Source organism: Sneathiella sp. (assembly GCF_036960985.1).
Lineage (GTDB): Bacteria > Pseudomonadota > Alphaproteobacteria > Sneathiellales > Sneathiellaceae > Sneathiella.
Genome location: NZ_JBALWD010000014.1, coordinates 1 through 57,671 on the forward strand (window position 1 = coordinate 1; position 57,671 = coordinate 57,671).

Genomic DNA, 57,671 nt, shown 5'->3' on the forward strand with positions numbered 1-57,671 from the left:
AAATGCAGAATTTTAAGTCACCAGTATCCGCTCAGAAATTCCTCAATATTCATCTAGCTACTTACAACAGCTTCTGCCTTCAACGCCACCTAATAAACCGACCTCATCTAAAGGAAAGTCGCGCTGAAGCTTTTGGCGTTTGGGCAACAGCAAGCGCCGCTGTTTAAATAATGCCACTAAAGTTTCTTCGCGTCCAAAGGGAGTTAATGTGACAGTACCCTCAATCTATTAATCCCTTGTCTTTAGCGTCCTGCATTTCAATTTTCCAATTATCAGCAAATTCCTTCGCAAATTCATCCTCTGAATCATTACTCAGGAAGTGCATCAATTTTGCGTCGATCAAACCATTTATTTTATTGAGCTTGCCCTTGTATGCTTCAACTATCTGTCCATCGCTGGTATCTGATTTTCGGACTTCAAGGAGCATCGCTGCTCCAGCCAATAACAGTGAAAACACCATGAAAACATAAATTGGAGTAATCATTTTTGGCCGCGGATTGTCTTTGCCTTGCTCGGTCTTAAGAAGAAGAAAAGCTAGGACCGCCAACAAGAATGCAATGCCCACGAAGCCAAGTTTTAGTATTTCCGGGAAATCCAAATTTTCGAACATTACCATCTCCACTAATAGGTTAGGGAACCGACCAAGCTTCCATTACCATAAGTAGCGCAATAGAAACCGGTTCTGTCACGTTATCTTTCTGCCAATGCGGTTTATTCGCTCTCACGGTAGCGTCTCTGTTTACGGGAAATATCGCCAAAGTCCCCGGAACTGCGGGGTTCTGGGGCGAACCTAGATTGGATCCAGGTTCGCCCCAGAGTGAGTGGTGGAGTTAGTAGTCTGAAGCGAACCCGTCTCTGCAATTTTCCCAAATAAACAGGAAAAAAACAGGAATTATTGGCAAATTCGCCGCGAATTCCGCTTAGAATACGTTATAACCGCCTATTTTCATTACGGTTTATCCATATTTCCTACCCAAAACAACAGGGAAATTGTTTCTAATACAAGGAAGCAAATATTGAGAACAGTGATGTTACGATATTGTCACATTAACTTCGTGGAAAAAATCCTGCGTTGGATTCGTCGTTTTCGATGCAAAACACCTTCTATTCCCAGCATCGTTTTACACCTCGCGCAATTCAGCATGCGGTTTGGCCGGTGATTCCAAGTTAACTAGTTGATGAGTATGTTAATAGTGAAGACGAAATCTTCGGCTTTCGTGTACAGCTAGAACGAAATGCCAAAACGGCCTTAAAATTGATGAGGGGTATTTGAAGAATCATTGAGTTGCAATCAACGGACTTCATAAATCAACAAACCTGCCCGCAATCTGAAGCGCATCCAAAATTAATTTGACTCCGATAGCGCCAAGTACGAGAGCCATTATTCGGTCAATCCAAGTTTTTGCCAAAAAATAGAAATTCTGTGATTTCTCGACTGAAAAGGCAAAAGATACGATGGAGTACCAGAGTGCTTCGTTACAAAAAACAATTATCAGGCAAATTAGGGATACCCAAGTTGGCGCATGAGGCGGAATAAAGGCAAAGAAAATGGATCCAAAAAAAACGATGACTTTTGGATTTGCAAGCTGCGTCAACAGGCCTTGCAGAAAAGCTGCAGAAAGGGTTACCTTTTTGGAGACTTGCATCTCCTTCGAGGCCACGTCATGGGAGTGCCGCCAATGGGAGACCGCAAGATACCCTAGATAACTGCCGCCGCAAAACTTCAACATCGCGTAAAGCCACTGATCATGCTTCAATGCGACTGCAAGCCCGATCATGGCCGCTGTTGCCCAAATGGTGGATCCCAGGCCCATGCCAACACTTGCGCAAAGGGCAGCTGGTCTCCCTGTTGACAACGCCAACTTCGAAATAACAAGAAAGGATTGGCCGGGACTGATAACAGCCAATATCTGCACGGTAGCCAATGTTAGTAAGGGCAGAAGAAATTCCAAAACAACACCAAGAAGTATGCCATATGATAAAAGCCGAAAGCATAATAGAAAAAATGAGGAGTTGTTCCATCATTTTTTTGAACGCAAAATCTTGATAACAGTTAAAATGCGGGTTGTTGTTTCTCAACGGCTTATGAGGCTTTCAATTCCTTCAATAAAACTAAATTGGACAAGCACGGTGTAAATGTGACTACATCAACTCATTCAATTACGACCCGATATTAGTGCGTTCCGCGAACAAGAAATTCGTTGTGGAGCTGCTCAATGCTGGAATTTTCGGAATATAACAACAGTGTTAGTAGTACTCGAGCACTGCATCCATCCAACCGACCAGCAGCTATAAGGCCTTTTGAAAGGAGGTCTATTTCCGACCCCGGAAAACCATATGTACATGTAAGAGTTTCCCCTGCACCAGTTCGCGACGCCAGAATGACCGGTAATTTAGCGCAAGCACGCTCTAACGCATTGGCAGCACTAACGGAAGTGTGACCTCCTCCTAGTCCCTCGATCACCAAGCCTCTAAAACCTGTAGCGACAGCTGCATCAATCAAAGTTCCGTCATCCCCAATTCCAAGTTTAATTATTGCAACCTTAATAGCTTTATCGAAATTGACAGGTTCGATTGCTGGCAGGCGATCCGGTTTAAGCACTATTCTAACTCGATCTTCTGCCAACCAACCAATTGGCCCCGCAGGGCCTGAACTGAATGTAGACGGGTTGCTGGTATGGGTTTTACGAACGAAGCGAGCAGCATGAACTTCATCATTAAACACGACAAGGGAACCGAGGGAGCGAGCATTCAGATGGCACGCCACGAGGACAGCACTTAGGAGATTGGCGGGTCCGTCAGCTCCCGGTCTGGTCGGGTTGCGCATAGCTCCGGTCACGACAACAGGAATGTCAAGTTCTAGGAGCAGATCGAGTGCGTAGGCGGTTTCTTCTATAGTATCCGTACCTTGCGTAATAACGACACCTGCTGAACCATCTGCTGCCAGTCTCCTGATCTCCGCTGCCACAGTGACAATATCCTCAAACGTTAAGTGAGCGCTGGGAACGTTACAATGCGAATGGGTCCTGATCACCGCTATTTCATTCAGCTGCGGGACAGCTTCCACAAGATCATCCGCGGTTAAAGTTGGCACAACGCCAGATGTCGCGTTCTTCCCTTTCATTGCAATTGTTCCACCAAGGGAAATTATATCTACAACAGGTTTCATCTACTGCTCCACTCAAATGTATTTAACGCAAAATCAGTATGCGCACCTGCAATAGACATACCCAGAAATAATTCAAGGGACTTGCGAATGAGTTCTTCCGAAAGCCCACGTGTAATAAAGACAATCTGGGAAGACCGGCGTTTATCTGGCCATCGATCCAAGTGAATAGGAGGGTGCATGGTATGTTGTACTCCGTTGATGAACACAGGCGTGCTTGATTCGTAAACATCAAGAATTCCTTTAACACGAAGTATTTTTTCGCCATGAACATGAAGCGTTGCCGTGAGCCATACTCCAAATGCAATCCAGTCAATGGGGGCAGAGGATTCTAAGCAGAAACTCTTTATCATATGAGGAGATACGGACAGCTCTTTTTCCTGCATATCGGCAACGTTGCCGTTCCGCTCAAGCATTGCAAGAGCTTCATCTGTTCCAGTGGCCGCGTCTCGGAACTCATCAAGAAAAAGATGTTTTGCATCAAAATTACGACCTGTAGATTTTCGATGCGAAGCCGATGGATTCAATTCAAGAAGCCTATCTTGCAAAGGTACCATCATGTCAGCTGTAACCATATCGGTCTTGGTGACCAGTATCCTATCGGCAACGGCAACTTGCTTGGCTGCCTCTGGCGCCGTCGAAAGAGTTGATATGCCCGCAACGCTATCAATCGTACAAATTATGTTTCCGATGTAAAAATGTTTGTTAATGACAGGCTCCGAAGAAATAGTTGAGACGACAGGCGCCGGATCCGCAATTCCCGTTGTCTCGATAATTAGACGCCGGAACTCCGGAATGAGTCCCTCACCAACCTTTTTTTGAAGCCCTCGAATTGTTTCCTGAAGGTCAGACCGAATAGTGCAGCAAACACACCCCGACTGAAGGAGCAGTATCCCTTCCTCCACTTCTTCCAGCAAGATATGGTCAAGGCCAATTTCACCGAATTCATTAACAATCACAGCTGTGTCCGAGAATTCGGGTCTGGTCAATATTTCCTTCAACAATGTCGTCTTGCCCGAACCCAGAAATCCAGTAACAATATTAACAGGTATCATGGAGATACCGTAGAAAGTTGCTCCAGATATTCTGGGTTGAGTGTATCCACCGGCTTTGATCCGAGTCTTTCCGCAGCTACCCAAAGAGCTTGAATATCATGAACAAGTTCTGTGCGTCCGGTACTAGATGACAAAATATAGCTCGATGCCTGAAAGTCGCGTACGGTCATGCGAAACGGAACCAGTGCCTTGTTTATCAAACGTACCCTGTGTGCACGTTCGTGACGTATTGACCGCTCGATATTACCTAAAAAAACCGCTGAATTAGCTGACGTTTCCGTCCAATGGTCAATGCCCATTAATCCGCATAACCCGCACATTTATTCTCTCCTACCAATTCTTACTTAACGCGCGGAGATCGGGCGGAGAAGTCATTAGCAATCTCATCGAAAGTCGTAAATTTAACGCCCGGATGGCTGATGATATGATTGTACAATCGCTCCAGCATCATCAGAACATGCGGTTTTCCAGATACATCAGGATGAATTGTAAAAGTCACCACTCCATAGTCCATTTCTCGATAAACCCAGTCAAATTGATCACGCCACATTTCTTCAAGATGCCGGGGATTTACGAAACCATGACTGTTTGGGGCTGATTTTATAAACATCATTGGCGGCAAGTCGTCTAAGTACCAGCTTGAGGGTATTTCGATCAGATCAGATTCAACGCCTCGAACAAGAGGTTTCATCCATTCTTCAGCTTTTTTAGAATAGTCAATTTTCGTCCAGCTATCACCCACACGAACATAATAGGGCGTGAAATCCCGATGCATCAAAGAGTGATCGTACTTGATCCCCTTTTTGAGTAATAATTCATTAGAGGCATGGGAAAATTCCCACCAGGGCGCGACATACCCTGTTGGCCGTCGTCCACACAGGTCCTCAATAAGCTGAATGGACTTATCCATCACGGCTTCTTCCTGCACCGGCGTCATCGCGATAGGATTTTCGTGGCTGTAGCCATGCATACCAATTTCATGGCCAGCAGCGGCAACAGCTGCCATTTCTTTTGGAAAAGTTTCAAGGGAATGCCCTGGAACAAACCATGTAGATTTTATTCCCCAACGTTCAAAAAGCTCCAGAATACGCATTGATCCGATTTCACCGGAGAACATACCTCTCGAGATGTCGCACGGGCTATCTTCCCCACCATAAGAACCGAGCCAGCCACCTACGGCATCAACATCGACACCAAACGCGCAAAAAATTTCCTTAACCATCTTTTTTCTCCATTCTAAAGTTTTCTTATTTTCTATGACGTCAACGCATTTTTCTGCGCTGAACCAGTTTTGTTATGTGTGTCCGGAAACAACGGTTGCTCTGTGCATCTGCCACTGAAGATCAACCGAGCCACCCTTATCCAGCGCCTGTGAGCGAATAGCCGCAGCATCACTTTGTAGTCGAACATTTGTATTGTCCTTCAGGATGATCGATAGATGAGCGTCCCTGCCGACAAAATCGATATCGATAAGGTTTCCATTGAGTTTATTGCAATCACTTGAGCTGGGTTTTTCGGCTGCAGGAACAACCTCAACAAATTCTGAGGGAATAACCAATGAAACGTCTTCGCCTTTGGTTTTTTCTGATCCGTTGAAAGCTGCGACACCTTCGAAGGAGCCGAGATGCGTGGATACAATTGTATTTCCGCTATTTTCTGCCTCATAACTTCCTGAAAAAATCAGATTCGATCCAATGAACTTTGCAACGAAAGGTGATTGCGGTCTGGTATATAATTCCAGAGGCTCAGAAACCTGTTCAACTTCACCGGCATTCATAACGACTATTCTGTCTGACAGAGAAAGTGCTTCGGACTGTGCATGTGTAACAAATATAAAAGTTATTCCGAGGCTGCGTTGCAGAAGTTTAAGTTCTTCCTGAATAGACTTTCGTAAATTGGCATCCAAAGCGCCCAATGGCTCATCAAGCAACAGAATTTCAGGTTCAACAACAAGACTGCGAGCCAGGGCAAGACGTTGTTTTTGGCCACCGGAAAGGGCATCCTCCTTGGCCCCTGCCACATCACCAAGATCAAGCTTCTCCAAAATATCATGAACTCGCTTGGCGATGACATTTGCGGGCAATTTTCTAACTGTCAATCCAAATTCAATGTTCTGACGAACGGTCATATGAGGGAAAATGGCATAATTTTGAAATATAGTAGATGTTGGTCGTTGCTCAGTCGGTACTTTCGTAACATCTTCGCCGCGGATTTTTATATGGCCAGACGTTATGCTTTCTAGTCCTGCAATCATTCTTAAGGTTGTCGTTTTCCCACAACCAGAGGGACCAACGAAGGAAACAAATTCCCCTCGTTTGACTTGGAGATCAAATTCTTTTACCGCAACTGCGTTGCCAGGATACGTCTTAGAAAGATTAATTAGTTCGAGATCATATTCGCTCATTTTTTCCGCTCTTTTTATCGGAATTTCAGGTGAGTAGAGGGCAAGAGGTGAGATTAGGATGCCTCTTGCCCAATTTGTTACGCGCTCAAGAATTCATCCCAACGCAAGATCAGATGATCGTACTCGTCAGGCCATTGATGCCAGTAAGCAACATGAGAGGCACGCTCTTTCAAGGAACCGCCATCCCGCAGATCGCCTTCTTTAATGCCGCGCTCGCTAGGGCCAACCCATGGCTTGCCTTCGTACCAGAACGCATACTTATCAGCCGGCATCGCGTCTTTCACATTGGTTGTCGGAGAGTAATAACCTTGCTCCGATACCGTGACGGCTGGTGGCCCGGAAAGCCAATAATCTGCATAGGCCTCGACAGCTTCGATGTTAGGAGAATTCGAAATAGCCGATATACCAATAGACCATCCTCTGTACCCTTCTTTTGGAACGGCATATGAGCATTGAACGCCTTGTGCTTTAACGGCCATCACGGCGGGTTGCCAGGCATCAGCCAAGATCATTTCACCAGACGCCAACAAATTGACGAGTTCTCCAAAATCACCCCAAAGCGCCCGGAACTGACCCTCTTTTTTCTTGGCGATCAAGAATTTAGCGGCTTCATCAATTTCTTCTATATTGGGATTTCCGGGATTGGGAACTTCGAGAAGGCCGAGTGAGTTCATAGCTAGAATTGCCTGCCCGAATGCAATCAATGGATCGACATTCAACCCGGTCTTTCCCTTGAATTTGGGGTCGAACAACGCAGTCCATGTATTCGCTTCCTCGGCGCTCACAAGATCAGAACGATAGCCGATGGAATCATAATTATAAACGGTCGGTACCATCCATAATTCGGTTTTGTTGTCATCCGCCCAAATTTGCCCTGAAACCTGGGCACGAGGCTCTAATTTAGGATCGGTCTTAGTGAAGGTATCGCGAATATTCCCCCAATTGGATAGGGTCTTCGTTGGAATTGGACGAATAGTGCCAGTGGTCGTCATTGCAGGCAGACGTTCTCCAATTATTTCCCAGCAATCATAAGCGTTTGATCCAGACAAAAGCTCTGTTTGCGTATTCGGAAATATGTCCGCTTTCCCGCTGACATCACCAACGCCGGATATCCCCTTGAAGTCATTGAGTATTCTTTCTTGAACTGTCACCGACAGACCAACTGTACGTAGGCTCTGATCACCAAGATTAGCGGCAAATGCGGCCTGGCTGTTCAGCATTCCCGATCCACCAACGATGGCGGCTGCGCTCGCTCCGGCCAATACCTGTCGACGATTGGGTGTAAAATTTCGACTCATTTTTATCTCCCTGTTAATTGAGTTAAACGGATTGTGACTGGTCAGTATCTTCCCACTAATAAACCACCATCGACGACCACGGTTTGACCAGTCATGTACCGGGCGGCGTTGGAGGCTAAAAACAAAATGACATCAGCAATTTCTTCGGGCTGACCGACACGGCCCATGGGAATGAATTTTGCCGCGTCTTCCAATCCTGCCGGACCGAGAGAATGTTGAGCTGAGAGAGTTTGTGCACTTCTGATATAACCAGGCGCAATTCCGTTGACGCGGACACCGTCCCGTGCCATCTCAACGGCAAGACCACGAACAAGACCAAGGACGCCTGCTTTTGCCGAAGAGTAGTGGGCGTGCTCATCCCAACCGTAGGCAACTCCCATAATCGAGGACACAGCAATTATCGCGCCCCGCCCCGCAGCTCTCATTGTTGGAGCCGCAGCTCTCGCAACCCTAAAAATACCCTTAAGATCAATGTCAAAGGTCTCGTCCCATTTCTGGTCAGTCATTTCACCCAAAGGTACTTTGTGAGCGATCCCGGCGTTACCGACGACGACATCAAGTGCTCCCGATATTTTTTCAATTGATGCGACCAGGGCGTTTACATGCCCCGTCGAAGTAACATCAAGCTTGTGAAATTCTGCGCTTCCACCCGCGTCTGAAATCTCTTCTGCGACCTGCTTCCCTTCGGACTTCAGGATATCCGTAACGATGACATGATATCCCGCGGCGCCAAATGCTGTGGCCGTCGCTTTTCCGATGCCAATACCAGCGCCCGTAATCAAAACTGTTTTCTTTTCTTTCACTTAGTTCGCTCCCTAAAGCATGACGTCGCCGGAATTAGGTCCCAGCGTTTGTCCGACATAAATCTGTGCATCGTCTGTTGCCAAAAACGCGACAGTCGCCGCAACGTCTTCTGGCTCTCCAAAGCGACCAAGCGGCAGCTCTTTTATTTTCGTCTCGCGCCATTCAGCTGAAAGTGTTGCTACCAGTTCTGTATTTATGGGCCCCGGAGCAACAGCGTTTACCCGGACACCTGTATTAGAAATTTCCCGTGCCAAAGCTTTGGTCAAGCCAATAATTCCCGCTTTTGCAGCTGAATAATGAACAAGCTCTACACCGCCAATCTGGCCAAGCTGGGAAGTGATATTGACGATAATGCCATCGCGGTTTTTGCACATATTTGGTACAGCGCGGTGGCAAAATAAAAAACACCCTCGCAAATGGACAGAGATCATTCTGTCCCAATCCTCAACCGTCATTTTTGTAAATTCAATCTGCTGCGCAATGCCGGCATTGTTGACTAATAAATTGCAATGCCCCCAGTTTTCTTCGCAGGTTGTAAACGCCTTTTCGACATCTTCTGGACAGGAAACATCTCCCCCCACCGCAAACGCCACATTTCCACGATCAAGTATCAACTGCGCTGTTTCTTGCGCGGCATCGAAGTTGAGATCCATAACAACGGTTTTTGCACCTTCTTCTGCCAATCTTTTGGCAATAGCACGGCCGATCCCAGCCCCAGCTCCTGTCACAATCGCCCGATTCCTTTTCAATTTTTTCACGCTATTTCCTCCTGCAATCCGGCGCTTTTTATCCTTGATCGGCGCACGGAAAGCCCCATCAGCACGCCATAAACCGTCAGAAGTGCAAAAGAGGCCAAGGTGGTCAAAACACCAAATGCAAAGAGGTTTGGATGAATCTCCACTGAAAAAGTTCCATAAATTGCAATCGGCATAGTTGCGTGTGATCCACCCGTAAACAACGTTCGCGGAAATTCGTCATAGCTCAAGGTAAATGCAAAGAGCATAGAGGAGAGAACCCCAGGGAAAATCATGGGAAATGTAACTTTTCGAAACGTCTTCACCGGATCCACACCAAGCATCCAGGATGCTTCTTCGAGGGACTTATCAAATCGATTGAAAATCGCCAGCATCACCAAAAATGAAAACGGAAACGTATAAACGACATGAAGAACAAAAGCAGTTCCCCACCAGGTGCGATCGATACCCAGCTGACTTGACACCAAAGCCATACCAAGCCCAAGCAACACTCCAGGCACCATCATACCTAAGACAATGAGGTAAAATACGAAGCCGGATCCTTTAAAATTACGGCGAAATGCTTGCGCGGACAAAGTACCAAGCACCGTGGATACAATCATTGTTGCAAATGCGAGTGTCAGGGAACGCGCCAGCGCCTGTCCAATCGGCAGCGGCGCAACCCTTGAAGGCTCCGCAATTGACAGCACATGTTCATACCAAAATGTTGACCATTCAATTATGGGAAATTGTGGCCCACCTTCTGGTCCTTGCTGAAAGCTCAAGATTGTCATCACAACAAACGGCCCATAAAGGAAAAGCAGAAACAAAGCTGTGAAGCAACCAAGTGCCCAGCGGAGTCCATTAAGATGATACATGACCGAGTCTCACAATTCTTTTCTGAGATTTACGATACGAAGAAGGGCGGTGATGACAAGCGCCATCACAAGCGTTAGAACAACACCAACAACCGCCGCGAATGCCCACTTCAATGACCCGACCTGGGTCACAATAATATTTCCGAGTAAGTTCACTTTGCGCCCCGATAACGCCGCAGGCGTTGCAAATTCACCCAGTACCATGACTGAAACAAATATTGCACCGACTGCGACGCCAGGGAGGCTTAACGGAAAGATTATTTTGCGAAATATAGTCCAAGTTGAAGCCCCAAGATCTCTTGCCGCCTCAAGCAAACTATGGTCAATCCGGCTCAACATAAAAGCAATGGGGCCGACCATAAACACGACATAGATTTGCACCAGTCCAATTACCACCGATACTTCCGTAAATAACAACACTTCGATCGGTGTTGATATCAGTCCAACTTTCTGGAGAATAATATTCACCGCACCCTCTTTCCCGAGCATTGGCCGCCATGCCAACACCCGGATCAGGAATGAGGTCCAAAATGGTATCACGCAGGTAACCAGGAGAATGGTACGAAGTGTTTCAGAGCGGACGAGCTGTCCGACGAACAAAGCAACTGGATACCCAATAACAAAGGTGAGAACCAAAACTGTCAGCCAAAGCCGCCCGGTCCTGAACAGCGCATCCATATAAGTTTCAGATGAAAAAAAGGTAATCCATGACTTGGTTGTCAGTGTCGGGTTTACTGCGAAAGTGGTTTGCGTCCAGAAACTCACATAAACCATCATGGCGAGAGGTATGACAAGAAAAAGAACCATCCAAAGAACGCCCGGCGCAATCAGGAAATAATGTTCCTTTTTTGGCCGATCCTTTTTCAAATTGGGAACCGTAACGGTTTTCAAATCGTCTGAATGAGAGACATTGATGTCTGTCATTGGAGGGCCTCAGTTCGGTTGGAGTCATTCATGATTGACCCGCTAATATCGAAAAGAAGAGCATCTTCCGGGCTCCAGGAAACACGATACTCCTCTCCTTGCACCAGGATCATGGGATCTCCCTCACCAAGATGCATTTCAGCCTCGAATACGCCTGTATCCGGGCGCTCGAAAAAGTACTTTATTCGCGCACCCTCAAATTCGCTGGTAATGAATTTGGCTGTCAAACAGGCCGCGCCTGCTTTATCCGCAGAAATCTTCATCTGATCGTAGCGAATACCGTAATAACAAGCCCGACTGGCATCTCCGGCATAAGGAAGTTCATGATGGTAATAGGAAAATCGGCTTTCTTGGCCTTCGCCGGGAAAAAGGTTATAGGCGTTCACGAACCTTGCGACCTCAGTAGAGGACGGGGTGGCAAAAACCTTACTAGGTTTATCTATTTGGCAAATTTGCCCCTTATTGAGCACAACCACACGGTCGCCCATTGCAAGCGCCTCGGTCTCGTTCCCGGTTACATGCAAGAAGGTTACTTGCAAAGCCTCGCGAATTCGCCGCAACTCAATCGCCATGCGCTCCCTTAAATTTGCGTCGAGCGCGCCGAGTGGTTCATCCAGCAGACAAATTTTCGGCTGACACACAAGTGTGCGGGCAAGAGAAACACGTTGCTTTTGGCCTCCTGAAAGCTGCCCCACCCTCCGATTTTCTAGATCAGATAACCCTACAAGATCCAGCATATTTCTAACATTTTTATGGATTTCTCCACTGTCTTCCAAAGGATTGTCCTGACGATATTTCAACCCAAACGCGACATTTTCAAACACGGTCATATGAGGAAAGAGCGCGTATTTTTGCTGAACAAAGCCGAGGCTTCTTTGATGGGCTGGACGATTATCAAGTGTTTCACCGTCGAGATAAATAGTTCCTCCGTCCGGTTGCTCCAATCCTGCAATCAGTCGCAATAAAGTCGATTTACCGGAGCCGGATGGGCCTAGCAGAGTTAAGTATTCGTTATCTTCGATGAATAAGGATAAATCGCTAATCGCCAGTTTGCCGGCAAACGATTTTTTTAGTCCCTTTATCTCCATCATTACAGCTACTCCCCCAAACATACCAAAATATTATTGCTGCGCTGCGTAATTAAATAATGTATTTTGTATTCGAAAGTCAATTTAAATGTGTAATTTTTATTCCGATACGGCATATTTGAAAAATTAATATACTTTTTGTATACAAAGATCATTTATAAATTTATATTTTATTTCAAGCATGTATGCTGTGATAAAGCTGTCCTTGAATCTGGTTTTCAGGCATGAGATGTAGACTTATGGAAACTAACAACGCTTTAAGTACAAAACGTCCTTCGCATCGATATCTTGAAATCGAAGCGCTTTTGTTGAAAGCGATTCAAGATGGAAGCCTTCAAGCCAACACGGTCCTAACAGAAGAACCTGTTGCACGGTTATGCGGCACCAGCAGGACTCCAGTTCGAAAGGCCTTGTCCGAATTGTTCAAAAAAGGTGCACTTAAGCACTTCGAAGGACGTGGGTATATTGTTGCAGGTGCTTCGGAAAGTGACGAGCCTCAGCGAATTACCTTAACTTTGGAGCACTTTGGACTTCAAGATGCCAACAATTTAACGAAGCAACCAAGGATGATCTCGCAAAGAATCGCGGGCGATTTTGAAAATTCGCTGCTTCGTGCCCTGCCGTTTGGAGTGTATCAGATTAACGAACAAATGGCTGCCGATCACTATAGTGTTAGTCGAACAGTTATACGTGAAATGTTGTCCCGATTAAACCAGAGAGGTCTGGTAAATAAGGGGGAAAAGGCTCATTGGTATCTGGGCCCTCTTACTACACGGGATGTAGACAACTATTATGCGATCAGGAGTAAACTGGAACCACTGGCACTAATCGAAAGCGCAAAAGTAACACCCTTAACTGATATTCAGACAATGTGGGAGAGAGCCCAAATGGTCCTAGATCAAGGGACAGGTTGTAGTTTAAATCTTTACGAGAAACTTGAAACAGACATTCATGTCGACTTACTTTCTAGATCAAAAAATAAAATATTGCTCGGCATGATTAATCAAAGCCAGTCCTCCCTGGTTATCAACAATCTTTTTTTCACGACTGTTAGATCAACGCCGCCCCGCGCAGCAATACGCGAACATATAATCGTTCTGGATTTCGTCATGCGCGGAGCCTACGATATGGCGGCTCAAGCTTTAGAACAGCATATTACTCTTGCTGCGATCCGGAGCCGACGACGACTGAAAACTTTTTCCGTATTTGTAGAACCTGACTTACCCACTTATCTCGTCAAGCAAAAATATTGAAGTGATACGATCTTACAGACCTAACGCATAATCCCAATGACGAACAAGGTAGTTGTGCTCGTCCATAATTGTGTCCCAAACTATTACCTTAGACATTCGCTCCTCATATGCTCCACCTGCACGAACATCTCCCACTTTAAAAACAGGGACACCAAACGTATTCCGGATAAGCTCGCGGGCAGGTTTGCCTTCATACCAGAAGTCCCATTCTGCCTCAGAAAGATATGCTCGCGACGCCAGCGGATTAGACATATAAGCGCCATTTCGAGTTGCTAAAGCGCCCGCCGGCCCATCAAGCCACCAGTTCAGGTATTCGTAAGCTGCATCCAGTGTTCTCTCATCCAATCGATTAGACAAAGCGATGCCTCCGAACCATCCTCGATATCCCTCGGCAGGGGTTGCCATGGTAACTGGAATTCCCTTGGCGCGAAGAGCAATCAATCCTGACCACCACATCGATCCAATAACGGGTGTGTTTCCGTCGATGACTTCGATTGCATCAATTTCGTCGGTCCAAATACTCTTGAAATGACCTTGTGTACGATAGCTTCGCAATATTCTAGCAAGGTCGTCAATTTCTTCAAGTTCCAGGTTGCCAATATCGGCGGCCAGAAATTCTCTCGTGGCTGACAGAGCAAGCAAAATATCTAGGCATCCAATAGCAGCATCGCGTTGAAGAACCACGCGCCCAGCCCATTTCGCATCCAGAAGGCAGGCCCAACTCGTCACTTCATCCGCCATATTCTCAGGCACTACAAAGCTGTCTGCGTTGTGAACTGTGGGTAACATGCTGATTTGATCGGAAGGTGCTCTTCCCAAAGAACCATCGAGTTGAACATACAATCGTTTACTCGGGTCGCCATGTAATCCGCTACGTGCATTCCCATTCAATCGGCCTGTTTTTGGTAGCGCATTAATCTGCTCCCAATTATTGATCCGGTTTATGTCTATTGCGCCGATGGAACCGGCGGGCCAAATCAAATCCAGATCATGGAACCATTGATCATATACGTCGAAACTTTCCGGGCGCAAAGCGCCGCGCCGCTGGGCTTCCGTACCGTCCAATATCGTAAAATCAAGATTGATGCCTAGATCTTTCTCCGCTTGTTTCCGGATAGGCTCTATCAAGGTAACAGAAGTTCCGAGGACACGAAGAGAAGGTTTGCCTTTTAAAACATTCGGTGCAATCGCCATTCTGCAAACCCCGCCCAAAAATAAGATCCTAACACATTATCGATATTTTCATGTCGCGCGAGGATGGAGCCCGACTATATTTTTTTCGCTGTTCCATAGCAACCAGCTTTCGAATATCGGCCAGATAAAGATTTTGTCACGCTAACTTCGTGGTGAGGAGAGCGAAAAAATACAGGAAATTCTGCGTCTGTAGGATGTTCATGTGACTGTGCCTCAATTGAAGTCACCTTAGCCAGGATGTTCCGCGTCCCAGGGAGCGATCCAATCTCCTTCGACACGTAGCTCGACACCGGCGTCGTCTTCGATAAGCTTGCAGACGGTCATCTCGCCCGCGTCGACGCCATATCGCGCGCCAGCTTCTTTGAAGCGCGTATGACAGGCATCCGTGAGCTCTGATCTGGTGCCGGTTTCGTCCATCAGTTCCTTGATAAGAGACAAGTCCTTCAGACACAGTTTCAACGGAAAGGACGGATCGTAGTGGCCGGAAAAGATAGAGGGCACATCGTGCTGCATCACAAAACTATCCGCTGCCCCGCCTTTCATGACCTCCCACCAAACGTCCGGTTCAATTCCGGCTTTCTTGGCGCAGACCATTGCTTCACCAATAGCAGTAGCGTGGATTTTCCAAAGCTGATTGTTGACGAGTTTTGCAACATAGCCATTGCCATAAATTCCGACCTTTCGAATTTCGCCCATCGCTTCGATGACAGGGCGCGCCGCCGCGATGTCCGCATCGCAGCCACCTACGAACATTGGCATATCGCCTCGAATGGCGGCGTCCACAGAGCCCGTGACAGGTGCGTCAATGGGCCGTCCGCCTTTAGCTACAAAGTCTTTGATCAATTCGCGCTGAAACCCCGGCGAGGACGTGGTCAGATCGACCCAAAGCTTGCCGTCGCAATCGCCATAAAGCAGCCCGTTTTCGCCCTTCAAAACGGCCTCGACTTGCGGCGGACCAAAGACCATCGAGACAACACAATCCACTTTGTTGATCATCTCTTTTGGGTTCTCAGCCCAGGTTGCGTCCATTTCGATATGGTCATTGGCACTATCGCGCCGCAGGTCATAGACGTAGGTGTCAAAGCCCGCGCGAATGATGTTTTTAGCAGCGTTCCCGCCCATCGTTCCAAGACCGATAAAGCCAACTTTCATAGACTAATCCTCCAAAAAATTGGTATAAGATATGCTGCTTAAACGGTATTGGTAAAACAATTTGAATGGATATCTAAAATTGGTATATTCAATACTGCATGTTGGACATTGACACTAAATTCTTGCGCTCCTTCCTCTCCGTCGCCTCCGAGCGGAGTTTCTCGAAGGCTGCGAACCGCTCGGCCTGTTCACAAGCAACAATGTCCCAGCGCATTCGCCAGCTTGAGCAGATGCTTGACGTAACGTTGTTTCAACGGGCTTATCATGACGTGATCCTCACCACAGCTGGAATTGAAATGATGCCGCTTGCCCAGGCCATTGTGGACAAACACGATACGTTGGTAGGGAGGATGCGCGGTAGTCAAGTCATTGGCAGCGTAAGGCTTGGAATTGCCGAGGATTATGTCCTGCCCATGCTGTCGCGTTTACTGACAACGGTTCAGACCTCACACCCGGGGATCGAACTTAGTATTGTATCTGGACTAAGCCACCACCTAGCCCAGCAAATCGACGCCCGCACCTTGGATGTTGCAGTGGTCACCTTGCCGACACCCCGTAGAAACAGCCATATTTTGTCGGAACCACGTTTGCGATGGGTTGGACAGCCTGACCACCAATACCCCCACGCGCGCCCTTGGCCCTTGGCTCTATTTCCTGAGGGCTGTGCCTTTCGTGCCGCCGCCGTAACGCAGTTGACCGCACAGGCCATCCCATTTCGCGAGGCTTTAGTCAGCTCCAGCGGACAGGTTATTCAAAGCGCAGTGTTGGCGGGAACTGCTGTGTCAGTCATGGCTGAAGGAACAATTCCAAATGCTCTCAGCGAAATTCAAAAAATCGCCGGACTGCCCAACCTGCCAAAGACCTGTATTCAAATAATAGAACGCGGTCGCGGACTAACCCAAGCTGGGCAAACGATCCGAAACTTATTGATCCAATGTTTTTGATCTTCATAATAGAATATTCGAATTGCTGACCTTGGCATTATCAGGGGAAAATTGCTTGTGAGACCGGAACGCCGGATTTACTGCCTGCGAATGAAGAACGACATTGTCACATAAACTCCGTAGCGAGGAGAGCGAAAAAATGCTGAAATTCAAGTCGCCAGGATCTGCCCAGAGATTTCTCAAATTTCAGGCAGCCACTTACAATAGCTTTTACGTTCAACGTCATCTAATCCACCGAAACTACTTCAAGCAATGCCGAGCGGAAGCATTTAGCGTTTCGCCAATTGCAAGCAAGGCTGCCTGAAATTTGTTACTCAGCAACCACTGCGCGTACTATAAGTTAATGTGACAATACCGAGAATTGACATCAATTCTGACGTTTCAAACTAGAGGAAATCTCTTCAAGACTTTTACCTTTCGTTTCAGGTACCCCAAAGAAAACCGCGACCAAAGCAAAACCGGCGAGAAGAGCATAGCTCCAGAAAGTTATAGCGGGACCAAACTTTTCCATAATGGTCAGGAAGCTGAAGGTTACTAACAAAAAGGAAGCCCAAATGGCCATTGTCGCGACGCTCATTGCAGGCCCTCGTATCTGTTGGGGGTAGAGTTCTGCAATCAGAAGAAAAGTAACACTGGCAGGGCCCGCAGCCCAGGCTCCAGCCAACAGCATTACACCGCCCACAGCCATCCCTTGAATCAGCAAAGATTCACCGCCGGTTGCAAAGGCCAACCCCAAAGGCACTAATCCGCACACCATTCCAGCGTACCCCCAAAGGAGAAGCGGTCGTCTGCCGACATGATCAACTAACAGCATTGAGGCAAATTGACCTACCAACAAGGCCATTCCAACTCCGACGCCAGCCAGGATATCCAATGATACCGTCTCCATGCCGGCAAATCCAAATATCGTCGGCCCATAAAAAAAGGCGATGCTGATGCCCGTCACACGCTGAAGAATACCTAGTCCTATTCCGATAATTAGTGCGGGTCTAACATCCTTTCTCAGGAGGCCCGCCCAGCTTCCCACTTGCGTACCAACATCAGCTTGAATTCTGCCCATCTGTTCTTCGACATTGTGGGTATCATGAAGCCGCCTTAAAGCGGCACGTGCATGATCGAGGCGGTTATTGCACACGCACCACCGCGGAGTTTCCGGTAGAGCCCGGACACCGATCGCGAATGGCACGGCAATTATAGCTGGAAATCCGAGCATCCAGCGCCAATTTCCACTTGTATCAAAGGCAAGCTCAACCAAGTATCCACAGACAACCCCGACCATATTTGCCGTCATATAAATACCAATCAACCGGCCCCGAACACGGTCTGGGGCGATTTCCGCGAGATAAAGCGTCGCCACAACAGACACCATCCCAATGGCAACTCCGACCATCCCTCGGCCGATTGCGACAGAAACCAGATTAGGTGCCAGTGCCGAAGCAAAAGCTCCTAGAAAAAAAATTACTGCGATGACAAACAAAATCTGGCGGCGGCCAAATCGATCGGCAAGCGTCCCGCCGAGTGCGGCGCCAATCAGAGCGCCTACCAAAGACGCCCCGATGACTGTTTCTTCTAGGAACGGAGAAAGCGAAAACTGTATTTTTATGAACAAGATGGCCCCGGCGATAACTGTTGCGTTATATCCGAAGAGCAACCCACCAAGGGCAATGACAAAAGCAGCGAGATAGACGACCCTGGTCGTTTGGGCCTCTCCGCCATTAATTGCTTGCTTCGTCATTGCACTCTATTGCCTTTCCACAAAGCGTTCTCAATGATCACAAAAATTGGAAGCTCAAGAATGTTGCAAAGTCCATCTCCCAACCATTGTCATCTCCAACATGAAACGAAGTAATCGCTGCTCTCCTGCCAATTCTGGAAACATTTTTCGGCGGGATCCAAAATGAGTGGAATGTATAGTTCAGGTCTCCGGCCATCGATGATAAATTGCTGGCTTGTCCACCATGTTTCCGGAGCGATTGTCTGGAAATTGACGGCCAGTACTTCTTCATGGTCGCGTGACGCCACGACTGGTGGATAGTAGCCGTTCGTAGGATCGAGTGAATAAAGCCCGCTGCTTCCAAGAAATTCCTGATCCGTATTCACAAAATTCGCGGCCATCAAATAGGCTTGTGTATTTTTGGCTGTTGCATACCAGATGACATTGGTATTGGAGGGATATTTTCGGGTTAGAAACCCCTTATCAAGCTCATCTGCTATCCCATACTGACCGGTCCAGGAAACCGGAACAACGATCATATCGGCGCGCTTTACGCTGAGGACGTCTGCGGCTTCCGGGTACAAAACCTCGTCACCTATCAACATACCAATTCGTCCGATTTTTGTATCAACAACTGGGATATCATTTCCAGCCGTGAGCCACTTTTTTTCTTCAGCGTTCAGGTGCGTTTTACGGTATTCACCAACAATTTTACCCTGAGGCCCAAGTATTCGAGCGCTTTTGTAATATTTTCCGCCCTCCGTAATGATCGTGCTGTAGATTAGATAACTATCATGTCGGTTAGCAAGTTCACTGAAATATGCATCGACCTCGACCGCTGTGTCAGCAAGTTCTTTGGCTTTTTCGACGGAAGGCGGTGGACCCGTTAAAGAGTGTTCCGGGAACACAATTAAATTAGTGACAAGCGAGACATTCTCTTCCAGTAGAGCGTCTATTTTTGATTTGTTAGCGGCAATGTTATTAATCTGTGGCGTATACTGCACCAAAAGCGCGTTGACATCGTGAGATTGCCGTGAAGCCAGCATCGGCCGTGGTGACATTTTCAAGGTAATATCACCGTAGAGTTCAGGCCGACGGTGATTTAGCAATTCTTTGGCTGAATTTTCATAAAGAGACGGATTGATATCACCATATAATATCGTCGTTTCCGTGCTGTCAGACACCTGCCCTTTATGAGTACTTACGGGTGCTTGTGCTATGTTTTTTCCGAGCGGATCCCAGATGGAAGCACCACCAAGATAATGTACGCCAATCCCGAGTGTGTCGTTTTTTTCAATGTTTGTGCGGTTCGTGGCGACAACAAACAAACCGTTCTGCAATGCCTGCTGCTGCACGTCGGAGATGGAAATGTGAACGCCTGCCATCTCCGGATCGGGCTCCAACATCCGACCCGAACTTGCAATAAAAGCGAGGAGGTTTGCTCCTTTTAGCGACGCAAGCCGAGTTGATTGATAGAAATAATCATCGTAACAAATGATAATTGAAATTTTGCCAAACTCGGTGTCAAATACCGGTATTCCCAGATTGCCCTGTGCCGCCCATCCGCTTTCCAACAAAAACAGATTATTTTTTCGGTACTTCCCAATCAGACCGTTTGGTCCAACCAGAAAGGCAGCATTGTAATACATCCCTGTAGCGCTATCGACTTCTGGCATTCCCACAACAATATAAACCTCGTACTTCCTGGCGAGGTCTTCAAAATAAGCAGTTGTTTTTCCAGGAATTGTCTCAACAAATGGAGCAATCTCAGCCCGTGAGCCATACAAGTAGCCGGTTGTGCTCATTTCAGGAAAAAGAATGAGTTTAGCTTGATTTTCTGCAGCCTGTTTGACTAATGCTTCCATCGCGGGAAAATTTTGCTCGCGTTGTTTGAAAACAGGATTGAATTCTACGGCTGCCGTCTTGAAAGACGGCTTTTCCGACGCGATGGCAGGAAGACATAGACATATTGACAATAGGATATAAACACTCGCTAAGATCTTCATCATAAAATCCTTTTCCTTCGAGATGGTTCGGTAGCAGTATCAATACTAAGTACCTTTGATGTTTTTCCACATGACCGCAGCGATCACGGCCAAAAATATTGTTGAGAGGGCAATAGCTGCGAGCATACCCCAGTAAACACCCAAGGGAACGAGCAAATAACTTGCCGCTAGAGAACAGATAATCAAACTACCAATGCCATACGGGAAACCTTTAATAATGCCATGGGCATCTTCCTTCGAGTATGTCACGTGAACGATTAACAACACTGGGTAGAGTGTTATTGGAAACCCGGAGAGTAATCCGGCCCACTTCTCCCCAATTACATTTGCAAGCCCGGTAATGACGAGAAGAATGGCCGTTGCCACACCGGCGCGAACAACCAGCGAGGTTGGCGTAACCTTAACTGTTTTGCGGCCATTATAATCAGTCTTAGGGATGCCGCGAAACAGGAGAATTGCTATCCCTGTAATCGTCACAGTTACAGCCGTCAATAACCATCTGTTCTGGGGAAGCATTCCCAGTGCCGCGGCTACAAGTAAAAAAACCGCAATAGAAATTGCCGATGTCAACACGACATTCCAACGCCCTAATAAACTGGAAGTTTTCCAATAAACGTAACAAAAAACAAGAGACGCACCAAGCCCGCCAAGGGCGGAAAGTGAGGCGGTTGATGCGAATTTCGGTCCCTGCTCTACTCCCATAAAAAACAAACTGACCGCTATCCCAAGTGGAAGGCCCGCAAAAACACCTGCGATGCGTGGTCCGACACGCTCACTTAACCATGAGAGACCGAGCACTATCAATGACGTCACAACAATCTTGATCAAAATCATCGTCATGACGCGGCATCTATCATTGAGTGGATTGAGTCAAAAATTTACCGCCTCCTCCATAACAGTAGCCCAAACAGGGTCCATGTGCCGGCGCAGAATTGCGGATAGCGCATCTCCATTACGTTCTTGTAATGCTGTTATAATCTTTTCGTGTTCCCTGATGGAACGTCGCCATTCAGTGCTCTTAAGATTATTCCTATAACGCGCCCTATATACCTGCAGATTAAGGCGTATATGATTTTCGATCAGCGCACTATTCCGGCTTATTCGAACGATACCTGAATGAATATCCTGATTAAGCTTAAAATACAGAAGGCGGTTTTTACGCCGTTGGGCAGCGAGCATTTCGTAATGCAATGCCGTTATTTCATCAATATCTTGGTTCGTCGCAAAGTTTACAGCCAACTCGCCTGCAAAAGCTTCCAAAACACTCAGTAAGATCAGCCTATCCCTCGTTTCTGCAGGTGCTGGCTCAGCTACAATGGCGCCACGATTTGGAATCAGTTCCACAAGACCTTCCGTTGCAAGAATTTTAAGCCCTTCGCGAAGAGGCGTTCGGGATACATTCAACGTCTCTGAAATTATACGCTCTCGGATCGGCTCTCCTGGCTGGAGCTCATCTTGAACAATCATATCTCGAACCAGGCCCGCGACTTGATGAACCAAAGGAAGCTGAATAACAACAGCAGTTTCCTCGGCACCCTCATTTTTGGAGAATTGTCCGGTGGATACATGCGTCGTCGGATCTTCGGCCATGCTATCTTAATATCACTTGCATCGAGTTCGCGTCAATTTTTTTGTATACAATATTTATTCTACGAAATATGAAAACTGTAAATTTTCGGCATAAATTGTTGTAAAATCTTTTAGATACAGAGTATTTAGCAAATTTTCCCAAGCCAATATAGAATTTTTAGTTATTGTATACAAAAATTACAAAAAAATCAGAACTAGCTTATTGGTCGTGACTACAGCACGCGAACCCCAGAAATTTCGTTATATTTTGGAATTTCGAGCTCAAACTTCATCGATGTAATATTCACCCCGCAAATATCATTGGCATTACTACATTACCGCTCTCGCTGTGCAGTCAACTTTAGCTCAATCTAATTCGACTAAAAATCTCGATATCCACCGTCGTTTGGCGTCTCACGTGCAATAATACGCGGTCACGCGACAATCTCATTTGACGCTGAACTACCTAGTTGTTGAAGACCCTGCATAAAGCCACGGCCGCAGGGCCTTGCTAATTAGCGGCATAATTGGCCAAGCGAGCAGGCTGGACAAAATCACAACAATTATCAAAGTTTGTGCAGGCTTGGGAAGGCTTCCAATAACGGGGCCGCTAATGCCGAGCAAGAGCAAAAGCATAGGGTAAACTCCAATGATACTCATAACGACGCGCTTCCAATACGGAGGAACCAACATTTTATTCGTACCTTCACCGCCAACCCAAAGTTCAAGCCCTGCGGCTTCAGCGTATTTGGCAGGTCCGCCAGTTAGTTTCTCGATTTCCGCCAATTTCGATACAATTGCCGGTGATTTCCATATTTTCTTAAAATCCGTCAAGGCGGAGAATCGAAGAATGACCGTGTATTCAATCAGCTCGGACGTCGCATGGCGCACAACGTCAACTGTTTGAAAGTTCGGAAGTTGCCTAATAACATCATGAAGTTCTCGAACTAAGTTTTCGTAGTTTGGTTGATGCCCGGACCAAACGTGATCTGTAACAATTATTACAGTCGACCCATCTGGATATGTTTCGTTAGAAAGTGTTTGGCTATGCATCATTCAAACCTCTTCATCTGGCGTCTAGTAGAGTGTGTATCCGTAGATCGGTATTGTAACAATATCTCAATGCTAGCCCAAGTTGGTCTTTTTGAAAGAATTCTGAGCCTCATATGCCGTTGAAATACAACAACCCACTTTCCAATAAACACTAGCATTCTGCATTCAAGAAACTAGTGTAACGATACCTCGCCGCGTTTGCTGGCCCTGTATGTCATTCGGCCCGATGCAGTGGGCACCTATAGAGACTACTTGACGCTACTTTTCGTAGCGAAGTTTTTTCGCTGGTCTTTGACGACAATAATTTGCGATTATGGTTGCAAGGAAACCATAGTGTGTTCGGACATGATGAAAGGAATATTACATGACAACGCCACTCCGCATAGACATTGTATCTGATGTGATGTGCCCTTGGTGCATCATCGGATATCGCCAGTTGGCACAAGCGCTTGAGGCCACCGGCACTGAACATGACATTCACTGGCACCCTTTTGAGCTGAATCTCGATATGCCGCCTGAGGGGCAAAATGTCCGAGAACATATAATAGAGAAATATGGCTCGACCCCGGAGCAATCTGAGCAAAGCCGCGAACAGATGACAAAACTCGGGGTTGATCTGGGTTTTGACTTTAGGTTCACTGAAGACATGCGCATGCACAACACATTCGATGCCCACCAATTGCTACATTGGGCCGATACGCACGGGAGCAAGAATGACTTGAAAATGGCATTGTTCACCGCACATTTCACTGATCGGCGCGACTTGTCTGACATTACGGTTCTGGCCGATGTAGCTGGGGAAGTAGACCTTGATCCGGCCGAGGCACTGGCAGTTTTGGTGGACCAACGCTTTGCGTCCGAAGTCCGGCAGGAGCAGAGTTTTTGGGTCCAGCAGGGTATTCGCGGCGTGCCGGCGGTGGTATTTGATCGTCAGCACCTTGTTACAGGCGCGCAAGGGGTCGACAACTACGCAAATATCCTAAATCAACTGACTAAGGAGATCGCCTGACAGTATTTTCACATTAACTTCGCGGAAAAGGATCTGGCGTTGAATTAGTCTTCTTCGATAAAAAAAAATCTGCTATTCTCGGCATCGTTTCCCGCTTTATATTATTCAGCATGCCGTTTGGTTGTATGCCCGATTTACGCTGGCTATCGAAATATTGAAGATCTTCTCGCGGAACGAGGTCTGAATTTTTCTTACGAGACAGTACGAAGATGGTTTCTGAAGTTTGGTGAGCCAATTGGTGTTGTCACTGTAACTCAATACGCACCAATTCAGTCCTGTTGAAGGAATTGAGAAATTGCTCTTACAGATTGGCGTTAGATCACTGCCTGAAAAATTACGCTGCGCTTCATTTTAGCACTTAGTCATTTTACTCTGACAATGCCCTCACAGACTGAACTATGGCCGGCTAATTCGGTGTAAAGATGTTCTGGCCATCCTTGCTGGCAACCCGACCCTTCACACAAAGAAAATCCTGATCCACCATATTTTGCAAAAGCATCGGATCTTCCGGTGTATTGGCGATAAAGCGGCGACCATCCTCCAACCGTCCAAATAAAATGGCATAAGACGGCCCTTCTCGATCGTGCATAACCGTATAGGTTTCCACATGGGCCGGGCCGTCGGCGACCTCCGCGACTTCGGGGCCTATATGGTCATTGATGACTTGCTGATAAAGGATCGGATCTTTCGGGGCGAATGGTTGTGTGGATGGATCCGTTGAATAGATTCCCACCGATTGCTTGGTCACATAATTGCCGTTGGCAGTGATCATGCCCCGACTTCCCGGAGCCTTTCGAACTACGTTCATCATTTCAGCAATTGAATGGGTCACGTAATTATTTCCGGGGCCACCAAAATACGGAAGGCCGCCTGTCACCGTCAGTCCGCGCGGATCTTCTTCCCCGATGCCCATTTCACGGCAGGCAATTTCCACTGAAGACGGAAAGCAACTATACAAATCAAATTTTTCGATGACCGATATATCGACATTTGCCATTTCCAAAGCTTCCTCCGCAACCACGCGCATGGCCGGGGAGGAATGAAAATTATGGCGATCTGAAATATACCAGTGATCATAGGCATCCGCGCACCCATGCAAATACACCCATCGATCCTCAGGTACGCCCAACTCTCGTGCTTTGGCAACGGAAGTTAATATGACGGACGCAGCCTGGTCAATAAACGCATTAGCATTCATCAGTTTGGTATAGGGAAAGCCAATAAACGGATTGTCCGGACCCACAGTTGATATTTGCTCGGCGCTAAAAGCTTGTTGCCTGTCCGCCCGTGGATTGTGACTGGCCACCTCTGAAAAACCTCCAAAAAGCCTACCCATTGCCGTTAGATGCTCTGGTATGGATCGACCCGTATGGCCGCGAATGGCGTTCTCAAATAGCGGATAGGCAAATATGGCGCCCGCCATGCGATGGCGCTCTTCATTGTCATTCCAGCCGCGGGTCGCAACGCCCCATTGCTCCGGTTTCCCGCCCGCGTCCTCGTTCCAGTCAAGACTGATCTTCGCTCTTTTAGCGTTTCTTTGCGTGGCAAGCGCTTCTCCCCCACAAATAAGGGCTGCATCTACCTCGCCGCTTGAAATCTTTTCCCCTAGTCGATTGATGCACCATTGCGGCATGTTGCCGCCGGGATGGGTATAAACAAGCCGTTTGGCACTGCTGTTACCAATCCGGTTGGCAATTGATTTGGGTGGATTTGAGGGCCCGCCAAACGGGCTTGCAAACCGCCAGCTTGTATCCGAAAAGGAGCGGATTACTATAATGGTATCCAGTGCCGACAAAAGCGCGGCGCCACCACCCGCATCTTCTGCCGCTTGCCGCGCAGCAACCGCCGTCAAGTCCATGGGGCCAAGGGCAATATTGGGATCGGGTTCCCGTTGCGTGACTTGACCGCAACCGATCAGGATGGGGGTACGACTATGGTCCATAGGCTTTACTCTTTTTTTTATTATCAAGTGCCAAAGGGTGTTTATGATTATGTGAGCCACAGCGGAATGCTGTCAATGGGATTGTCACATTAACTTAGTGGCGAGAAAATCGATGCTGAACTAATCTCCACCGATGCAAAAGACCTCATATTCTCGGCATCGCTTCGCGCCTTGTATCATTCAGCATGCAGTCTGGCTGTACGCTCATTTTACGTTGAGTTATCGGAATGTAGAAGATCTGCTGGCCGAACGAGGACTGGATAGCTGTTGTCACATTAACATTGTGGCGAGAAGATTAATGATGATCTAATCTTGGTCGATGAAAAAGGTCACCTATTCCCGGCACCGATTTCCACCTCATATCATTCAACATGCAGTTTGGCTTTATGCTCGATTTACGCTGAGCTATCGAGATGTAGAAGATCTGTTGGCCGAGCGAGGCCTGGATATATCTTACGAGACAGTTCGAAGATGGTTTCTAAAGTTTGGCGAACCGATTGCCAGAAATCTGAGATCCAACCGTCATTCTCCCAACGATATCTGGCATCTGGATGAAATGGTCATTGTTATTAGAGGCAAGCGGCATTTTCTGTGGCGTGCCGTTGATAGTGAAGGCGAAGTCCTGGATTTTCTTGTACAATCAAGGAGAAATACAAAGGCCGCATTGAAATTGATGCGGAAGCTTTTGAAGAAACAAGGCTTTGCGCCTACTCAAATCGTACCAGATAAACTGAAATCCTATCACAAGGCCTTTCGACCTTTGCGCTTGAAGGCCGAACATATTGACAACAAAAGATCTAACAATCGTGCCGAAAATTCACATCTGCCCGTAAGGTGACGGGAACGAAAGATGCAGAAATTCAAATCACCCGGGCCTGCCCAGCAATTTCTCAACATTCACTCTGCAGCCTACAATAACTTTTACGTTCAACGTCACCTAATCAATCGATCTCACTTCAAGCAAAATCGCGCTGAAGCATTCGGCGTTTGGGCAACTGCAAGCACTGCCGCCTAAAAATTACGACTTCAGTTACTTCGCGCCTACAGGAAGTTAATGTGATAATGCCAAAAATACCAATCAATAAGGGTTTACAGCACTTACATTTCATTACGATTAATAACTAACAACACCCCAACTGCTGTAATTGCTGATACACCTATAATAACCGGCATAAGTTGACTACTAAGAAGGCATAACCCCGCAACTGCCAAAGCCAGTCGATAATAAACTTTGAGGATCCCGAATAAGAAACCTTCTGCAGCTACAGCAATAGCGACTAACCCGACAGTAACGGACGCTACTGAAAAAACAATTTCAAGAATGGGTCCTTTCAGTAATATTGCGTCATTAAATACGAACGCAAATGGCACCAAAAAAGCACCGATGGATATCTTTACCGCATCCAGTGCAATAGATAGCGGATTTGCTTCCGCCAGGGCACTCGCGGCGTAAGCGGCAACTGCGACTGGCGGCGTTAGCGCCGACATGACGGCAAAATAAAGTAGAAATAAATGCCCTTGCAAAGCCGGTATCTGCAATTTGACCATAACGGGAGCAATCAGGACAGCCGCCAAAATGTAAGCACTTGGTGTTGGCATCCCAAGACCGAGCAATAAGGTCAATGCTGCAGCAACCACGAGGCTAATGAAAACATCCTGGCCGGATATGGCAAACACTAGTACGCCAAACTTTGACGCGAGTCCTGTCATCGTAATACCACCAATAACTAAACCAGCAGCCGCACAAGCCCCAGCGACGGGAACCATCCGAGTTGCCGTTTCCGAGAGAATTTCGAGTGAAGCTTTAAGTCCGATCCGCGTGGATTTTTTTAACGAGGCCACGATTATGACGGCAAGTAAACCGTATACCGCAGAATAAGTCGGCGTATATCCATTTATGAGCGACCACGAAATAGCCACGAGCGGGATAACAAACAAAAAGCCTTGTTTTAAAACAGGCAGTATTTTCGGAACATCTTCCGCGGATAATCCTCGCAGGCCAAGTCTCTTTGCACGGAGGTGCACTTGTACATAAATTGGAACGTAATAAAGCAGTGCAGGGATAAGGGCAGCGATTGCAATTTCGCTGTAAGGGATACCCGTATACTCAGCCATGATAAACGCGGCGGCACCCATCACTGGTGGTAGAAGGCTGCCCCCTGTCGAAGCAGCGACTTCGACAGCGCCTGCAAATCTAGAACTATATCCAAGTCGTTTCATCATCGGAATAGTTATGGCGCCAGTTGTAACAACGTCCGATGTTGGGCTCCCAGATATGGTCCCGTAAAGACCTGACGAAATAACAGCTATCTTTGCAGGTCCGCCAGCCGTCCGGCCGGTTAGGGATGCTGCTAGATTAAAAAAGAACTCGGACCCGCCGCATTTCGCAAGTGCCGTTCCGAACATTACAAACAGGAAAGCATACGTAGCGGCGACCCTCAGCGGCACGCCAAATAAACCATCTGTGGTGAACGTCATCACATCCAGAAAATGGGTATAGGAAATATCACCATGGGAAAGCATACCAGACAAATGGTCGCCGAACAGATTGTAGACCATGAATAAAATTACAATCACTGTCAGGCCGAGGCCCACAGTCCGCCTCATTACTTCGATTGTCAGCAGAATAATCAGGCTTGCGAAAACAACATCATATACTGTCAATGGGTCAAACAAAGTAATACGCGCCGCAATGGTGTCCGCGTAATAGAGAAAATATGCGCCCGTAACAATTGAAAGAACGGACGCTGCTTTATCCACAGCGCTAACTTTCTCTCCTCCACTATTGGCGGAAGGGCTTATAATCAAGAAAGCAAGCGCCAGCATTCCTGAGTAAAAGCTGATTGTTATTGAAAGCGCGTCCAACCTAGAATAGGTAGCGGAATACAGAACCCAAAGACTTATGGCCGCGCCAAAAAACCGAATGAATTGACCCAGAGAGCCCGATGGGCGCCGACGGATACCTGTATCAAAGGCTATGCTAACAAATGACACCTGCATCTCTCCTGATGACAGCTCGCAAATCCTTGAAAAATGCTGCGCGGATACAAGCTAATCCGCGCAGCATCACTATACGAGATTGTTACTGAAGACCTTCAGCTTTGTAAACTGAAGCAGCAGCAGGATGATATTCAATAGCTTTGCCATCTGCCATCAATTTAGTAGTCAACGGCTTCATTGCCTTATGAACTCCTTGAATCTTATCCGCATTTTTGACCAGTGCAGCAGTAATTTCCTCAACCATCTTTGGATCTGCATCATCACGTACAAACAATTGTGCGGACAGCGTCACTGTTTCCGTGCCGCCCTCTTTCCATTTATACGCATCCGCCGGGATCATATAGGTGCCAATGCTCCATTTTTCGGAGACTTCTCCCAACGTATCACTATTCGCGTTCAACAATTTTAGATCAATTGCATCGGCAAGTTGTCGGATAGAGCGATGATTAACAAACAGCGAATTCAAAATAACGTCGGCACGCCTGTCTCGCATTAACTCTCCTTGCTCTTTCGAGGCGGCATAAGTGACATTGCCACCCCAAGCTTCGATATTCTCAGGACTGGCGCCGGCAGCTGTCAGCATGTCGGCTCCGACCTGACTGGCAACATTCCCACGCTTATTCAGTAATACTCTCACGGGGACTTTCTTCGCTGCAATATCTTCTATCGATGTAACACCATGTTCCTTGGCAAAGTCAGCATTCATGATCATTTGCATCGGCGCCCAAGTATAAAGGACGGCAATGGTCCTTATATTATCAACCGGTGCACTAAACGGCTTGCCCCCTTTCTTAGCGACAGCAGCTTCTGCATCATGGACAATTGCTAAATCACATTTATTCTGACCAAGTAACGCGATATTGGCAAATCCACCACCGGATGTTTGATAGGTAACAATGGACCCAGGGTAGGACTCTTTAACCGCTGCATCAATACCCGAACCAAGAAGTGACCAAAGCCCGCCTGGGCTGGCACCACAAAGGGTCAAGTTATATTCTGCTTTCGCTGGACTGACAGCGACAAACGCACCTACCAGCATCGCGGACAACATAGTAATTTTCTTCGACATTTCGGTTCTCCCAGACCACCTGCACTTTTCGCGCATGATTTGTTTATTTGCGAGCGAGGCCATTACATGTAAACTTAGCCATCTAACTAAAAGACTGGCGTATCCCCTGGTGCTTGTCAAGAGATATGCTTTTTCATAAATTCTAAGGGGTGATCGTAAAATGAATAATAAATCAGGCGATGGAGGTGGCCGTTCGCTACCAACCCCCAATCCAACGGATCTTCAAAACTTAGTATCTGCCAATCGAATTTTATACAAATACGGTGTTGTGGATGGGTTCGGGCATGTCAGTCTTCGTCATCCGCAAAGCGCGGATCATTTTCTATTATCTCGAAATCTGGCGCCTGCTCGAGTAACAGTCGAAGATATATTCATCCACGACTTTTCGGGTGAGATTGTTGAAGCAACAGCAGCCAATCCCTATCTCGAACGTTTTCTCCACGCCGAAATATATAAGGCTCGCCCTGAAGTTATGGCGATCGTACATAGCCATGCAAATACGGTCATACCCTTTGGTGTTGTTAAACAACAGCCGCTTCGGCCTTTGTGGCATATGGCCGGATTCCTAAAGAAAAATGTCCCCATATTTGACATTCGTGATCACGCGGGTGATGGCACGGACCTACTAATTACAGATACGAAGCTAGGCGCTGCACTTGCCTCTGATATGGGTGATGCTCCTGTTGTTCTCATGCGTGGTCACGGCGCTACAATTGTTGGTAAAAATCTTCCCGAAGTATGCTTTCGAGCAATATATACTCAACTAAATGCAGATATACAATTGAAAGCTCTGGCTGTTGGAGATATTACTTACCTCACAGAACTAGAGGCAACGGCTGCGGCTGAAAATATTGGCGGACAGGTTAATAGAGCTTGGAATCTTTGGTGCGAAGAAGTGAATTCAAATTTTGAAGAATGATTGCGATAAGCGATGACGGGCATATCCATTTCGGATAAAAAGAAACTGGCTGCAGATTTGACGACCTTGGCTATCCTACAGCACTGGGAACAGGTTAACCCGGAAGATCGGGTTGCTCATTTGATCAGAGATCTAGCCCGCGGGTTTAACCGTGCCTTGCAAATCCGATTGTCAGAGTATGGCGTATCATTTGGACACTGGGTTTATTTACGAGCCCTATGGCAAAAGGATGGAATTACCCAACGAGAACTGGCCGTACAAGTAGGCCTTACGGAACCGACAACACATACGGCCATTACTAAAATGCTGGATCTTGATTATGTTTCACGTAAACATCGGAACGGAAACAGGAAAAAACAGTATGTGTTCTTGACAGATGCCGGACGCGCATTAGAAGAAAAATTGGTGCCCCTGGCGCAAGAAGTGAACGATATCGCAATTTCGGGTATCGACAGCGAAACCATACAGCTCATCCGTTCTGGCTTACTAGACATGGTTCGAAATTTAGCCGTGGACGAAGCGCAAATCATCGAAGATGGAAAGAAACTTCCATCAACCCGTAGCCTGAACCTAAAATATAAATGAATCAGGAAGCTTTTGTGGATAAGTCAGACAATATTTTTTGCTCCGTCTCAACTGTTCCTAAAGTAAGCCAGTCTGTTCCTTTGGGCACTATTCCTTGGAACGACGAAATTTGCGCATGTGGTATGTGTAAGCTAGAACGACCTATCGCTTGAGCCGAGCCTTTTTGAAAGTCCCTCACCGCTTCAACCATTAGCCGCCGGAACTCGACAACAGCAAGGTCGCTGGCACCTAGAACATCCGTCGTTCGATCAACGATTTTTCCCATGCTAACCCACATGGAAATATCCTGATTGGGTATTCCCTTGATTCCTGTAAAATTTCCAGCCTTCATAAGCTCTCGATCTTGATTAAAATCATTCTCGATAGAACTTTTAGTGCTGTAATCACGATCTATGTCTTTGTCCATTACTAGCCGATTAAACTCACGCCATTTTTCCGTACCGATGATATCCTCTCCACCCCAGGCAAGAAAGTAAAACCAACTATTCTCGTCATCCACCGGCACGACAACGCTGGCCACATTATATGATGAATTAGGTGGGATTAGGGAGATAAAGGGCGCGACATAAACCGTTACTCGAGCATAATCATGTGTGGATGAATTCTTTATGGGACGGCGCAGGGCAACATATCGAAAACCATAAGGTGTTATGCGATAAGTCATTCTAGGCGCTTTGTCTGTAGAGGGTCGCGTCCAGTTTGTTTCTGTTACACCCGCACTGTCAATACGCGCCGGCACCATATCTGAGGAGTGAAGACTAGATGAATGAGCGGAATCAATTTGGCCTTCTTGTATCTGTGCCCAATTACAGGGTATTTTAACTTTTGTAATCGATACTTTTGTTTCTGTCGTTGGTGCGAAAGGCGGCTGCTCGAATTCAGGCATTTCAGCCGCCGGGCCCATAAAGGTCCATATAAATCCGCCAGCTTCTTCAGTAGGATACGACTTTATTTTTGTCTTTTCTTTGAACTTACTCTCGGCCGGTTCAGACGGCATTTCAACAACATTTCCACTGACATCAAATTTCCAGCCATGGTATAGGCAACGCAGTCCGCAGTCTTCGTTCCGACCATAGACTAATGAGGGTCCACGGTGCGGACAAAACTCATCCAGCAAACCAATTTTCCCGTTACTATCACGGAACGCAACCAAGTCTTCACCCAGCAGTCTTACACGAACCGGTTTACCGTCTACTTCAAGCTCTTCGGACATAAGTGCAGGAATCCAATGTCGCCGCATCATCTGCCCCATCGGAGCTTCCCCTTCTACGCGACACAATAATTCGTTTTCCTCTGCGGTCAACATCCGGCTCTCCATAATTTTAGATGTCTAAGATGTGAATATAGAATATATCGAGATCTATTGTCCACCTTGCAATTTATATTTAGATATCTAATATAAATTGCTTCATATTGCTTGTTTGGATTGTGGATGACCTCAGATTTAATTTCCGTAAAAGTTGTCGAAAAGAGCTCTGTTACTGACGACTATTGTGTAATGAAACTAACTGCGTTGGATGGAGCACCTCTTCCAATGTTTTCAGCTGGAGCACATATTTCTGCCAAGACTCCGCAAGGCGGAATGCGAAATTTTTCTCTAGCCAACGATCCAGAAAAGCGCGAATACTACTTGCTCGGCATCAAGGCAGAACGAAATGGGCGCGGTGCGTCTGCAAGCATGGTAGATACGGTTAAGGCCGGCGATGTTCTTGAAATTTTGGCCCCAGAAAATGACTTTGAACTAGTGTCTGCCGATCAGTATCTGTTTATTGCCGGAGGTATCGGCATTACGCCTATTCTATCTATGTGCCGCCAACTCCTCAGAGAAGGAAATGAAAACTTTAAACTGATCTATTGTTCACAGTCGCCAGATACAACCGTTTTTTTAGACGATGTGACAGCGCCGGATTTAGCACCTTATGTGACATTACACCACGACAAAGGCGAACTTTCTGCCTTATATGACTTCTGGCCGCATATGGAAATTCCCGATAAACGGCATATATATTGCTGTGGCCCAAAACCAATGATGGAAGACATAAAAGATATGTCCGGTCATTGGCCAGAAAGCCAAATTCATTTTGAAGATTTTAATCCTGTTCAAGTCCTGCGAGCTGACGACAGAGCTTTCGAAGTTTATTTATCCAAGTCAGGTAGGCGATTAAGAATACCAGAAAATCAGAGTATCCTGGAAACCTTACGTAGTGAGGGCTATGATCTCAAATCCTCCTGTGAAAGCGGATCTTGTGGCACTTGCAGAACAACTCTTATATCGGGAAATGCTGATCACCGAGACCTTGTTCTGACGGATATGGAAAAGGAAACGTCGATTATGATTTGTGTCTCGCGCGCCAAGAATGGAGAGCTTGTCCTTGATATCTGAGTCAAAGCCCCCCTCAACTGCGCCCGTCGGTATCGCGGTAGTTGGCTTGGGCCGTGGCTTTATGCTGACACTGCCTTCAATTTTGGCAGATAGTCGTTTGAAGCTTGTCGCTGGCTGCGATCCAAGGCCCGAAGCAAGAGCAGCTTTTAAAGAACAGTTCAATGGGAGAAGTACACCCTATATAGACGGGCTATTTGAAAAAAATGATGTTGAAGTTGTATATGTCGCCTCACCTCATCAATTTCATAGAGACCATGCAATTGCCGCATTGCGGGCAGGCAAACATGTTCTAATTGACAAACCTATTGCTATTAATCTTGCGGACAGCCGAGCAATAATGGATGCCGGAGAAAAATATGAGCGTCATGTTGCAATCGGTCCGTGTCATAGCTTTGATCCCCAAATTCGTGCATCTCTAGCCCTCATTAGAAGTGGAAAATTTGGTCGTTTAAGAATGCTACGTTCAAGTTATGCCACTGACTTTATGTACCGTCCCCGACGTGAGGAGGAACTCAAGACAAAGGACGGTGGCGGCGTAGTATTTAGTCAAGGGGCGCATCAAATTGACATAGCGCGTCTTTTGTCAGGGGGCCTCGTCAAACACGTCACTGCATTGACTGGAAGCTGGGACACGTCGCGTTCATCAGAAGGCGCGTATGCGGCATTGTTGGAATTTGAAAATGGTATCTGTGCCAATTTGACTTATTCTGGATATGGCCACTACGATAGTGACGAACAGCATGGATGGATAAGCGAACTTGGTATTACCAAAGATCCAAGTTCATACGGCGGAGCACGTCGAAAGTTGAACACATTACCACCAGATATCAGCGAAGAATTTCTGAAAGAAGAGCGTACTTTTGGCCGCGCGAGTCCACTGCCAGCCAGCACAGATAATGAGCATTTCGGAGAGCTATTCTTGAGTCTCGACCGTGCAGATATACAGGTGACGCCCCGTGAACTCAGAATTTACGGAGATGACAAGCGGGAAGTTATTCCAGTGGACCTGGAACATGGCTCCAGAGCTGGCATCATGGAGGCCATATGGCAGATGGCTAGAGAGAATAATGCACCCATTCAAAATGCACAATGGGGTCACGCTACTCTTGAAGTCTGCCACGGTATTTTAAATGCAGCGGCAACAGGTACCTGGCAAAAAATGGCTGAACAGGTTGCCGTTTCTGAATATCCAACAACATCGACTAAAAATGCACGGAGTGAAATATGAGCAACCTGAAGCTTTCAATTGCCATTGGTGATTATGACCGAAACCGTGCGCTTATGGACGGCAGAGTACAAATAGACGGCGTCGATCCGATTTTTATGGCCCTATCGCCAGAAGAAATGTTCTTCAGGGCCTTTCGGCATCAGGATTTCGATATATCGGAAGTTTCTTTCGCCAGCCAAGTAGTTAGCCTTTCACAAGGCACTTCAAAATATCAGGCACTACCAATATTCCTATCTCGAGCCTTTAGACATAGCGCCATATATATTCGTACTGACAAAGGAATAGACAGGCCTGAAAAACTCATTGGCCGGAAAATCGGTATCGCAGAATATCAATTAAGCGCCAATGTTTGGGCGCGGGCAATTCTAGAAGATGAATATGGTGTCAAACCCGCCGATATCACGTGGATACGTGGTGGAATGAATTCAGCCGGACGTCCGGAAAAGATAAAAATCCAACTCCCAGATGACGTTAAAATGGAATTGGCCCCTGAAGGGAAATCGCTAAATGATTTGTTGTTGTCCGGCGAAATCGATGGTTTCATCGGCCCACGGAGTCCAAAATGTTTTGATGAGCAGAAACCAAACATAGGGCGCCTTTTTGGTAATACGGTAGACGTTGCTAGCAGCTATTGGCGAAAAACCGGTATATTTCCTATAATGCACCTTCTCGGCATTCGTCGTGAAGTTTTAGAAGCCCATCCATTCCTCGCTGGTGCCCTAATGAAGTCCTTTAGCCTATCCAAACGGGCCGCAGAAACGCTTCTCGCCGATACTTCCGCAACTAAAGTAACCATTCCTTTCGTCGAGGACCACTTATTTGAAGCTAAAAAATTGATGGGTGAGAATTTCTGGTCCTATGGCGTCAGCGGGAATGAAATCACTCTCAATACTTTTCTCGATCATCACCACCGACAAGGACTATCCAGCCGAAGAATAACGATTGAAGAACTCTTTCCCGAAAATGCCATGGAGAGCTATAGCCTCTAAGGGACTTTATCCAAGGAAAGCGGCATTTTCTGTGGCGTGCGGTTGATAGCGAAGGAGAAGTCCTGGGTTTTCTCGTACAACCAAGGCGAAACGCCAAAGCTGCCTTGAAGCTGATGAGAAAACTATAAAAAATCAAGGATTTACGCTGTCAAAAATCGTAACAGATAAACTGAAATTATATCATAAGGCATTTCGAACCTTACGTTTGAAGGCCGAGCATATTGACACCAAGCGATCGAACAATAAAGCAGAGAACTCGCATCTCCCGATACAACAAAGAGAACGAAAAATGCAGAAGTTTAAGTCACCAGGATCCGCTCAGAGATTTCTCAATATTCACTCAGCCACTTACAATAGCTTCTTCTTTCAACGTCACCTAATAAACCGATCTCATCTAAAACAAAGTCGCGCTGAAGCAATTGGCGTATGGGAAAATGCAAGCGCCGCTGCCTAAATATTGGCACTGAGATTTTTCTACGTCCATTGCAACTCAATTTGACATTGCCATTTAGTTGTATAGATTCAAACCAGCGTCCGAAAGATACCTACTAAACAACTATCACAATGCATTCATTTTACTCTGACAATTCTCTTCTCACAACACCTGACATACCTCTTCAAATTCGAAACGTGGTCCTCTATCGAAGTTTCGCGACGCGTCACTGTATCCTAGGGTGCAAAGAAAGTTTGATTTGACATGTGTGCCGGCAAAAAACTCCTGATCTACTCGAGCGTTGTCGAAACCTGACATTGGTCCACAATCAAGGCCAAGTGCCCGTGCGGCAATAATGAAATAGGCACCCTGTAGAGTGGAGTTACGGAATGCGTTGATTTGTGCAGCGGTTTCATTGTTTTCAAATATTTTCTTGTTCTCCGGTGCGTGCGGAAAGAGTTTCGGTAAATACTCAAAGAATTCCATATCGTGGCCTAACACTGCTACAATTGGCGCCGATTGAACCCGAGCAATATTTCCATCAAAAAGCGCAGGCATGATGCGCTTCTTTGCCTCTTCTGTGGTCAGAAAACAAAGACGAACAGGACAGCTGTTCATACTTGTCGGACCCCATTTCATAAGGTCGTATAGCTCTCGTAAAAGATCCAAATCTACTTGCTTATCAGTAAACAGGTTTGCGGTTCTGGCCTCTGTGAACAAAAGAGCACGGGCGTCGGCACTTAAGGTGTTACTCATTGTATCCTCAACGGGTTAATTCTGTAATTTGGGGGAAAATGACCAATAAAGCGGTCACTAAAATCATGATCAAAACGAACGGAAAAGCACCCGCGAATATTTCACCAAGAGTTACTTTTGTGTTACCAAGCGCGGCTTTCACGACATAAACAGTGAGTCCCAGCGGCGGCGTCAACAATCCTATTTCGACGGCGACAACACTGACAATTCCGAACCAGATCAAGTCTGCATTAAAAGCCGCCAATGTTGGCAAGATTAGCGGGAGAGTAATGAGCATAATTGAAACAGAATCCAGCACCATACCCATTATCAACACGACGATAAGGTATACTATAATGATCCCGTAGAAACCCAGATCTGCGGTCGTAATCATGTCTATGACTTCTCCGGGTAATCCTGAAAGCGCAATCATTCTGGTGTACATGTTAGCGCCGATAATCAAGAACAAGATCGAGACCGAGACATGCCCAGTATCAACAAGCATATTCCAAATAATGCGGCCCGATAGCATTCCGGGATTAAATATCGCCTTTAGACACACAATAATAAAGGCAAAGAAAGCACCAACGGCACCCGCTTCCGTGGGCGTGAAAACTCCGCCATAAATACCCCCCAACACCGCTACAATAAGAACGACGATGGGAGCCATTTTGATCGTCGCGGATTTCAGTGTTTCATGCGCCTCATCTTTCTTGCTCCACGCTCGCGGTATATTTTCTACAATTGGCACATGTGGTTGCCCAGCAAAGCTCGGCCAAAACTTACAAATAAATATGATAGCGATACAAAAACATAAGGATAAAAGGATGCCAGGCGCAACAGCCGCAGTAAAAAGAGCACCAACGGAAACTTCCGCGAGGACGCCGTAGACAATAAGCAATAAGCTCGGAGGAATGAGCATCCCCAACACGGAACTACCTGCGACAATCCCTACGGAGAATTTTGCCGTATATCCATGCTCCATCATTGGCGGCACTGAAACTTTTGTGAAGACTACTGCGGAGGCAATAGATACACCGGTAATTGCCGCAAATATTGCGTTAGCAACTACGGTCGCGACACCTAGTCCGCCTGCAATTTTTTGAGTTAACCATTGGCATACTTCGAACGTGTCCCTTCCAATATTGCCAACATTGACAAGCATCCCCATCAGCACGAATAACGGAATGACGCCAAATAATTGATCCTGAATCGCGCCTGCGGAGGCTATTTTTAGAAGACTTACAGCTGTGAAAAAATCATCCCGGATCAACCACGCACCAATGAAGGACAAAAGAATAAGGGCAACGCCAATATGCATGCCCGCAAGTATAAGGCCAAGCATAGCTGCTATCAAAATGAGTCCGATTGACATTGGTTCTAATTCTGGACTTAGAAATACAAACCCGACAATGAAAAAGAGACCAAGCCCAACAACAGCCCACCAGCCTTTGGGAGCCTCCGGTCTGGCGTCTGGATGATCAGGCTCATTAACAATTGCTTTGCGGACGAAATCACCGGTTTGTACTAAAAACTCAATAGTCGTAATTATCGCACAAAAGGCCATTATTGCCTTGAATGGCCAGACGAGGATTGTCAGTTCTCCTTGTTGCCCGAAATATTCCTTGGTTTCAAACGCATTGAGAGCATCGGGCGTAAGGCCCCAGGCTATCAGTGCAAACACGCCAGCCCCAAAAAGATGAAAAACAGCATTAAAAATACTGGCCGCCGTTGGATACGCCACGAGAAGATAGTCGATAAACGCATCCGCACGGGTCAGCTTCAATCTTCTGAGCGTATTGGACATTTGTAAAAAAACAATCGCGACGATCGAGTAGCCAACAAATTCAGGAACTCTGGGCAATGGATAATCAAAGAAATACCTAGCCGATACGTCAGCACAGATGATAACCATCAATGCAACGATCCAAAGCGTACCGATCCCGTTCAGTAATGCGCCAAAACTACCCAAAGCATGGAAAGGACGCCGACCCGTCCACCAGATATTCCGACCCCAGGAAATGGGTAAAGAATGCTGCGGCGGCAATCCTGCCGCCACAGCCAACTGTTTCAATAAAGAGCCCACTTACTGGCCCCAGTTACGTGAAGGCGTTACACCTAACTTCTGAACACCCTCCATATAAGCATCCAATACCTTTGTTGCGGCAGCACCCTGACTTTCGCTCGCGTCGCGCCATTCACTTGCCAAGTCAGGTAAGGTTTCTACCCACATTAAGCGCTCTTCATCGCTTAATACTGTAACAGTCGCCCCTGCTTCTACCATTTTTGCTTCGAATATACCGGCCAGTTTCATCAGCTTCTCAGCATGTATTACGGTGTATTCCTCGCCAAGCTCGATCAGAACTTGTTGCACGTCCTTTGGGAGCTTGTCCCATTTGGATTTATTGATCGTCATACCGCCGGTCATTTGCGCACCAATTCCAACTTTGGTAATATTTGGTGCGACTTCATAAAGTTTAAAAGGAAAGGCTCCGGAAAAAGCAATTAAGACGCCGTCAGCAACACCAGTTTTGAGCAAATTGTAAAATCCCGGCAGTCCTGCGTTTACCGGCGCGGCGCCTGTCCCCTTCAGCCAGTTGCCAACAGATCCAGCCGCAATAATTTTCATTCCTTTTAAGTCTACCAAGCTCTTCACAGGTTCTTTGGTCAACAAGTGATAGGTTTCTATGCCACTTGCCCCTAGAAAGACTTGGTTTTGTTTTTCCCAAGCTTCGTTAAGTTCAGGAACGTCTTTGTGAAGCTGGTTCATCAAGGCGAGTATTTTCGGCAAGTCGTCAGAAACGAATGGCGTATGAAAAGTCACGTTTTGTAGCGGCATTTGAGATTCTTCCCACAACGTGCCGACCCACCCAACATCAGTAATACCATCTCTTACAGATTCTAATGTTTTGTCATACTTGAACAATGCCCCGCCATAAGATTCTGTCCATTTGATGCGATAATCAGAGCCCATGGCTTCAAGCTTCTTATTGCTTTCTGGAACAACATGATCTTTCATCACCCCGACCCAAGGAACGGCCGTAGGGTGACTAGACGCTATTGTGAGCCTAATAGTTTCCAGTGCACTTGCTGCCCCTGAAGACGCTGCTATGCCTACTGCGACGACGGAGGCCGCAGCTAATTTCCCCAATAATGTTTTCATAGTTTACTCCCAGATTTTTCAATTAAATTTTATAGTTGCATTCCTCATCGAGCAGGCGGAATACCGTGATAGGCTTTTTCAATAAGCCTTCTTATTGAATCCCGTTCCATTTCCCGTGGATTCCAATATGGATTCGCGATTGCGATTTCAGCTGCCCGATCAATCCCTTCTTCAGGCATCCCTAGTTCCTTCAACGTGGTTGGAGCGTTGAGAGACTTCGCAAAGTTATACAGACCTAGACCCGGCTTATCCGTTTGCAGGGCATCAGCAATAGGTCTTAAGAGTTCCGGGACGGCCGCCGCGTTAAACGCCATCGCGTGAGGCAATATTACAGCGTGCGTTTCAGCATGCGGCAAATCGAAGGTTCCGCCGATTACATGGCAAAGTTTATGATGTAGCGCCATACCGACAGAGCCTAAAACAGTGCCGCATAGCCAAGTTCCATAAAGGGCATCTTCTCGGGCCTCAACATTTTGTGGATCGCCCTGAATTATCGGTAGCGAACGGATCATTGCCTGAATGCCGTCTAAGGCCATAAGAGATGATATTGGATTTCGATCTTGTGCATAGAGTGCCTCGGCAGCATGAGCTATTGCATTCAGGCCACTTGTCGTTGTCATCTTAGGTGGCAGGCTCATTGTCAAATCCGGATCATAAATGACAACTTCCGGCAGAATTTTCGGATCCTTTATGGTTGTTTTGACGCCATTTTCGGTTTGACCTAGAATGGGTGTGACTTCAGATCCCGCATAAGATGTCGGAATAATAATTTGCGGAAGATCTGTTCTCCATGCAATTGCCTTTGCAAGGCCTGTCGTCGATCCACCACCATAAGCAACGATGCAGTCAGCTTTGGTGTTCGCCAGTTCATGCAGTGCCGTTTCCGTAACGTCGGTTGGAGTATGCATGGTCGCATTGTGGAAGACACCAGCACATTTATTATCAAGTTGATGTGCCATTTTATTTACGTCATCTGCCTGAAAAGGCGTTGACAGCAAAAATGCCTTCTTACAGCCGAGCGCCTCAATCTCTGCAGCTGTTTTGCTTATAGCCCCGGATCCAAATATGATTTTGGAAGGCAAAGAAATATATTGAAAATTATTCATCTAGATCGATCCGGCTAGTTCTGCTGTGACGCCGTAAGGACGAAATCATATTCCACAGACCAATAAGGATTTGAAATGTTTAGCTTGGCCGCTTTCTCAACATCATCATGATGCTCAAAATTCCCAATCAAGCTTTGTTTGACGCCGAACACGGCATCTTTTGTCAGATAGGGGTCATCGTTGACAAAAATATGGGTTGTGACGGTCTCAAATCCCGGCGCTGATACGATATAATGAAGATGAGCCGGCCGAGTATTGCCACGGTTGAGGCCTAGCAGTAATTTTCCGACCGGCCCATCCTTGGGAATTCCATAATAACAAGGTTTGATTGAGCGATAGAAATAGCGACCGTCCGCTCCGGTTTTATAGATCCCCCGCAAATTATGCTCGGGCTGGACGTCCGGCTGCTGGTTATCATAAAATCCATCGTGGCTCGCCTGCCATGTATCAATGACGGCTCCCTTGATAGGATTACCATCAACGTCAACAACCCGTCCTGAAGCATAAAGCGGCTCGCCTTTCCCATCATCTGAAATGCTGCTTCCCATTTCTCGATGCGGTACGTCCTCTACGTGGAATGGCCCGAGAACTGTATTTTCTGTTGCCCCTTCAGGGCGGCGCGTGTTGATGGCATCAACTAACATCGACACTCCTAAAACATCAGAAAGTAAAATCCATTCCTGCCGCTTATCGTCACAAATTTGCCCTGTGGCGGTAAGGAACCAAATTGCCCGCTCCCATTCGTCATAGGTAGGTTCGATTTCTTTCACTGCAGCGTGAAGGTGCCGAACGAATACCTCCATAACTGCTGCCAGACGTTTATCATTTGCATTTTTGATCCGTGCAATGACAACATCTGCTGAATTTTCTTCTGTAAAATAATCGATCGGATCCATTGTCGGTTTCCTTTTCCCCATTTTTTGCCATTGAGCCACAATAGTTTCGGCCAAGAGATGTTTCTATTTGCAATTATAACGAAACCCAAAATATTAAAAAATAATGATATTTAAGATTTACATATCATTTTGATATAGTAAATTTCCAATCTTCACGTTACCTGCCCATGAGCAATCTTCGTTTGATGCTGAAGATTCCGCAGGACTAACAGTTCGTCTGGTGTTGGTCGGAGTGTGGTCGCAACGTTTTCTGAAAAACGCACTTGCCATCCACACGTTTCTTGCACTTGTTCGCGTGTAACGCCTGAATGTAAGGACGATACCGTGAATTCTTTGGTTACAAGATCAGGCTTCCAGATCGCGAGATCGGTGACAAGCAGGCTAGGCCCTTTTGTTGTGATACCAAACTCGTGGCGCTCGTCGTTCCCAGCACCGTGGCCGTAGGACGTAAAGAAATCGATTTTTTCGACCATGCCCCGCAAAGATTGCTTCATTGTTATGAATATTTCACCGCAAGAAGTTGCTATCTCCGGAGCGCCGCCCCCTCCTGGCAGCCGCGTCTTAGGATTTTTATAATCGCCAATAATTGTTGTATTGATGTTGCCAAAGCGATCCATTTGGGCTGCCCCCAGGAATCCAATAGAAATCCTCCCTCCCTGCAACCAATAACGAAACATTTCTGGCACCGAAACTGTTGTAACGGCGGTTTCGCAAAGCTCCCCGTCACCAATGGAAAGTGGCAAAACCGAGGGTGCGGTTCCAATAGTTCCGCTTTCGTAAATTAAAGTTATGTCTGGAGCATGTGACAAGCGCGCAACATTGCATGCCGCGGAGGGTGCACCGATGCCGACAAAACAGACGTCTTCATTCTTTAGAGCTCGTGATGCAGCGATGATCATCATTTCGTCTGCAGTGAAAGCAAAATCGGTCATACTATCCTCCTGAACTTTGCAACTCGGTCGTTTAAATCTTCCGGCATCGCATCCAGAACAAATTCCGTCATCCAGGAAAGGAAGTGTTCTCGATCTGATGCAATTTCATCCCATTGAATATAACTCGCGTTGTCACGTTCATAGTAACCGTGGGCATATGATGGATGGGCACCGCCTGGAACGACAGAAACCGCAGAAATTGTCCAGTTAGGGAGAATGCAGGCATTAGGATGAATATCATCGAAGTCCTCTACAATCTCTTCGACCGTGACAACCGCACGCTTTGCCGCCAGAGCCGCTTCTTTTTGAACGCCAATAATTCCCTCGATGAGGACATCACCCTTGCGATTTGCCTTTTGCGCGTGGATAAAAGTAACGTCTGGGTTGAGAGCTGGAACCGCGGCAAGTTCTTCGCCCGTAAACGGGCATCGGATAGACTTAATATTGGCATTTACGTCTTTCAGGCCTGCCCCACGGTACCCTCGAAACACGGCAAAAGGTAGTCCTGACGCACCTGCTTCATAGGCATTGGCCATAGCTGCATGGGAATGCTCCTCAATTGAAAGTGGCGCCGGCCATGCGTTCTCAACTGCATCCCGAAAGCGCCGCAATAGACCGACACCCGGATTTCCCGCATAAGAAAAGATCACCTTTTTGGCCATACCCATTCCAATCATTTGGTCATAAACGATATCAGGTGTCATCCTGACCAAAGTAAGATTGGTAAATTGCTGTCGTATAGCTTCATGTGCCGCAGCATGCGGAATGAGATGTGTAAATCCCTCGAAAGAGACAGTGTCCCCGTGGTTAAGATTTTGCGAAACCGCGTCGGTAAGGCTGAGAAAATTTGTCATCTGTATTATTTTCGATACCTAAATGTTGTTCTTGATTAAGTATAGGTGGTCTGTTTAATATGAAAAAATAATGTTCGAGATGATTTAGATAACAATTTGGTATGTACGTAGATCCACGACATCTCATGCAATTAGCCACGATCATTGATGCCGGTGGCTTTACCGAAGCGGCGGCTCGATTAGGCACGACGCAACCGGCTCTTTCGCGTACTATAATAGAGCTAGAGAAGCGTCTAGGTGAAATGCTATTTATTCGTAGGCGGCGACCACTTCAGCCAACGCCAATCGGATTGATGCTCGCCGAACAAGGCCGCGCAATTTCTTCTGCGACGGCAAAAGCGTCTGAACGAATTGAGCAGTTTCGGGACGGTCAGGAAGGATCCATCCGGATTGGTGGTCCGCCTTACTTTATGGATGCAATGGTGTCCGGCACAATTGCCGACTTTCAAGCCGTCAATCCGGGAGTACGAATTGATCAGATCAATGGTTATACGGCTGATTTAATCGCACTGGCGCGGAGTGCGCAGATTGATCTTGCAATTTGCCCAATTGATCTAATGAACCATGATCTTGATTTCGAATTCATTCCGTTGATTGAATCTCGTAACATTATTGCCTGCCGTCACGATCACCCACTCGTCTGCGAACCACATCTTACAGCCGAAATGCTCGTGTCCTATCCATGGATCGCACCCCCCCCGAATAGCCCTCTATTATCAGACTTAAAAAGTGCGCTTTTGTCCATGGGTGCAGACCGTATTCAGATCAATTATTCTGCAACAACACTAGCAAGCGTCATCAATCATCTTAAAAGATCAGAATGCCTGACAGTCCTACCGTATTCCGTTGTTTTCTCTTTACGAGATGTAGGAGACATTAAAGCACTTCCGCTGGAACTTGATCATCCAAAAAGATTTATAGGTATGCTTAGATCAAATCTTGTCGCAAAGACGCCTGCCATTGACCGGTTTTCAGAATTTCTCGTTACGAGTTTTAAAGAGAGCCAGGATTTAATCCGGCGCCACGAAAATGTAGTTGTTTGGGGACGTTAGAGCTTCGTCTATATAACGGCCTCAACCATCTTAAATCAAACAATCATATGCCATGAAAAGCAGCATGTTCATGCGCGGGCGGTTTTTCGGACTTGATGATTTAATTCGTCCAAGGGTGTTGTCACATTAACTTTTGTCTCCGGCTTCATTTGATCGATCTCACCTCAAGCAATGTCGCGCTGCAGCATTTGGCATTTGGGCAACTGCAAGCGCTGCAGCTTAAATATTTTTATTGAGCCTTCTCTGCGCCTTCCGCAAGTTAATGTGACAATGCCATCAAGGACATGCTTGTGCAGATTCAAAAACATGAAATTTCCATGATGAAAACCACATAAGGGTTTTAGTATCTAATGTCGAAGCGGGTGTCACCACGGCAAAGCCTTGCAACTGTTTGAGAGCCAATCTACGAAGAGACGTACTTTAGCAGAGAGGTGGCGGTTTTGCGGAAAGATGGCGTGAATAATGAGCTCAGGATCGGTGTGGTATTGAGGGAGAACGCGTATCAGTTGGTTTGAATCCAGGTATGTGGCTACAGAAAAAATTGGCAATACAGCCACGCCTATTCCTTCAAGGCAGGCCTCCAACATCATCTCCGCGCTATCGGTTGCGAATACTTTGTTGAGTTCTGTACTGCCTTTAACACCATTTTCATCAATGTGACGCCATTCATTGATATTACCGTGTTTACTGAAAAGGACCGCGGGAAGTTTTAATAGTTCATTTGGAATTTCAGGTATACCATGATGACTAAGAAAGGCCGGACTGGCGCATAGTATAATTGGGCAAGGCGCTAGTTGCCGAGCGATAAGAGACGAATCCTCCAATGTTCCGATACGAACAACCACGTCGTACCCTTCACCAATGACATCTACTTTTCGATCATCAAAATCGATCTCCATTTGAACCTCAGAATACGCCTTCACGAAAGCCGCAATTGGCTTTGTTAGATATTGTTTTCCAAACGTCGTTGGCACATTGACTTTCAAATGACCCGTTGGCGAACTTTTTAAATCTTGGATTTGACGTTCAACTTCGTCGAGATCATCGAGGGCAATACGAGCGCGATTATGAAAAATTTCGCCTTCTTCTGTCAAAGAAATCTGTCGCGTTGTTCGGTGAAGTAACCGTACACCCAACTGATCTTCCAATGCTTGCACCTGTTTGCTGAGCGCCGGACCTGTCATGCCCATTGAGCGTGCGGCCCCCGCAAAACTTTGATGTTTCACAACGGTAAGAAAGATAGAAATACGCGAAATATGATCCATATTAGTTCCTTTATGGAATTAATCATATTAGCACAATATATATTATCATTAATATTGGAACCTATATATTACAACCCATCAGAACAATGATAATCCAATTTACCTTCTTATGGAGAAGATCAATGACTACATATGACACTAGTCCACAAAACTACGGTGCGTTTACATTGCGCATCGCATTAGGAAGCATTTTGTTAGCCCATGGTCTACTAAAGGTATTTGTATTTACTATTCCTGGTACTATCGGTTTTTTTGAAAGTATCGGGCTACCCGCTATTTTTGCCTATTTGACTATCCTAGGTGAATTGGTTGGTGGGATCGCATTAATATTTGGATTTTATTCACGCTTAACGGCACTCCTTAGCCTTCCAATATTGATTGGCGCGACATGGGCACATATTGGCAATGGTTGGGTGTTTAGTAACGCTGGTGGCGGTTGGGAATTTCCGGCTCTTTTGGTCGTTCTTGCCGTCACTGTTGCAATGCAGGGAAATGGAGCATTTGCGTTCCGCACGTTACCGATCATTGACAGACTAGTTCCGGACGCTCTCAAAGTTTAATCAGATAATTAGTAAAAATGGAAAATTTATTATGATTACAATTAATCCATATGAAGAGTTAGGTCATGCACAGCATGGCTGGCTCGAAGCACGGCATCATTTTAGCTTCGCTGAATATCATAATCCCAAACGGATGGAATTTGGGGCCCTCCGCGTGATCAACGACGATGTTATAAAAGCAGGAACGGGATTTGATACGCACCCTCATCGGGACATGGAAATTATCACTTATGTTCGCAAAGGTGCAATTACCCATCGCGATAGCCATGGCAATAAAGGGCGGACTGAAGCCGGTGATGTGCAGGTGATGAGCGCTGGGCGCGGTGTCTTCCATTCCGAATATAATTTGGAAGATGTCGATACCAACATCTACCAAATATGGATCCAACCAAATAAACGCGGTGTCGATCCGGACTGGAATAGCCATGCTTTCCCGAAAGATCCGGTAAAAAACAAACTATCTCTTTTAGTGTCAGGAAACGGTGAAGCGCCACTTTCTATCCATCAAGATGCTTATATTTATGCAGGTAGATTAGAGAAAGCTACAATTATTGACCACCCGATTATCCATCAAATCTATTTACTTGTCTCCGAAGGCTGCCTCGAAATAAACGGACGGGAAATTAGAAAAGGCGACGGCGTCCAAATTACAGATAGGCAATCGTTTAAGATCAAGGCCTTATCAGACGCTGAAGTGTTGGCCATTGATGTCCCGAATTCTTACTCCAAATAACGGGATTGTCACATTAACTTAGTGGCGAGAAAATCGATGCTGAACTAATCTCCACCGATGCAAAAGATCTCATATTCTCGGCATCGCTTCGCGCCTTGTATCATTCAGCATGCAGTCTGGCTGTACGCTCATTTTACGTTGAGTTATCGGATTGTAGAAGACCTGCTGGCCGAACGAGGCCTGGATATTTCGTACGAAACGGTTTGGCAATGGTTCCAGAAATTCGGTACACCAATTGCACGAAATCTGAGATCTTCCCGCCCTATTCCCAATGACATATGGCATCTGGATGAAATGGTCATCAACATCCGAGGAAAGCGCCATTTCCTTTGGCGTGCCGTTGATAGCGAAGGAGAAGTGCTGGATTTCCTTGTACAGCCAAAACGAAACGCTAAAGCTGCCTTGAAACTGATGCGTAAACTACTCAAGAAACAAGGCAATGCGCCAACCCACATGGTAACAGATAAATTTAAATCTTATCGCAAAGCGTTTCGAACTCTGGACTTGAATGCTGAGCATATTGATAACAAACGGTTCAATAATTGGGCGGAAAATTCTCATCTTCCTGTCAGACGAAGAGAGCGAAAAATGCAGAAGTTTAATTCACCCGGATCTGCTCAAAGATTTCTCAATATACATTCAGCCACTTACAATAGCTTTTACGTCCAACGTCACCTAAGAAATCGATCTCACCTCAAGCAATGTCGTGCCGCAGCATTTGACGTTTGGGCGACTGCATGCGCTGCAGCTTAAATATTTCTATTGAGGCTTCTCAGCGCCTTCCGCAAGTTAATGTGACAATGCCACAGAATTAGCTGTCGGTTTCCGTACGCTTGGCGAGAGTCATACTAATCGACACTAAAATCAAAGATAGAGCCGCTATTTTCTGCCATGTCAATTGGTCCCCCAGGAGAATAACGGCTGATGAAACGCCAACGATTGGCGCCAGCAATGTCGCGATAGCTGCAACTGTCGCTGGCAATCTATCGACTAATATAGTCCACAATGTGTAGCAAACTACCATAGGACCAACAGTGTGATATAGAAGTGTCAGTAAAACTGAGGCCGATGGCACGCTTTGTTCCCAAGGTGGTTCAAATAGTAGGACAAGCGGCCAACACACGATGCTGGAAACAGCAAGGAACCATACTGTCAGAGGCAATGCCGATAAACTCCAAGTACGGGACTTTAAAGCAACATTTCCAAGCGCCCAGGTAAAAGCAGCAAAAAACATAATGACTGGACCAGTTGGATCGCTTAACAAGGCGCCAAAGTTTTCGGATGCGAGAACACCAATACCAGCCATACCTAAAACCAACGCGACTTTGTGCTGTGCCTCAAGGTTTTCGCCCAATACAACCGAAGCAAATACCGCTGTCAGCGCGGGCATAGTATACGCAATAATAGCTGCTTTAGAAGTTTCCGTTACCATCTGGCCAAACGCGGTCAAGATATTGAAACCAAAAATAATTAAGAGCCCTGTGATAACGATTGGCAGAACGTCACGGGTTGCGGGCAACAAATTCTGGCCTCGCACATAAGCAATGAATGCTAATATAATGGCGGCAAATAGGAACGCAATTGCTCGGATCGTAAACGGCGGCATTTCGGTTAACATGAATTTGACTGCTGGCCAATTTAGTCCCCACAAGAGACCAATCAAAACAACAAACATAATAGATGAGTATCCAGACCGACCCAGCAAATTGAATTCTCCACGGTTTAGGTGTGCCTTAAATCAAGATGTCTAAGGTGGCGGACTAAAGGCAAAGTAGGTTAGATACTCACCTTTGGTATTTGACAAAGGGCGTCAATTTTGCAACCTTATCATAGAGCTTTCGACCTGCCTCGTTGAAATCCTGAGTAAGCCAGTAAACCTGTGAACAATTGTGCAAATCAGCTTTTTCATAAACTGCCTCTATCAGCGCACGACCTACGCCTTTTCCACGCAGATTTGACGTGGTGAAGAGATCGACCAAATAGCATCTAGGCTCAGGATGCCACGTATGAGCATGAAAAACATAAGTGGTAAATCCAATCAGTTCACCTGATTCACCTTCACATACCAGACAAAAAGGACCATTGGCATCAGGCTCCATAAAACGTTGCCATGTGTTTTCCGTTGTTTCCGTCAAGTCCACTTCATAATAATTTTGGTAACCTTTCCACAAAGGATCCCATCCTTCACGATCACCGATTTTAACTCTTCGTATTGTCACAACTTAGTTCCCCTACTTTGTAAGTAATTTCGTAATACTTGTGAGCACCACCGGCGCTGAAATATTCTAATTGAACGCAGTTTTCTAGGTGTTGTCACATTAACTCAATACTTGCCTAATTTAACTTTATTGTAGAAATACAGAACCCATAAATTCATTAAAAACAACACCCGCATTTTAACGGGCATCGAGATATTGCGATTAAAAAGTTAATGTGACAATACCGTCCGATGGTTATTGTGACGGATAAGCTTCGCTCCTATCGAGCAGCAATGAAAGAAATAAGCAACGCGGACCGACAGGAAACCGATCGGTGAGTGAACAGTCGAGCTGAAAATTCGCATCTACCTTTCCGACGACGAGAACGCGCGATGATCAAATTCAGGAGTGAGAAATCTCTTCAGAAATTCGTCTCTATTCATTCTTCAATTCATACTCATTTTAATTTGGAACGCCATCTCACTTGCCGACAACAATTCAAACTTAATTGAGAAGCTGCTCTTGCAGACTGGCGTCAGTTCGCTGCCTGAAAAGTTACACTGCGCTTCTTTTTAGCGCTTGGATATTTTACTCTGGCAGTGCCTTCTTGACGCCTACCGTAAGTTAATGTGACAACGCCGGATTGTTTGCGGAACAACAAAGACGATGTTTGCTTTTTGCTGCTAGAAAAGCCTTTATTATGGAAAGTTCATCGACTAAAAATTGTGGTATTGTTCTAGACATGTCTGTAGATGAGGTCATGCGTGAATGGCCGCAAACTATCCAAATCTTCGTCAAGAATCATATGTTATGTATAGGCTGCGCGCTGGCAACATACCACTCTGTCGATTACGCAGCTAAGGAACACGATCTGGATACCGTCCAGCTTCTATTAGACCTTAACAATGCCGCGACCGCCCCTAGTGAGTGACTATTTAGAACGATCCCCAGCCGCAATTATGGCTAGCTGATGGCCTTCCAACACTGTAATTCTTTTTCTTTCACTGGTTAATATTCCGTGCTGTTCCCAGGAACTTAATAGCCGGGAAACAGTATGCAAGGTTGTTCCGGTCATTTCTGAAATATCCTTACGAGAGATAGGAAAATCTATAAGGATTCCCTCATCAGTTTTTCGGCCTGTTTGTTGTGCAAGATTCAAAACCGCATTCGCAACCCGCTGCTCCACTCGCTCTGTTGACAATTCAACAAGCCGCTCCTGCGACTCTTGCAAACGCGCGCCCACCGTTTGATAGGTATTGGTCGCGAAAGTCGGATGCTTTTTCGTAATGACATTCCAATAATTATCGGACCATGAAAGTACGATGCAATCAACGGCCGCCACGGCGTTGGCTGGATATTTGTTCAGGCCGAGGGCTTGCGCGATGCCAAACAATTCGCCGCTGCAAATATAGCGGACAATAATTTGATCACCTTCGGCGGTTAAACGAGAAACACGAACATACCCATCAAGTAAGAGGAAAAACGAATGTGCATCCCCACCCTGATTGAAAATGGCCTCACCTTTTTCATACCTTCTGGACCTTGCATCAGTCAAAAGTTGTTTCAAGTCTGCAGCTTCGATTCCCCGAAAGGAAGGAATACCCGCAACTAGTGAAACATCGAGTGCCGACATAGAATTCCTTTACCATGTTTGTTAAAGCGCAAATTCAAATTTTATTGATCTGATAGGTTTCTGTATCAGGATAAGTATTTATTCCAAAGGATACAGTATGCGCAAGACCGCTGCCTTCGCAACGCTTATAACTGCTCATTCCCTTACGGAAAAGATATTTTCACGCCCAATTTCGTAAGGTTTCTAATGACAACTCCAAAATTAAAAAACTATCAAGGCCCTGCCCTCCTCAGTTACGGCTACAAACCGTTCTTTTTCTTTGGATCGTTGTATTCCGGATTTTCAGTTGTCCTGTGGCTTCCTCTTTTTTACGGGGAACTGGAACTTGCGTCAGAATTTGCCGCTGTCGACTGGCATATCCACGAAATGTTTTTTGGTTTTCTTGCTGCGGTCATAACGGGCTTCCTCTTCACTGCTGTGCCAAACTGGACTGGCAGGATGCCGGTTCGGGGATGGCCGCTTTTTATACTGGTCCTCATATGGCTGGCGGGGCGCATTGCTGTGACATTCTCTACTCATATCGGCTGGTTTACCGCGATGAGTATTGACCTTCTCTTTATCGCGAGCATCCTGGGCGTGCTGGCAAATGAGATTATATCAGGGAAAAACTGGCGAAATCTCACGGTGCTCTATCCCTTAATCTTGTTACTCTTCGCAAATGCCGGTTTTCATCTTGAAGCCCATTATTCGGACATAAGCGATGTCAGCCGTAGATTGGCAATGGCAGCGGTTATTCTATTAATCATGATCATCGGCGGCAGAATTATTCCAAGCTTCACGCGTAACTGGCTGGTGCGGGAAAACCCCGGTCGATTACCCATTACCTTCAGCCGCTTTGATTTGCTTAGCATTGCCTTTAGCGCGGTTGCACTTGCTGTTTGGGTCATATTCGGCACAGGAGATTTACCCGCTGTCCTGATGGCCATTGCCGCCGTCTTGCAGGTTATTCGGCTCTTCCGTTGGGCGGGAGACAGAACGTTGAGGGAGCCACTGGTGACGGTGCTGCATGTGAGTTACTTTTTTATCCCTATCGGGTTTTCCCTTATTGCATTCAACAGCTTCGCTCCCGAATTTGTTAGTCCTCTCGTTGGAATCCATGCGTTGGCGATCGGCGCCGTTGGTGGCATGACCTTGTCCGTCATGCTCAGGGCAACACTCGGTCATTCCGGGCAAGTAATAACAACTGGAAAAATGGCAAAGGCAATCTTCGCATCTGTCTTCCTTGCTGCCTTTTGCCGCATCATTGCTGAATTTGATGAAAACAACATTGATCTATGGCTCAATTTGTCCGCAGCCACGTGGTTTTTCGCCTTTGTTGGCTTCGGCCTTTCTTTTGCGCCTCTTTTCCTGAAGCAAAAACCCGGGAGTTGATCGCACATAATTCCTCGAGAAGTTTGTTTTAGATCAATTAAGCGTCTCACATTTTCCCGTATTCATAGGGCCTACCTGAAGGATCTTGCATTTTGCCGTGAAAACCACGGCGTTCCGAAGACGGTACTGAAATTGGACAATGGGTTTTGTATGATGTGTCGACTTCCAAAAATCAGGGATTTGCGAGCCGTTCTTTTGCTGCTACTTGTCGGTATTTTTGGATCATTTCTGAGCATTAACCTTGTTCGTGGGGGAGAAATTCAGAATATATCCGGGTATCTGGCCGATATCCCACCTGCTGAATTATTTGAAGGGGCTACCGGTTACGGCGATCAACTTGAGAATATTCCAATCATCCCCGTCCTTAAAGATGCGGACATTGTGGGATATACCTTTCTGAACACAGATTTTGTAAGTGCCATAGGATATTCCGGTAAGCCGATCGTTGTAATAATAGCAATGGCCAAAGATGGCATCGTATCCGCTGCAAGATTACTCGATCATGCCGAACCAATTATTCTGTCCGGGATCCCTGAGCAAAAGATCATAGATTTTATTGCCGGATACAACGGCATCGACATTATCACTCTGGCGCAAGAAAAAGGGGGTGAACCGCCCCCCGTAGATATTGTTTCAGGCGCCACTGTTACCGTCATGGTTATTGACGACAGCATCAAGCGTGCCGCCGTTCGGGCCGCCGCCGCACTTGGTCTGCGCGGCCTCAAAAGCCGGTCCACAACACCCAGGGTAAAAAAATCTCTAGTGCCCGGTGAGACGACCACCGAAGACTGGCAAACCCTTGTCGGAGACGGCTCCGTACGCCGCTTGCATATTAGTGTTGGTAACGTGAATAAAGCGTTTGAAACACAGGGCAATGCCAAAGCCATTGGGCGACCGGAAAAAGGCGTTGACGAAGAGACTTACATAGATCTTTACGCCGCTTCGCTGGCCATTCCGAGCATTGCGCTGAGCCTGCTGGGTGAGCGCGAGTATGCCAATCTGCAGAAGAAATTGAAGCCAGATCAACAGGCATTTCTGATTATGGGAAGTGGTCGATATTCCTTCCGCGGATCAGGCTATGTCCGGGGTGGAATTTTTGATCGTATCCAGGTTGTTCAATCCGGCGAAGCCTTCAGATTTACGGACCGCGGATATAAAAACCTGGGTCGTGTGGCAACGGAAGGCGCTCCGGATTTCAAGGAAGTCGCTCTGTTCCGTACCCCCAAAGGGGCAATTTTTGACCCTACCGAACCGTGGCAGCTGCAATTGCTGCTGCAACGCGCAATCGGGGCTCTGGAAAAAGTCTTCGTCGCTGCCGATCTAGATTACCAGTTACCGGCAAAATATGTCAAAACGAAAACGCCCCCCGCGCCCGTTACCACGTCATCACAAATCGACAATCTGGAAGATATCGCCGCCTCAAATGCTCTGTGGCAGCGTATCTGGAAGCAGAAAATTCCTGAAATTACCATTTTGGTTGCTGCCATCGTCCTATTGACCGCTTTGTTTTTTGTTCAAAATCAGATTGTCCAGCGCCGGGTTCTAACCGATCGCATTCGGATTGGGTTTCTGATTTTCACCTTGTTCTTTATCGGGTTTTACGCGCAGGCCCAGCTTTCCGTTGTTAATATTCTTGTCTTTGCCAACGCCCTGCTGTCAGGTTTCCAGTGGCAGTTCTTCCTGATGGAACCCCTCATCTTCATTCTCTGGTGCTCGGTCGCTGTTTCCCTGATATTTTGGGGGCGCGGTGCGTTCTGCGGATGGCTATGCCCCTTTGGCGCGTTGCAGGAGCTGACGAACAAACTCGCCAAGCTGGTAGGCATAAAGCAGATCACAGTGCCCTGGTGGCTGCATGAACGGCTATGGCCGATCAAGTATATCATCTTCCTCGCCTTGCTCGGCTTGTCTGTCTACTCTCTGCATCTGGCAGAAACGCTTGCGGAAATTGAGCCTTTCCGGACGTCAATTATCCTGCGGTTCATGCGCGGTTGGCCATACCTGATGTTCGTTTTTTCTCTGCTTTTTGCCGGCCTGTTCATTGAGCGCTTCTTCTGTCGCTATCTCTGCCCGCTTGGGGCGGCATTGGCGATACCGGGCAAGCTCGCTATGTTTAACTGGCTCAAACGCTATAACAACTGCGGCGACCCCTGCCATAAATGCGCACAGGAATGTATGGTTCAGGCCATTGATCCACGGGGCAATATCAATCCAAATGAGTGCCTCAACTGCCTGCATTGCCAACAGCTCTATTACGACCAGGACGCCTGCCCGGTTGTTATCCATGCACTCGCCAAATCCCGAAAAATGGGAGCGTCAATAAAAGTTTCCGATATTGGTGAAGATCCACTGTACCGAAAACCGCGGCGGCTCAACGAAACCAGAGGAATCGATTGAAAATCACGTGAAACAAACTTTTTAAATTTTTCATAAGGAGAACAGATATGACTGATGACACTTTAAAAATGGCGGATGTATCCCGTCGATCACTGTTAAGTGGTTCCGCCGTCGCCGCAGGATTAGGTGTTGTAGGCGGGGTCGGTTTGCTGCCGATCCCAACCGCTCATGCCGCTGGCGCAAAAAGCGATGTGGCGCCCGGCGATCTAGATGAATATTACGGCTTCTGGAGTGGCGGACAGTCTGGTGAAGTAAGGATCCTGGGGCTTCCCTCCATGCGTGAACTGATGAGAATTCCTGTATTCAACCGCTGCAGTGCAACAGGATGGGGACAAACAAATGAAAGCATAAAAATACTAACCGAAAACATGCTTCCGCGCGAAACAGCATTCTGGAAAGACAAAGGCGGTTTTCCATCAAATGGTGATACCCATCATCCCCATATGTCCTTCACTGACGGTTCTTATGACGGACGTTATATCTGGGTGAATGACAAAGCGAATACCCGGGTTGCCCGAATTCGTATGGATATTATGAAAGTCGACAAAATTATTTCCGTGCCCAACGCCGCAGATATTCATGGCTTACGCCCACAAAAATTCCCGAAGACCAAATATATTTTCGCCAATGGTGAACATCGCGTACCGCTTCCAAATGATGGAACCGTTCTCGATGACCCATCTAAGTATCACGCGGTATTTTCCGCGATTGATGGCGAGGAAATGACGGTACCTTGGCAGGTCATCGTTGATGGTAACCTCGACAATGTCGATGCGGATTATCAAGGTAAATATGCGGTCGCCAGTTGCTACAATTCCGAAGAAGGCGTCACTTTGTCAGAGATGACCGAGAATGAGCAGGACTGGGTCGTTGTTTTTGATATTGCCGCAATTGAGGCCGGTGTAGCCGCCGGCGATTTCAAGAAATATGAAGGAGATGTACCGGTACTGGATGGCCGCAAAGGGTCAAAATACACCCGTTACATACCCATTTCAAACAGCCCACATGGTGTCAATGCCTCACCAGATGGCAAATACATGATGATTAATGGAAAATTATCACCGACCGTATCAGTTATCGAAATGGCCAAGCTCCCTGCCCTTTTTGCAGATAAGATCAAGCCAAGGGACGCGGTTGTCGCTGAGCCGGAACTGGGTCTTGGCCCGCTTCACACCGCATTTGACGGACGCGGCAATGCCTATACAACGCTGTTCCTCGATAGTCAGATATGCAAATGGGATATCGACAAGGCTATCCGGAGTTTTTCTGGTGAAAAAGTCGATCCAATCGTACAAAAAATCGATGTCCAGTATCAACCAGGCCATAACCACACTTCGATGGGCGAAACAAAGGATGCCGACGGCAAATGGCTGATCTCGTTGAACAAGTTTTCGAAAGATCGATATATCAATGTCGGACCGTTGAAACCAGAAAGCGAACAGTTGATCGATATTTCCGGTGACGAAATGGTCATTGTTCATGATGGCCCGACGTTTGCCGAGCCTCATGACTGTATTATCGTTCAGCGTTCCATAGTCAATCCGGATAACATATATAACCGCGAAGATCCGATGTTTGATGCGATCAAGGCGCAAGCCAAAGCAGACGGCATCGAGGATTTGGAAGATGCTGATACGGTCATTCGGGATGGCAACAAGGTACGAGTTTACATGTACTCCGCTGCGCCTGCTTTTTCTCTTGATCAGTTCACGGTAAAGCAAGGTGATGAAGTCACTGTTATCATCACCAATATCGATGATGTAGATGACCTGACCCATGGTTTTACAATCTCCAACTACGGTGTAGCCATGGAAATAGGGCCGTTGCAGACGGCTTCTGTGACATTCACCGCGGATGCCCCAGGTGTGCATTGGTTCTATTGTCAGTGGTTCTGCCATGCTCTGCATATGGAAATGCGCGGGCGTATGCTCGTCGAGCCCGCATAACATCATGCAACGCCAAAGGACATATCTTTGGAAACTAAAG

Annotated in this window: 52 protein-coding genes and 4 pseudogenes (1 of these 56 running past the window's edge); 21 read left to right on the forward strand and 35 right to left on the reverse strand. The window is 46.7% G+C overall.

Translation table 11 applies throughout. The features are described from left to right. Positions 1 to 220 precede the first annotated feature (220 nt). The 13 genes from V7723_RS10055 to V7723_RS10115 form a co-directional block, all read right to left on the reverse strand. Positions 221 to 610, reverse strand: a complete 390-nt coding sequence (locus tag V7723_RS10055; protein ID WP_335684334.1) for a hypothetical protein — start codon at positions 608 to 610, stop codon at positions 221 to 223. A gap of 691 nt (positions 611 to 1,301) precedes the next feature. Continuing rightward, positions 1,302 to 1,952, reverse strand: coding sequence for a LysE family translocator (locus V7723_RS10060; RefSeq protein ID WP_335684335.1), 651 nt, complete (start codon positions 1,950 to 1,952; stop codon positions 1,302 to 1,304). A gap of 221 nt (positions 1,953 to 2,173) precedes the next feature. Further along, positions 2,174 to 3,169 (reverse strand): asparaginase, encoded by a 996-nt coding sequence (locus tag V7723_RS10065; protein ID WP_335684336.1) that lies wholly within the window; start codon positions 3,167 to 3,169, stop codon positions 2,174 to 2,176. Further along, complete coding sequence (locus tag V7723_RS10070) at positions 3,166 to 4,221, reverse strand: CobW family GTP-binding protein (protein WP_335684337.1); 1,056 nt, start codon at positions 4,219 to 4,221, stop codon at positions 3,166 to 3,168. The genes V7723_RS10065 and V7723_RS10070 overlap by 4 nt, the downstream gene beginning before the upstream one ends. Next, positions 4,218 to 4,541 carry a hypothetical protein gene (locus V7723_RS10075; RefSeq protein ID WP_335684338.1) on the reverse strand — a complete coding sequence of 108 codons (324 nt, stop codon included), beginning with the start codon at positions 4,539 to 4,541 and terminating at the stop codon, positions 4,218 to 4,220. The genes V7723_RS10070 and V7723_RS10075 overlap by 4 nt, the downstream gene beginning before the upstream one ends. Positions 4,542 to 4,561: 20 nt before the next feature. Next, the gene (locus V7723_RS10080) at positions 4,562 to 5,443 is read right to left on the reverse strand and encodes a polysaccharide deacetylase family protein (RefSeq protein ID WP_335684339.1); all 882 of its coding nucleotides are present in this window, start codon (positions 5,441 to 5,443) and stop codon (positions 4,562 to 4,564) included. A gap of 72 nt (positions 5,444 to 5,515) precedes the next feature. Beyond that, positions 5,516 to 6,625 carry an ABC transporter ATP-binding protein gene (locus tag V7723_RS10085; RefSeq protein ID WP_335684340.1) on the reverse strand — a complete coding sequence of 370 codons (1,110 nt, stop codon included), beginning with the start codon at positions 6,623 to 6,625 and terminating at the stop codon, positions 5,516 to 5,518. 77 nt (positions 6,626 to 6,702) lie between these two features. Further along, the gene (locus V7723_RS10090) at positions 6,703 to 7,923 is read right to left on the reverse strand and encodes an ABC transporter substrate-binding protein (RefSeq protein ID WP_335684341.1); all 1,221 of its coding nucleotides are present in this window, start codon (positions 7,921 to 7,923) and stop codon (positions 6,703 to 6,705) included. 41 nt (positions 7,924 to 7,964) lie between these two features. After that, positions 7,965 to 8,726, reverse strand: a complete 762-nt coding sequence (locus V7723_RS10095; protein WP_335684342.1) for an SDR family NAD(P)-dependent oxidoreductase — start codon at positions 8,724 to 8,726, stop codon at positions 7,965 to 7,967. A gap of 12 nt (positions 8,727 to 8,738) precedes the next feature. Next, positions 8,739 to 9,485 carry an SDR family NAD(P)-dependent oxidoreductase gene (locus V7723_RS10100; RefSeq protein WP_335684343.1) on the reverse strand — a complete coding sequence of 249 codons (747 nt, stop codon included), beginning with the start codon at positions 9,483 to 9,485 and terminating at the stop codon, positions 8,739 to 8,741. Next, positions 9,482 to 10,339, reverse strand: coding sequence for an ABC transporter permease (locus V7723_RS10105; RefSeq protein ID WP_335684344.1), 858 nt, complete (start codon positions 10,337 to 10,339; stop codon positions 9,482 to 9,484). The genes V7723_RS10100 and V7723_RS10105 overlap by 4 nt, the downstream gene beginning before the upstream one ends. A gap of 9 nt (positions 10,340 to 10,348) precedes the next feature. Continuing rightward, a complete protein-coding gene (locus V7723_RS10110; protein ID WP_335684345.1) occupies positions 10,349 to 11,263 on the reverse strand; it encodes an ABC transporter permease in 915 nt (304 codons plus the stop codon). Further along, on the reverse strand, positions 11,260 to 12,354 hold the full coding sequence (locus tag V7723_RS10115) for an ABC transporter ATP-binding protein (RefSeq protein ID WP_335684346.1): 1,095 nt from the start codon (positions 12,352 to 12,354) through the stop codon (positions 11,260 to 11,262). Before V7723_RS10115 ends, V7723_RS10110 begins: the two co-directional genes overlap by 4 nt. A gap of 236 nt (positions 12,355 to 12,590) precedes the next feature. Here V7723_RS10115 and V7723_RS10120 point away from each other — a divergent pair, with 236 nt between their 5' ends. Next, complete coding sequence (locus V7723_RS10120; protein ID WP_335684347.1) at positions 12,591 to 13,604, forward strand: GntR family transcriptional regulator; 1,014 nt, start codon at positions 12,591 to 12,593, stop codon at positions 13,602 to 13,604. A gap of 12 nt (positions 13,605 to 13,616) precedes the next feature. On the opposite strand, the gene V7723_RS10125 is transcribed toward V7723_RS10120, so the two are convergent. Then, positions 13,617 to 14,798, reverse strand: coding sequence for an ABC transporter substrate-binding protein (locus tag V7723_RS10125; RefSeq protein ID WP_335684348.1), 1,182 nt, complete (start codon positions 14,796 to 14,798; stop codon positions 13,617 to 13,619). 228 nt (positions 14,799 to 15,026) lie between these two features. After that, on the reverse strand, positions 15,027 to 15,950 hold the full coding sequence (locus tag V7723_RS10130) for an NAD(P)-dependent oxidoreductase (RefSeq protein WP_335684349.1): 924 nt from the start codon (positions 15,948 to 15,950) through the stop codon (positions 15,027 to 15,029). Between the two features lie 98 nt (positions 15,951 to 16,048). Between V7723_RS10130 and V7723_RS10135 the strand changes: the two genes are divergently transcribed. Then, positions 16,049 to 16,894: a LysR family transcriptional regulator gene (locus tag V7723_RS10135; RefSeq protein ID WP_335684350.1), complete on the forward strand. Its 846-nt coding sequence runs from the start codon at positions 16,049 to 16,051 to the stop codon at positions 16,892 to 16,894. Positions 16,895 to 17,261: 367 nt separating this feature from the next. Here V7723_RS10135 and V7723_RS10140 read toward each other — a convergent pair whose 3' ends face one another. The 5 genes from V7723_RS10140 to V7723_RS10160 all read right to left on the reverse strand — a co-directional run bounded on the left by V7723_RS10140 (position 17,262) and on the right by V7723_RS10160 (position 23,239). Further along, positions 17,262 to 18,629, reverse strand: a complete 1,368-nt coding sequence (locus V7723_RS10140) for a sugar porter family MFS transporter (protein ID WP_335684351.1) — start codon at positions 18,627 to 18,629, stop codon at positions 17,262 to 17,264. An 89-nt stretch (positions 18,630 to 18,718) separates the two neighbouring features. Continuing rightward, the gene (locus V7723_RS10145) at positions 18,719 to 20,617 is read right to left on the reverse strand and encodes a nitrilase-related carbon-nitrogen hydrolase (RefSeq protein WP_335684352.1); all 1,899 of its coding nucleotides are present in this window, start codon (positions 20,615 to 20,617) and stop codon (positions 18,719 to 18,721) included. Between the two features lie 42 nt (positions 20,618 to 20,659). After that, positions 20,660 to 21,454, reverse strand: a complete 795-nt coding sequence (locus V7723_RS10150) for a hypothetical protein (RefSeq protein WP_335684353.1) — start codon at positions 21,452 to 21,454, stop codon at positions 20,660 to 20,662. Positions 21,455 to 21,484: 30 nt separating this feature from the next. After that, entirely contained in the window at positions 21,485 to 22,204 is a 720-nt protein-coding gene (locus V7723_RS10155; protein ID WP_335684354.1) for a GntR family transcriptional regulator, read from the reverse strand. A gap of 441 nt (positions 22,205 to 22,645) precedes the next feature. Further along, positions 22,646 to 23,239 (reverse strand): hypothetical protein, encoded by a 594-nt coding sequence (locus V7723_RS10160; protein ID WP_335684355.1) that lies wholly within the window; start codon positions 23,237 to 23,239, stop codon positions 22,646 to 22,648. A gap of 361 nt (positions 23,240 to 23,600) precedes the next feature. On the opposite strand from V7723_RS10160, the gene V7723_RS10165 reads away from it, so the two are divergent. Next, the gene (locus tag V7723_RS10165; protein ID WP_335684356.1) at positions 23,601 to 24,245 is read left to right on the forward strand and encodes a DsbA family oxidoreductase; all 645 of its coding nucleotides are present in this window, start codon (positions 23,601 to 23,603) and stop codon (positions 24,243 to 24,245) included. 67 nt (positions 24,246 to 24,312) lie between these two features. Continuing rightward, positions 24,313 to 24,473: pseudogene (locus tag V7723_RS10170) on the forward strand (IS6 family transposase); the annotation flags it as partial. Between the two features lie 178 nt (positions 24,474 to 24,651). Here the strand turns inward: V7723_RS10170 and V7723_RS10175 are convergent. After that, entirely contained in the window at positions 24,652 to 26,187 is a 1,536-nt protein-coding gene (locus tag V7723_RS10175; RefSeq protein ID WP_335684357.1) for an acetyl-CoA acetyltransferase, read from the reverse strand. 319 nt (positions 26,188 to 26,506) lie between these two features. Here V7723_RS10175 and V7723_RS10185 point away from each other — a divergent pair. Next, positions 26,507 to 27,202 (forward strand): annotated as a pseudogene (locus V7723_RS10185) (IS6 family transposase). An 83-nt stretch (positions 27,203 to 27,285) separates the two neighbouring features. Here V7723_RS10185 and V7723_RS10190 read toward each other — a convergent pair. Both V7723_RS10190 and V7723_RS10195 read right to left on the reverse strand, forming a co-directional pair. Beyond that, the gene (locus V7723_RS10190; RefSeq protein WP_335684358.1) at positions 27,286 to 29,181 is read right to left on the reverse strand and encodes a TRAP transporter permease; all 1,896 of its coding nucleotides are present in this window, start codon (positions 29,179 to 29,181) and stop codon (positions 27,286 to 27,288) included. An 88-nt stretch (positions 29,182 to 29,269) separates the two neighbouring features. After that, positions 29,270 to 30,256, reverse strand: a complete 987-nt coding sequence (locus tag V7723_RS10195) for a TAXI family TRAP transporter solute-binding subunit (protein ID WP_335684359.1) — start codon at positions 30,254 to 30,256, stop codon at positions 29,270 to 29,272. Between the two features lie 160 nt (positions 30,257 to 30,416). Between V7723_RS10195 and V7723_RS10200 the strand changes: the two genes are divergently transcribed. Together V7723_RS10200 and V7723_RS10205 are read left to right on the forward strand one after the other, a co-directional pair. Beyond that, a complete protein-coding gene (locus V7723_RS10200; RefSeq protein WP_335684360.1) occupies positions 30,417 to 31,175 on the forward strand; it encodes a class II aldolase/adducin family protein in 759 nt (252 codons plus the stop codon). A gap of 12 nt (positions 31,176 to 31,187) precedes the next feature. Continuing rightward, positions 31,188 to 31,760, forward strand: coding sequence for a MarR family winged helix-turn-helix transcriptional regulator (locus tag V7723_RS10205; RefSeq protein WP_335684361.1), 573 nt, complete (start codon positions 31,188 to 31,190; stop codon positions 31,758 to 31,760). A 1-nt stretch (position 31,761) separates the two neighbouring features. On the opposite strand, the gene V7723_RS10210 is transcribed toward V7723_RS10205, so the two are convergent. After that, positions 31,762 to 33,066 carry a Rieske 2Fe-2S domain-containing protein gene (locus tag V7723_RS10210; RefSeq protein WP_335684362.1) on the reverse strand — a complete coding sequence of 435 codons (1,305 nt, stop codon included), beginning with the start codon at positions 33,064 to 33,066 and terminating at the stop codon, positions 31,762 to 31,764. A 126-nt stretch (positions 33,067 to 33,192) separates the two neighbouring features. Here V7723_RS10210 and V7723_RS10215 point away from each other — a divergent pair, with 126 nt between their 5' ends. The 4 genes and pseudogenes from V7723_RS10215 to V7723_RS19790 all read left to right on the forward strand — a co-directional run bounded on the left by V7723_RS10215 (position 33,193) and on the right by V7723_RS19790 (position 36,814). Beyond that, entirely contained in the window at positions 33,193 to 34,143 is a 951-nt protein-coding gene (locus V7723_RS10215) for a PDR/VanB family oxidoreductase (protein WP_335684363.1), read from the forward strand. Continuing rightward, entirely contained in the window at positions 34,133 to 35,371 is a 1,239-nt protein-coding gene (locus V7723_RS10220) for a Gfo/Idh/MocA family protein (protein WP_335684364.1), read from the forward strand. The genes V7723_RS10215 and V7723_RS10220 overlap by 11 nt, the downstream gene beginning before the upstream one ends. After that, a complete protein-coding gene (locus V7723_RS10225) occupies positions 35,368 to 36,360 on the forward strand; it encodes an ABC transporter substrate-binding protein (RefSeq protein WP_335684365.1) in 993 nt (330 codons plus the stop codon). The genes V7723_RS10220 and V7723_RS10225 overlap by 4 nt, the downstream gene beginning before the upstream one ends. A gap of 8 nt (positions 36,361 to 36,368) precedes the next feature. Then, positions 36,369 to 36,814, forward strand: a pseudogene (locus V7723_RS19790) (IS6 family transposase). A gap of 141 nt (positions 36,815 to 36,955) precedes the next feature. On the opposite strand, the gene V7723_RS10230 reads toward V7723_RS19790, so the two are convergent. From V7723_RS10230 to V7723_RS10260, 7 genes are all read right to left on the reverse strand, one after another. Next, positions 36,956 to 37,549, reverse strand: coding sequence for a malonic semialdehyde reductase (locus tag V7723_RS10230; RefSeq protein ID WP_335684366.1), 594 nt, complete (start codon positions 37,547 to 37,549; stop codon positions 36,956 to 36,958). 7 nt (positions 37,550 to 37,556) lie between these two features. Beyond that, entirely contained in the window at positions 37,557 to 39,614 is a 2,058-nt protein-coding gene (locus V7723_RS10235) for a TRAP transporter large permease subunit (RefSeq protein ID WP_335684367.1), read from the reverse strand. Further along, positions 39,615 to 40,691 carry a C4-dicarboxylate TRAP transporter substrate-binding protein gene (locus V7723_RS10240; RefSeq protein ID WP_335684368.1) on the reverse strand — a complete coding sequence of 359 codons (1,077 nt, stop codon included), beginning with the start codon at positions 40,689 to 40,691 and terminating at the stop codon, positions 39,615 to 39,617. It abuts the gene before it with no gap. Positions 40,692 to 40,735: 44 nt separating this feature from the next. Further along, complete coding sequence (locus tag V7723_RS10245; protein ID WP_335684369.1) at positions 40,736 to 41,797, reverse strand: maleylacetate reductase; 1,062 nt, start codon at positions 41,795 to 41,797, stop codon at positions 40,736 to 40,738. A gap of 14 nt (positions 41,798 to 41,811) precedes the next feature. Next, on the reverse strand, positions 41,812 to 42,693 hold the full coding sequence (locus V7723_RS10250) for an intradiol ring-cleavage dioxygenase (RefSeq protein ID WP_335684370.1): 882 nt from the start codon (positions 42,691 to 42,693) through the stop codon (positions 41,812 to 41,814). Between the two features lie 152 nt (positions 42,694 to 42,845). After that, the gene (locus V7723_RS10255) at positions 42,846 to 43,625 is read right to left on the reverse strand and encodes a CoA-transferase subunit beta (RefSeq protein WP_335684371.1); all 780 of its coding nucleotides are present in this window, start codon (positions 43,623 to 43,625) and stop codon (positions 42,846 to 42,848) included. Then, complete coding sequence (locus V7723_RS10260; protein WP_335684372.1) at positions 43,622 to 44,479, reverse strand: CoA transferase subunit A; 858 nt, start codon at positions 44,477 to 44,479, stop codon at positions 43,622 to 43,624. Before V7723_RS10260 ends, V7723_RS10255 begins: the two co-directional genes overlap by 4 nt. A gap of 125 nt (positions 44,480 to 44,604) precedes the next feature. On the opposite strand from V7723_RS10260, the gene V7723_RS10265 reads away from it, so the two are divergent. Beyond that, positions 44,605 to 45,531 carry a LysR family transcriptional regulator gene (locus tag V7723_RS10265; RefSeq protein WP_335684373.1) on the forward strand — a complete coding sequence of 309 codons (927 nt, stop codon included), beginning with the start codon at positions 44,605 to 44,607 and terminating at the stop codon, positions 45,529 to 45,531. A gap of 365 nt (positions 45,532 to 45,896) precedes the next feature. Here the strand turns inward: V7723_RS10265 and V7723_RS10270 are convergent, their stop codons facing one another. After that, on the reverse strand, positions 45,897 to 46,796 hold the full coding sequence (locus V7723_RS10270) for a LysR family transcriptional regulator (protein WP_335684374.1): 900 nt from the start codon (positions 46,794 to 46,796) through the stop codon (positions 45,897 to 45,899). Between the two features lie 122 nt (positions 46,797 to 46,918). On the opposite strand from V7723_RS10270, the gene V7723_RS10275 reads away from it, so the two are divergent. Genes V7723_RS10275 through V7723_RS10285 form a run of 3 tightly spaced genes read left to right on the forward strand, consistent with a single transcriptional unit; the run spans position 46,919 to position 48,842 of the window. After that, the gene (locus V7723_RS10275) at positions 46,919 to 47,356 is read left to right on the forward strand and encodes a DoxX family protein (protein ID WP_335684375.1); all 438 of its coding nucleotides are present in this window, start codon (positions 46,919 to 46,921) and stop codon (positions 47,354 to 47,356) included. Between the two features lie 31 nt (positions 47,357 to 47,387). Further along, positions 47,388 to 48,089: a pirin family protein gene (locus V7723_RS10280; protein WP_335684376.1), complete on the forward strand. Its 702-nt coding sequence runs from the start codon at positions 47,388 to 47,390 to the stop codon at positions 48,087 to 48,089. A gap of 57 nt (positions 48,090 to 48,146) precedes the next feature. Then, entirely contained in the window at positions 48,147 to 48,842 is a 696-nt protein-coding gene (locus tag V7723_RS10285) for an IS6 family transposase (RefSeq protein WP_335684377.1), read from the forward strand. Between the two features lie 58 nt (positions 48,843 to 48,900). Here V7723_RS10285 and V7723_RS10290 read toward each other — a convergent pair whose 3' ends face one another. Both V7723_RS10290 and V7723_RS10295 read right to left on the reverse strand, forming a co-directional pair. Next, on the reverse strand, positions 48,901 to 49,764 hold the full coding sequence (locus V7723_RS10290) for a DMT family transporter (RefSeq protein WP_335684378.1): 864 nt from the start codon (positions 49,762 to 49,764) through the stop codon (positions 48,901 to 48,903). Positions 49,765 to 49,873: 109 nt separating this feature from the next. Beyond that, the gene (locus tag V7723_RS10295; RefSeq protein ID WP_335684379.1) at positions 49,874 to 50,308 is read right to left on the reverse strand and encodes a GNAT family N-acetyltransferase; all 435 of its coding nucleotides are present in this window, start codon (positions 50,306 to 50,308) and stop codon (positions 49,874 to 49,876) included. Between the two features lie 227 nt (positions 50,309 to 50,535). Between V7723_RS10295 and V7723_RS19795 the strand changes: the two are divergent. Both V7723_RS19795 and V7723_RS19800 read left to right on the forward strand, forming a co-directional pair. Then, positions 50,536 to 50,799 (forward strand): annotated as a pseudogene (locus V7723_RS19795) (DDE-type integrase/transposase/recombinase); the annotation flags it as partial. A gap of 230 nt (positions 50,800 to 51,029) precedes the next feature. After that, positions 51,030 to 51,218 carry a DUF1858 domain-containing protein gene (locus tag V7723_RS19800; RefSeq protein ID WP_443024212.1) on the forward strand — a complete coding sequence of 63 codons (189 nt, stop codon included), beginning with the start codon at positions 51,030 to 51,032 and terminating at the stop codon, positions 51,216 to 51,218. Here V7723_RS19800 and V7723_RS10300 read toward each other — a convergent pair whose 3' ends face one another. Beyond that, a complete protein-coding gene (locus tag V7723_RS10300) occupies positions 51,219 to 51,920 on the reverse strand; it encodes a Crp/Fnr family transcriptional regulator (protein ID WP_335684380.1) in 702 nt (233 codons plus the stop codon). A 186-nt stretch (positions 51,921 to 52,106) separates the two neighbouring features. On the opposite strand from V7723_RS10300, the gene V7723_RS10305 reads away from it, so the two are divergent. The 4 genes from V7723_RS10305 to V7723_RS10320 form a co-directional block, all read left to right on the forward strand. Then, entirely contained in the window at positions 52,107 to 53,291 is a 1,185-nt protein-coding gene (locus V7723_RS10305; protein WP_335684381.1) for an NnrS family protein, read from the forward strand. A 150-nt stretch (positions 53,292 to 53,441) separates the two neighbouring features. Continuing rightward, complete coding sequence (locus V7723_RS10310; RefSeq protein ID WP_335684382.1) at positions 53,442 to 55,685, forward strand: 4Fe-4S binding protein; 2,244 nt, start codon at positions 53,442 to 53,444, stop codon at positions 55,683 to 55,685. A 47-nt stretch (positions 55,686 to 55,732) separates the two neighbouring features. Further along, entirely contained in the window at positions 55,733 to 57,631 is a 1,899-nt protein-coding gene (nosZ, locus tag V7723_RS10315; RefSeq protein WP_335684383.1) for a TAT-dependent nitrous-oxide reductase, read from the forward strand. 4 nt (positions 57,632 to 57,635) lie between these two features. Continuing rightward, positions 57,636 to 57,671: the 5' end (the start) of a nitrous oxide reductase family maturation protein NosD gene (locus tag V7723_RS10320; protein ID WP_335684384.1), read on the forward strand. 1,242 nt of this gene lie beyond the right edge of the window; the window shows 36 of its 1,278 coding nt (coding positions 1-36); the start codon lies at positions 57,636 to 57,638; the stop codon falls past the right edge of the window.

Excerpts from the sequence above, each read along its gene's own strand:
- V7723_RS10055 (WP_335684334.1), bottom strand. The coding sequence starts at position 610 with ATGTTCGAAAATTTGGATTTCCCGGAAATACTAAAACTTGGCTTCGTG.
- V7723_RS10065 (WP_335684336.1), bottom strand. The coding sequence starts at position 3,169 with ATGAAACCTGTTGTAGATATAATTTCCCTTGGTGGAACAATTGCAATG.
- V7723_RS10070 (WP_335684337.1), bottom strand. The coding sequence starts at position 4,221 with ATGATACCTGTTAATATTGTTACTGGATTTCTGGGTTCGGGCAAGACG.
- V7723_RS10075 (WP_335684338.1), bottom strand. The coding sequence starts at position 4,541 with ATGTGCGGGTTATGCGGATTAATGGGCATTGACCATTGGACGGAAACG.
- V7723_RS10080 (WP_335684339.1), bottom strand. The coding sequence starts at position 5,443 with ATGGTTAAGGAAATTTTTTGCGCGTTTGGTGTCGATGTTGATGCCGTA.
- V7723_RS10085 (WP_335684340.1), bottom strand. The coding sequence starts at position 6,625 with ATGAGCGAATATGATCTCGAACTAATTAATCTTTCTAAGACGTATCCT.
- V7723_RS10090 (WP_335684341.1), bottom strand. The coding sequence starts at position 7,923 with ATGAGTCGAAATTTTACACCCAATCGTCGACAGGTATTGGCCGGAGCG.
- V7723_RS10105 (WP_335684344.1), bottom strand. The coding sequence starts at position 10,339 with ATGTATCATCTTAATGGACTCCGCTGGGCACTTGGTTGCTTCACAGCT.
- V7723_RS10110 (WP_335684345.1), bottom strand. The coding sequence starts at position 11,263 with ATGACAGACATCAATGTCTCTCATTCAGACGATTTGAAAACCGTTACG.
- V7723_RS10115 (WP_335684346.1), bottom strand. The coding sequence starts at position 12,354 with ATGATGGAGATAAAGGGACTAAAAAAATCGTTTGCCGGCAAACTGGCG.
- V7723_RS10120 (WP_335684347.1), top strand. The coding sequence starts at position 12,591 with ATGGAAACTAACAACGCTTTAAGTACAAAACGTCCTTCGCATCGATAT.
- V7723_RS10125 (WP_335684348.1), bottom strand. The coding sequence starts at position 14,798 with ATGGCGATTGCACCGAATGTTTTAAAAGGCAAACCTTCTCTTCGTGTC.
- V7723_RS10130 (WP_335684349.1), bottom strand. The coding sequence starts at position 15,950 with ATGAAAGTTGGCTTTATCGGTCTTGGAACGATGGGCGGGAACGCTGCT.
- V7723_RS10135 (WP_335684350.1), top strand. The coding sequence starts at position 16,049 with ATGTTGGACATTGACACTAAATTCTTGCGCTCCTTCCTCTCCGTCGCC.
- V7723_RS10140 (WP_335684351.1), bottom strand. The coding sequence starts at position 18,629 with ATGACGAAGCAAGCAATTAATGGCGGAGAGGCCCAAACGACCAGGGTC.
- V7723_RS10145 (WP_335684352.1), bottom strand. The coding sequence starts at position 20,617 with ATGATGAAGATCTTAGCGAGTGTTTATATCCTATTGTCAATATGTCTA.
- V7723_RS10150 (WP_335684353.1), bottom strand. The coding sequence starts at position 21,454 with ATGACGATGATTTTGATCAAGATTGTTGTGACGTCATTGATAGTGCTC.
- V7723_RS10155 (WP_335684354.1), bottom strand. The coding sequence starts at position 22,204 with ATGGCCGAAGATCCGACGACGCATGTATCCACCGGACAATTCTCCAAA.
- V7723_RS10160 (WP_335684355.1), bottom strand. The coding sequence starts at position 23,239 with ATGATGCATAGCCAAACACTTTCTAACGAAACATATCCAGATGGGTCG.
- V7723_RS10165 (WP_335684356.1), top strand. The coding sequence starts at position 23,601 with ATGACAACGCCACTCCGCATAGACATTGTATCTGATGTGATGTGCCCT.
- V7723_RS10175 (WP_335684357.1), bottom strand. The coding sequence starts at position 26,187 with ATGGACCATAGTCGTACCCCCATCCTGATCGGTTGCGGTCAAGTCACG.
- V7723_RS10195 (WP_335684359.1), bottom strand. The coding sequence starts at position 30,256 with ATGTCGAAGAAAATTACTATGTTGTCCGCGATGCTGGTAGGTGCGTTT.
- V7723_RS10200 (WP_335684360.1), top strand. The coding sequence starts at position 30,417 with ATGAATAATAAATCAGGCGATGGAGGTGGCCGTTCGCTACCAACCCCC.
- V7723_RS10205 (WP_335684361.1), top strand. The coding sequence starts at position 31,188 with ATGACGGGCATATCCATTTCGGATAAAAAGAAACTGGCTGCAGATTTG.
- V7723_RS10210 (WP_335684362.1), bottom strand. The coding sequence starts at position 33,066 with ATGTTGACCGCAGAGGAAAACGAATTATTGTGTCGCGTAGAAGGGGAA.
- V7723_RS10215 (WP_335684363.1), top strand. The coding sequence starts at position 33,193 with ATGACCTCAGATTTAATTTCCGTAAAAGTTGTCGAAAAGAGCTCTGTT.
- V7723_RS10225 (WP_335684365.1), top strand. The coding sequence starts at position 35,368 with ATGAGCAACCTGAAGCTTTCAATTGCCATTGGTGATTATGACCGAAAC.
- V7723_RS10230 (WP_335684366.1), bottom strand. The coding sequence starts at position 37,549 with ATGAGTAACACCTTAAGTGCCGACGCCCGTGCTCTTTTGTTCACAGAG.
- V7723_RS10240 (WP_335684368.1), bottom strand. The coding sequence starts at position 40,691 with ATGAAAACATTATTGGGGAAATTAGCTGCGGCCTCCGTCGTCGCAGTA.
- V7723_RS10245 (WP_335684369.1), bottom strand. The coding sequence starts at position 41,797 with ATGAATAATTTTCAATATATTTCTTTGCCTTCCAAAATCATATTTGGA.
- V7723_RS10250 (WP_335684370.1), bottom strand. The coding sequence starts at position 42,693 with ATGGATCCGATCGATTATTTTACAGAAGAAAATTCAGCAGATGTTGTC.
- V7723_RS10255 (WP_335684371.1), bottom strand. The coding sequence starts at position 43,625 with ATGACCGATTTTGCTTTCACTGCAGACGAAATGATGATCATCGCTGCA.
- V7723_RS10260 (WP_335684372.1), bottom strand. The coding sequence starts at position 44,479 with ATGACAAATTTTCTCAGCCTTACCGACGCGGTTTCGCAAAATCTTAAC.
- V7723_RS10265 (WP_335684373.1), top strand. The coding sequence starts at position 44,605 with ATGCAATTAGCCACGATCATTGATGCCGGTGGCTTTACCGAAGCGGCG.
- V7723_RS10270 (WP_335684374.1), bottom strand. The coding sequence starts at position 46,796 with ATGGATCATATTTCGCGTATTTCTATCTTTCTTACCGTTGTGAAACAT.
- V7723_RS10275 (WP_335684375.1), top strand. The coding sequence starts at position 46,919 with ATGACTACATATGACACTAGTCCACAAAACTACGGTGCGTTTACATTG.
- V7723_RS10280 (WP_335684376.1), top strand. The coding sequence starts at position 47,388 with ATGATTACAATTAATCCATATGAAGAGTTAGGTCATGCACAGCATGGC.
- V7723_RS10285 (WP_335684377.1), top strand. The coding sequence starts at position 48,147 with ATGCAAAAGATCTCATATTCTCGGCATCGCTTCGCGCCTTGTATCATT.
- V7723_RS10290 (WP_335684378.1), bottom strand. The coding sequence starts at position 49,764 with ATGTTTGTTGTTTTGATTGGTCTCTTGTGGGGACTAAATTGGCCAGCA.
- V7723_RS19800 (WP_443024212.1), top strand. The coding sequence starts at position 51,030 with ATGTCTGTAGATGAGGTCATGCGTGAATGGCCGCAAACTATCCAAATC.
- V7723_RS10300 (WP_335684380.1), bottom strand. The coding sequence starts at position 51,920 with ATGTCGGCACTCGATGTTTCACTAGTTGCGGGTATTCCTTCCTTTCGG.
- V7723_RS10305 (WP_335684381.1), top strand. The coding sequence starts at position 52,107 with ATGACAACTCCAAAATTAAAAAACTATCAAGGCCCTGCCCTCCTCAGT.
- V7723_RS10310 (WP_335684382.1), top strand. The coding sequence starts at position 53,442 with ATGATGTGTCGACTTCCAAAAATCAGGGATTTGCGAGCCGTTCTTTTG.
- nosZ (WP_335684383.1), top strand. The coding sequence starts at position 55,733 with ATGACTGATGACACTTTAAAAATGGCGGATGTATCCCGTCGATCACTG.